This is a genomic window from Nocardia sp. NPDC003693, from assembly GCF_053981095.1.
On the sequence record NZ_JBSFNO010000029.1, the window covers coordinates 57,672 to 111,848 of the forward strand.

53 protein-coding genes, 4 tRNA genes and 1 riboswitch (1 of these 58 cut by a window edge) are annotated in these 54,177 nt (G+C 69.3%); of the genes, 24 read left to right on the plus strand and 33 right to left on the minus strand.

Annotated elements, in window-relative coordinates; translation table 11 throughout:
* On the minus strand, positions 1 to 1,385 hold the beginning of the coding sequence (gene cobN / locus ACWDOP_RS27435; protein WP_456347342.1) for a cobaltochelatase subunit CobN. The gene continues 2,251 nt to the left of window position 1, outside the view; the window shows 1,385 of its 3,636 coding nt (coding positions 1-1,385); it begins with the start codon at positions 1,383 to 1,385; its stop codon lies off the left edge, out of view.
* 394 nt (positions 1,386 to 1,779) lie between these two features.
* Here cobN and ACWDOP_RS27440 point away from each other — a divergent pair, with 394 nt between their 5' ends.
* Entirely contained in the window at positions 1,780 to 2,010 is a 231-nt protein-coding gene (locus ACWDOP_RS27440) for a hypothetical protein (RefSeq protein WP_454206199.1), read from the plus strand.
* Between the two features lie 56 nt (positions 2,011 to 2,066).
* Positions 2,067 to 3,269, plus strand: coding sequence for a precorrin-3B synthase (gene cobG, locus ACWDOP_RS27445; protein WP_456347343.1), 1,203 nt, complete (start codon positions 2,067 to 2,069; stop codon positions 3,267 to 3,269).
* Between the two features lie 100 nt (positions 3,270 to 3,369).
* On the opposite strand, the gene ACWDOP_RS27450 is transcribed toward cobG, so the two are convergent.
* Positions 3,370 to 3,771 (minus strand): hypothetical protein, encoded by a 402-nt coding sequence (locus ACWDOP_RS27450; protein WP_456347344.1) that lies wholly within the window; start codon positions 3,769 to 3,771, stop codon positions 3,370 to 3,372.
* 231 nt (positions 3,772 to 4,002) lie between these two features.
* Here ACWDOP_RS27450 and ACWDOP_RS27455 point away from each other — a divergent pair, with 231 nt between their 5' ends.
* The 4 genes from ACWDOP_RS27455 (at position 4,003) to ACWDOP_RS27470 (ending at position 7,052) form a co-directional block, all read left to right on the plus strand.
* On the plus strand, positions 4,003 to 4,740 hold the full coding sequence (locus ACWDOP_RS27455; RefSeq protein WP_456347345.1) for a hypothetical protein: 738 nt from the start codon (positions 4,003 to 4,005) through the stop codon (positions 4,738 to 4,740).
* Positions 4,741 to 4,901: 161 nt separating this feature from the next.
* Positions 4,902 to 5,120 carry a hypothetical protein gene (locus tag ACWDOP_RS27460; protein ID WP_456347346.1) on the plus strand — a complete coding sequence of 73 codons (219 nt, stop codon included), beginning with the start codon at positions 4,902 to 4,904 and terminating at the stop codon, positions 5,118 to 5,120.
* A gap of 233 nt (positions 5,121 to 5,353) precedes the next feature.
* On the plus strand, positions 5,354 to 6,265 hold the full coding sequence (locus ACWDOP_RS27465; protein ID WP_456347347.1) for an alpha/beta fold hydrolase: 912 nt from the start codon (positions 5,354 to 5,356) through the stop codon (positions 6,263 to 6,265).
* A 55-nt stretch (positions 6,266 to 6,320) separates the two neighbouring features.
* Positions 6,321 to 7,052, plus strand: coding sequence for a MerR family transcriptional regulator (locus ACWDOP_RS27470; RefSeq protein WP_456347348.1), 732 nt, complete (start codon positions 6,321 to 6,323; stop codon positions 7,050 to 7,052).
* A 90-nt stretch (positions 7,053 to 7,142) separates the two neighbouring features.
* On the opposite strand, the gene ddaH is transcribed toward ACWDOP_RS27470, so the two are convergent.
* Positions 7,143 to 8,099 (minus strand): dimethylargininase, encoded by a 957-nt coding sequence (gene ddaH / locus ACWDOP_RS27475; protein WP_456347349.1) that lies wholly within the window; start codon positions 8,097 to 8,099, stop codon positions 7,143 to 7,145.
* 147 nt (positions 8,100 to 8,246) lie between these two features.
* Here ddaH and ACWDOP_RS27480 point away from each other — a divergent pair, with 147 nt between their 5' ends.
* The 4 genes from ACWDOP_RS27480 to ACWDOP_RS27495 all read left to right on the plus strand — a co-directional run bounded on the left by ACWDOP_RS27480 (position 8,247) and on the right by ACWDOP_RS27495 (position 11,739).
* Positions 8,247 to 8,684 (plus strand): Lrp/AsnC family transcriptional regulator, encoded by a 438-nt coding sequence (locus ACWDOP_RS27480; protein WP_454206182.1) that lies wholly within the window; start codon positions 8,247 to 8,249, stop codon positions 8,682 to 8,684.
* A gap of 83 nt (positions 8,685 to 8,767) precedes the next feature.
* The gene (locus ACWDOP_RS27485; RefSeq protein WP_456347350.1) at positions 8,768 to 9,403 is read left to right on the plus strand and encodes a precorrin-8X methylmutase; all 636 of its coding nucleotides are present in this window, start codon (positions 8,768 to 8,770) and stop codon (positions 9,401 to 9,403) included.
* On the plus strand, positions 9,400 to 11,157 hold the full coding sequence (gene cobJ / locus ACWDOP_RS27490; RefSeq protein ID WP_456347351.1) for a precorrin-3B C(17)-methyltransferase: 1,758 nt from the start codon (positions 9,400 to 9,402) through the stop codon (positions 11,155 to 11,157). Before ACWDOP_RS27485 ends, cobJ begins: the two co-directional genes overlap by 4 nt.
* Positions 11,158 to 11,187: 30 nt before the next feature.
* The gene (locus ACWDOP_RS27495; protein WP_456347352.1) at positions 11,188 to 11,739 is read left to right on the plus strand and encodes a PadR family transcriptional regulator; all 552 of its coding nucleotides are present in this window, start codon (positions 11,188 to 11,190) and stop codon (positions 11,737 to 11,739) included.
* 9 nt (positions 11,740 to 11,748) lie between these two features.
* On the opposite strand, the gene ACWDOP_RS27500 is transcribed toward ACWDOP_RS27495, so the two are convergent.
* From ACWDOP_RS27500 to ACWDOP_RS27510, 3 genes are all read right to left on the minus strand, one after another.
* A complete protein-coding gene (locus ACWDOP_RS27500; protein ID WP_456347386.1) occupies positions 11,749 to 12,483 on the minus strand; it encodes a cobalt-precorrin-6A reductase in 735 nt (244 codons plus the stop codon).
* On the minus strand, positions 12,480 to 13,064 hold the full coding sequence (locus ACWDOP_RS27505) for a hypothetical protein (protein ID WP_454206174.1): 585 nt from the start codon (positions 13,062 to 13,064) through the stop codon (positions 12,480 to 12,482). Before ACWDOP_RS27505 ends, ACWDOP_RS27500 begins: the two co-directional genes overlap by 4 nt.
* A 315-nt stretch (positions 13,065 to 13,379) precedes the next feature.
* Positions 13,380 to 14,240, minus strand: a complete 861-nt coding sequence (locus tag ACWDOP_RS27510) for an alpha/beta fold hydrolase (RefSeq protein ID WP_456347353.1) — start codon at positions 14,238 to 14,240, stop codon at positions 13,380 to 13,382.
* 357 nt (positions 14,241 to 14,597) lie between these two features.
* On the opposite strand from ACWDOP_RS27510, the gene ACWDOP_RS27515 reads away from it, so the two are divergent.
* Positions 14,598 to 16,151 carry an acyl-CoA carboxylase subunit beta gene (locus ACWDOP_RS27515; RefSeq protein ID WP_456347354.1) on the plus strand — a complete coding sequence of 518 codons (1,554 nt, stop codon included), beginning with the start codon at positions 14,598 to 14,600 and terminating at the stop codon, positions 16,149 to 16,151.
* 24 nt (positions 16,152 to 16,175) lie between these two features.
* Here the strand turns inward: ACWDOP_RS27515 and ACWDOP_RS27520 are convergent, their stop codons facing one another.
* Genes ACWDOP_RS27520 through ACWDOP_RS27530 form a run of 3 tightly spaced genes read right to left on the minus strand, consistent with a single transcriptional unit; the run spans position 16,176 to position 18,217 of the window.
* On the minus strand, positions 16,176 to 16,724 hold the full coding sequence (locus ACWDOP_RS27520) for an AAA family ATPase (RefSeq protein WP_456347355.1): 549 nt from the start codon (positions 16,722 to 16,724) through the stop codon (positions 16,176 to 16,178).
* Positions 16,721 to 17,590 (minus strand): NAD-dependent protein deacetylase, encoded by an 870-nt coding sequence (locus tag ACWDOP_RS27525; RefSeq protein ID WP_456347356.1) that lies wholly within the window; start codon positions 17,588 to 17,590, stop codon positions 16,721 to 16,723. Before ACWDOP_RS27525 ends, ACWDOP_RS27520 begins: the two co-directional genes overlap by 4 nt.
* A 42-nt stretch (positions 17,591 to 17,632) precedes the next feature.
* Positions 17,633 to 18,217 (minus strand): TetR/AcrR family transcriptional regulator, encoded by a 585-nt coding sequence (locus ACWDOP_RS27530; protein WP_456347357.1) that lies wholly within the window; start codon positions 18,215 to 18,217, stop codon positions 17,633 to 17,635.
* Positions 18,218 to 18,351: 134 nt separating this feature from the next.
* Between ACWDOP_RS27530 and ACWDOP_RS27535 the strand changes: the two genes are divergently transcribed.
* Entirely contained in the window at positions 18,352 to 19,155 is an 804-nt protein-coding gene (locus ACWDOP_RS27535) for an SDR family NAD(P)-dependent oxidoreductase (protein WP_456347358.1), read from the plus strand.
* A gap of 33 nt (positions 19,156 to 19,188) precedes the next feature.
* On the opposite strand, the gene ACWDOP_RS27540 is transcribed toward ACWDOP_RS27535, so the two are convergent.
* Positions 19,189 to 20,157, minus strand: coding sequence for a helix-turn-helix transcriptional regulator (locus ACWDOP_RS27540; protein WP_456347387.1), 969 nt, complete (start codon positions 20,155 to 20,157; stop codon positions 19,189 to 19,191).
* A gap of 68 nt (positions 20,158 to 20,225) precedes the next feature.
* On the opposite strand from ACWDOP_RS27540, the gene ACWDOP_RS27545 reads away from it, so the two are divergent.
* Both ACWDOP_RS27545 and ACWDOP_RS27550 read left to right on the plus strand, forming a co-directional pair.
* Positions 20,226 to 20,804, plus strand: a complete 579-nt coding sequence (locus ACWDOP_RS27545) for a DinB family protein (protein WP_456347359.1) — start codon at positions 20,226 to 20,228, stop codon at positions 20,802 to 20,804.
* Entirely contained in the window at positions 20,801 to 21,262 is a 462-nt protein-coding gene (locus tag ACWDOP_RS27550; protein WP_456347360.1) for a VOC family protein, read from the plus strand. Before ACWDOP_RS27545 ends, ACWDOP_RS27550 begins: the two co-directional genes overlap by 4 nt.
* 91 nt (positions 21,263 to 21,353) lie before the next feature.
* On the opposite strand, the gene ACWDOP_RS27555 is transcribed toward ACWDOP_RS27550, so the two are convergent.
* Both ACWDOP_RS27555 and ACWDOP_RS27560 read right to left on the minus strand, forming a co-directional pair.
* Entirely contained in the window at positions 21,354 to 22,034 is a 681-nt protein-coding gene (locus tag ACWDOP_RS27555) for a TetR/AcrR family transcriptional regulator (RefSeq protein WP_456347361.1), read from the minus strand.
* A 10-nt stretch (positions 22,035 to 22,044) separates the two neighbouring features.
* Entirely contained in the window at positions 22,045 to 22,362 is a 318-nt protein-coding gene (locus ACWDOP_RS27560; RefSeq protein WP_456347362.1) for a hypothetical protein, read from the minus strand.
* A 219-nt stretch (positions 22,363 to 22,581) separates the two neighbouring features.
* Here ACWDOP_RS27560 and ACWDOP_RS27565 point away from each other — a divergent pair, with 219 nt between their 5' ends.
* The 3 genes from ACWDOP_RS27565 to ACWDOP_RS27575 are packed head-to-tail and all read left to right on the plus strand — an operon-like array spanning position 22,582 to position 26,408.
* On the plus strand, positions 22,582 to 23,760 hold the full coding sequence (locus ACWDOP_RS27565; protein WP_456347363.1) for an LLM class flavin-dependent oxidoreductase: 1,179 nt from the start codon (positions 22,582 to 22,584) through the stop codon (positions 23,758 to 23,760).
* Between the two features lie 2 nt (positions 23,761 to 23,762).
* Positions 23,763 to 24,839, plus strand: coding sequence for an alcohol dehydrogenase catalytic domain-containing protein (locus tag ACWDOP_RS27570; protein WP_456347364.1), 1,077 nt, complete (start codon positions 23,763 to 23,765; stop codon positions 24,837 to 24,839).
* Between the two features lie 15 nt (positions 24,840 to 24,854).
* Positions 24,855 to 26,408, plus strand: coding sequence for a fatty acyl-CoA synthetase (locus ACWDOP_RS27575; protein WP_456347365.1), 1,554 nt, complete (start codon positions 24,855 to 24,857; stop codon positions 26,406 to 26,408).
* 37 nt (positions 26,409 to 26,445) lie between these two features.
* Here the strand turns inward: ACWDOP_RS27575 and ACWDOP_RS27580 are convergent, their stop codons facing one another.
* Both ACWDOP_RS27580 and ACWDOP_RS27585 read right to left on the minus strand, forming a co-directional pair.
* The gene (locus ACWDOP_RS27580) at positions 26,446 to 26,958 is read right to left on the minus strand and encodes a response regulator (protein WP_456347366.1); all 513 of its coding nucleotides are present in this window, start codon (positions 26,956 to 26,958) and stop codon (positions 26,446 to 26,448) included.
* A gap of 373 nt (positions 26,959 to 27,331) precedes the next feature.
* On the minus strand, positions 27,332 to 27,598 hold the full coding sequence (locus ACWDOP_RS27585) for a hypothetical protein (protein ID WP_456347367.1): 267 nt from the start codon (positions 27,596 to 27,598) through the stop codon (positions 27,332 to 27,334).
* Between the two features lie 658 nt (positions 27,599 to 28,256).
* On the opposite strand from ACWDOP_RS27585, the gene ACWDOP_RS27590 reads away from it, so the two are divergent.
* Positions 28,257 to 28,397, plus strand: a complete 141-nt coding sequence (locus ACWDOP_RS27590) for a hypothetical protein (protein WP_456347368.1) — start codon at positions 28,257 to 28,259, stop codon at positions 28,395 to 28,397.
* A 73-nt stretch (positions 28,398 to 28,470) separates the two neighbouring features.
* On the opposite strand, the gene ACWDOP_RS27595 is transcribed toward ACWDOP_RS27590, so the two are convergent.
* On the minus strand, positions 28,471 to 32,274 hold the full coding sequence (locus ACWDOP_RS27595; protein ID WP_456347369.1) for an NACHT and WD repeat domain-containing protein: 3,804 nt from the start codon (positions 32,272 to 32,274) through the stop codon (positions 28,471 to 28,473).
* 268 nt (positions 32,275 to 32,542) lie between these two features.
* Between ACWDOP_RS27595 and ACWDOP_RS27600 the strand changes: the two genes are divergently transcribed.
* Positions 32,543 to 33,886: a TIGR01777 family oxidoreductase gene (locus ACWDOP_RS27600; protein ID WP_456347370.1), complete on the plus strand. Its 1,344-nt coding sequence runs from the start codon at positions 32,543 to 32,545 to the stop codon at positions 33,884 to 33,886.
* A 70-nt stretch (positions 33,887 to 33,956) separates the two neighbouring features.
* Here the strand turns inward: ACWDOP_RS27600 and katG are convergent, their stop codons facing one another.
* Positions 33,957 to 36,104 (minus strand): catalase/peroxidase HPI, encoded by a 2,148-nt coding sequence (gene katG, locus ACWDOP_RS27605; protein WP_456347388.1) that lies wholly within the window; start codon positions 36,102 to 36,104, stop codon positions 33,957 to 33,959.
* 92 nt (positions 36,105 to 36,196) lie between these two features.
* A complete protein-coding gene (locus ACWDOP_RS27610; RefSeq protein WP_454206298.1) occupies positions 36,197 to 36,613 on the minus strand; it encodes a Fur family transcriptional regulator in 417 nt (138 codons plus the stop codon).
* Positions 36,614 to 36,793: 180 nt separating this feature from the next.
* Here ACWDOP_RS27610 and ACWDOP_RS27615 point away from each other — a divergent pair, with 180 nt between their 5' ends.
* On the plus strand, positions 36,794 to 37,078 hold the full coding sequence (locus ACWDOP_RS27615) for a hypothetical protein (RefSeq protein WP_454206142.1): 285 nt from the start codon (positions 36,794 to 36,796) through the stop codon (positions 37,076 to 37,078).
* A 94-nt stretch (positions 37,079 to 37,172) separates the two neighbouring features.
* Here ACWDOP_RS27615 and ACWDOP_RS27620 read toward each other — a convergent pair whose 3' ends face one another.
* Positions 37,173 to 38,210, minus strand: coding sequence for an FAS1-like dehydratase domain-containing protein (locus ACWDOP_RS27620; RefSeq protein WP_456347371.1), 1,038 nt, complete (start codon positions 38,208 to 38,210; stop codon positions 37,173 to 37,175).
* 56 nt (positions 38,211 to 38,266) lie between these two features.
* Entirely contained in the window at positions 38,267 to 39,208 is a 942-nt protein-coding gene (locus ACWDOP_RS27625) for an NADP-dependent oxidoreductase (RefSeq protein ID WP_456347372.1), read from the minus strand.
* Positions 39,209 to 39,539: 331 nt separating this feature from the next.
* Between ACWDOP_RS27625 and ACWDOP_RS27630 the strand changes: the two genes are divergently transcribed.
* The gene (locus ACWDOP_RS27630; protein WP_454206127.1) at positions 39,540 to 39,848 is read left to right on the plus strand and encodes a hypothetical protein; all 309 of its coding nucleotides are present in this window, start codon (positions 39,540 to 39,542) and stop codon (positions 39,846 to 39,848) included.
* Between the two features lie 45 nt (positions 39,849 to 39,893).
* Here ACWDOP_RS27630 and ACWDOP_RS27635 read toward each other — a convergent pair whose 3' ends face one another.
* From ACWDOP_RS27635 to ACWDOP_RS27665, 7 genes are all read right to left on the minus strand, one after another.
* Complete coding sequence (locus tag ACWDOP_RS27635; RefSeq protein WP_454206125.1) at positions 39,894 to 40,547, minus strand: carbonic anhydrase; 654 nt, start codon at positions 40,545 to 40,547, stop codon at positions 39,894 to 39,896.
* Between the two features lie 96 nt (positions 40,548 to 40,643).
* On the minus strand, positions 40,644 to 41,645 hold the full coding sequence (locus tag ACWDOP_RS27640; protein WP_456347373.1) for a methylenetetrahydrofolate reductase: 1,002 nt from the start codon (positions 41,643 to 41,645) through the stop codon (positions 40,644 to 40,646).
* 7 nt (positions 41,646 to 41,652) lie between these two features.
* The gene (metE, locus tag ACWDOP_RS27645; RefSeq protein ID WP_456347374.1) at positions 41,653 to 43,917 is read right to left on the minus strand and encodes a 5-methyltetrahydropteroyltriglutamate--homocysteine S-methyltransferase; all 2,265 of its coding nucleotides are present in this window, start codon (positions 43,915 to 43,917) and stop codon (positions 41,653 to 41,655) included.
* A gap of 159 nt (positions 43,918 to 44,076) precedes the next feature.
* A riboswitch (cobalamin riboswitch) is annotated at positions 44,077 to 44,251 on the minus strand.
* A gap of 609 nt (positions 44,252 to 44,860) precedes the next feature.
* Positions 44,861 to 45,391 carry a DUF6879 family protein gene (locus ACWDOP_RS27650; protein WP_456347375.1) on the minus strand — a complete coding sequence of 177 codons (531 nt, stop codon included), beginning with the start codon at positions 45,389 to 45,391 and terminating at the stop codon, positions 44,861 to 44,863.
* Between the two features lie 131 nt (positions 45,392 to 45,522).
* The gene (locus ACWDOP_RS27655) at positions 45,523 to 46,407 is read right to left on the minus strand and encodes a helix-turn-helix domain-containing protein (RefSeq protein WP_456347376.1); all 885 of its coding nucleotides are present in this window, start codon (positions 46,405 to 46,407) and stop codon (positions 45,523 to 45,525) included.
* Positions 46,404 to 46,925, minus strand: coding sequence for a DUF6879 family protein (locus ACWDOP_RS27660; RefSeq protein ID WP_456347377.1), 522 nt, complete (start codon positions 46,923 to 46,925; stop codon positions 46,404 to 46,406). Before ACWDOP_RS27660 ends, ACWDOP_RS27655 begins: the two co-directional genes overlap by 4 nt.
* Positions 46,903 to 47,235: a hypothetical protein gene (locus ACWDOP_RS27665; RefSeq protein ID WP_456347378.1), complete on the minus strand. Its 333-nt coding sequence runs from the start codon at positions 47,233 to 47,235 to the stop codon at positions 46,903 to 46,905. Before ACWDOP_RS27665 ends, ACWDOP_RS27660 begins: the two co-directional genes overlap by 23 nt.
* 217 nt (positions 47,236 to 47,452) lie before the next feature.
* On the opposite strand from ACWDOP_RS27665, the gene ACWDOP_RS27670 reads away from it, so the two are divergent.
* A complete protein-coding gene (locus ACWDOP_RS27670) occupies positions 47,453 to 47,725 on the plus strand; it encodes a MarR family transcriptional regulator (RefSeq protein ID WP_456347379.1) in 273 nt (90 codons plus the stop codon).
* Positions 47,726 to 47,862: 137 nt separating this feature from the next.
* Here ACWDOP_RS27670 and ACWDOP_RS27675 read toward each other — a convergent pair.
* From ACWDOP_RS27675 to ACWDOP_RS27695, 5 genes are all read right to left on the minus strand, one after another.
* Positions 47,863 to 47,936 (minus strand) — tRNA-Lys (locus ACWDOP_RS27675).
* Positions 47,937 to 47,964: 28 nt separating this feature from the next.
* A tRNA-Phe gene (locus tag ACWDOP_RS27680) sits at positions 47,965 to 48,037 on the minus strand.
* A gap of 34 nt (positions 48,038 to 48,071) precedes the next feature.
* Positions 48,072 to 48,149: transfer RNA gene (locus ACWDOP_RS27685), tRNA-Met, on the minus strand.
* Between the two features lie 26 nt (positions 48,150 to 48,175).
* A tRNA-OTHER gene (locus ACWDOP_RS27690) sits at positions 48,176 to 48,262 on the minus strand.
* Positions 48,263 to 48,604: 342 nt separating this feature from the next.
* The gene (locus tag ACWDOP_RS27695; protein ID WP_456347380.1) at positions 48,605 to 49,501 is read right to left on the minus strand and encodes an alpha/beta fold hydrolase; all 897 of its coding nucleotides are present in this window, start codon (positions 49,499 to 49,501) and stop codon (positions 48,605 to 48,607) included.
* Positions 49,502 to 49,598: 97 nt separating this feature from the next.
* Between ACWDOP_RS27695 and ACWDOP_RS27700 the strand changes: the two genes are divergently transcribed.
* Positions 49,599 to 50,012 carry a winged helix-turn-helix transcriptional regulator gene (locus ACWDOP_RS27700; RefSeq protein WP_456347381.1) on the plus strand — a complete coding sequence of 138 codons (414 nt, stop codon included), beginning with the start codon at positions 49,599 to 49,601 and terminating at the stop codon, positions 50,010 to 50,012.
* 40 nt (positions 50,013 to 50,052) lie between these two features.
* Here ACWDOP_RS27700 and ACWDOP_RS27705 read toward each other — a convergent pair whose 3' ends face one another.
* The gene (locus ACWDOP_RS27705) at positions 50,053 to 50,433 is read right to left on the minus strand and encodes a hypothetical protein (protein ID WP_456347382.1); all 381 of its coding nucleotides are present in this window, start codon (positions 50,431 to 50,433) and stop codon (positions 50,053 to 50,055) included.
* 399 nt (positions 50,434 to 50,832) lie between these two features.
* On the opposite strand from ACWDOP_RS27705, the gene ACWDOP_RS27710 reads away from it, so the two are divergent.
* Positions 50,833 to 52,038 (plus strand): FAD-dependent oxidoreductase, encoded by a 1,206-nt coding sequence (locus ACWDOP_RS27710; protein ID WP_456347383.1) that lies wholly within the window; start codon positions 50,833 to 50,835, stop codon positions 52,036 to 52,038.
* 792 nt (positions 52,039 to 52,830) lie between these two features.
* Here the strand turns inward: ACWDOP_RS27710 and ACWDOP_RS27715 are convergent.
* Positions 52,831 to 54,171 carry a DUF222 domain-containing protein gene (locus ACWDOP_RS27715; RefSeq protein WP_456347389.1) on the minus strand — a complete coding sequence of 447 codons (1,341 nt, stop codon included), beginning with the start codon at positions 54,169 to 54,171 and terminating at the stop codon, positions 52,831 to 52,833.
* Positions 54,172 to 54,177 lie beyond the last annotated feature (6 nt).

A 54,177-nucleotide genomic window follows, 5' to 3' on the forward strand; every position in this document is an offset into this window, starting at 1 on the left:
GCGGCGATGACGATCTCACCGGCCGGATCGGCCGAGCGGTCCACGTACAGCTCACCGGGCGCGGCGCCCCACGCCTCCTCCACGCCCTCGCGCAGATCCTCGGGCAGTTCGGCGAACCATTGCCCGTAGGTGCCCGCGCCGATGCGAATCGGGTTGCCCTCCAGCTGTTCCGCGGTCAGCCAGTCCGGATCCTGGCCGCCCGCGGCGATGAGCGCGTGTACCAGCGCGTCGCCGTCCCCGGCCTCGAGCCCCGGGATCTCCCCCGGTTCGCCGAGATCGTATCCGGCCGAACGCAATTCGTTCAGCAGCTTGATGGCGCTGGCCGGGGTGTCCAGGCCGACGGCGTTGCCGATGCGGGCGTGCTTGGTCGGGTACGCCGAGAACACGATCGCCACGCGCTTCTCGGAGTTGGGGATGTGCCGCAGCCGCGCGTACCGGGAGGCGATACCGGCCACGCGCGACGCGCGCTCGGGATCGGGCACGTAGGTGGACAGCCCGTCCTCGTCGAACTCCTTGAACGAGAACGGAACCGTGATGATGCGGCCGTCGAACTCGGGCACCGCGACCTGGGTGGCGACATCGAGCGGGGACAGCCCGTCGTCGTTGGCCTCCCACTGGGCACGACCGCTGGTCAGGCACAGGCCCTGCAGGATCGGCACGTCCAGGTCGGCGAGCGCGCCCACGTCCCAGGCCTCGTCGTCCCCGCCCGCGGAGGCGGTCGCGGGCTTGGTACCGCCGGCCGCGAGCACGGTCACCACCAGCGCGTCGGCCTTGCGCAGTTCGGCGAGCAGTTCGGTCTCGGCGGTGCGCAGCGAGGCGCAGTAGATGGGCAGCGCCCGCGCGCCCTTGTCCTCGATGGCGGTGCACAGCGCGTCGATGTAGCCGGTGTTCCCGGCCAGGTGCTGGGCCCGGTAATAGACGACGGCTACCGTGGGCGCGCCCGCGGGCAGCTCGCGCTCGGCGCGCTCGAGCACACCCCAGCGCGGCAGTTCCACCGGCGGCTCGAAGCCGTGACCGGTGAGCAGCACGGTGTCGGACAGGAAGTTGCTCAGCTGCAACAGGTTCGCCGGACCACCGGCGGCCAGGTAGTTGTGCGCGTCGGCGGCCACACCGCCGGGCACGGTCGAGCACTCCATGAGCTCGGCGTCGGGGGCGTGCTCGCCACCCAGCGCGACCACGGGAATCCCGCTGGCGCGCACGGTCTCCAGGCCCTCTTCCCAGGCCCGCTTGCCGCCGAGGATGCGGACGATCACCAGATCCGCGCCGTCGAGCAGACCGGGCAGGTCCTCGGGCAGCAGGCGCGCGGGGTTGGCGAGCCGGTACTCGGCTCCGCTGGCTCGCGCGCTCAGCAGATCGGTATCGGACGTGGACAACAGCAGAATCACGGGTTTCGGCCTTCCTCGGGTGGACGCGCCCAGCACGGTATGGCACTCGCTGGAGAAGGTCTGACTGTCACAGTGGCGCGACCGCACCGGAATTGCACCGGTTTCTTCCGTCCGACGAGCCCGCCGATGCTATCGCGCCGGTCTCGCGCCGCGGTGATCGCGCCCCGCGTCACAGTCGCTGTCGCGCCGGTGTCACCGCGCGGATCGCGACGGGGCGACGGTGTGGATCGCGCTAGTGTCACAGTGCGGCAAACCCTGGTGCACGAGCCTTTTCGCGCTTGTTCGCCACGCGTACGCTGCCGCTATGGCGAATACTCCCGGATGGGTCAGGCGGAACCGATTCGCCGCCTGGTCAGGATATTTTTGCGTACTGGTTGCCTTCGCGACGCTGGCAATGGCGTTGACCGCGGCGGGCAGCGGGCAGACACGGTGGGCGGTACTCGCGGGCATCATCTGCGCGGCCACCCTGCTCTTCGGACTCACGGTCATGATGACGACCGTGCATCGCGACCGGGTCGACGAACACATGATTCCGAGTCTGCTCAACGACTCCTGGGAGAAGACGCCCGCGTTCGCGCGCGAGCGCGGGCTGCCTGCCTCGATCGAACCGCATCACGCGGGGTGAGCGTCCCCGGTACGGCGGGCGTTCACCCCGGACGCCCGCCGTACCCTGGTGTGGACATGACGCGATCCGAACCCGATTCCTGCCCCGGCGTGCTGCGCCTGCACCAGGCCGCCGACGGACCCCTGGCCCGCATCCGGATCCCCGGCGGGCGCCTGGCCCCCGACCAGCTGCAGGCCGTCGCCGAGGCCGCCCGCGACCTGGGCGACGGGCACATCGAACTCACCTCGCGCGGCAACGTGCAACTGCGCCGGGTGCACGACGCCGCCGCGCTCGAACAGCGCCTCACCGCGGCCGGGCTGCTCCCGAGCGCCTCGCACGAACGGGTGCGCAACATCATCGCCTCGCCGCTGTCCGGCCGGGTCGGCGGTCTCGCCGAGGTGCACGCGCTGGTCCCGGCGCTGGACGCGGGTCTGCTCGCGGCGCCGCGGCTGGCCGAGCTGCCGGGCCGGGTGCTGTTCACCCTCGACGACGGGCGCGGTGACGTGAGCGGGCTCGGCGGCGACATCGGCGTGCACGGCGTGGACGGTGACACCTTCGCGCTGCTGCTCGGCGGCGCGGATTCGGGCCTGCGGGTCACCGCCGACGGCGCGGTCGAGGTCATGCTCGCGGCCGCCCACGGCTTCCTGGACCTGCGGGACGACCAGTGGCGACTGCACGAGATCGCGGACGGTCCCCGCCGGCTGGCCGATCACCTGCTGATCGCGCACCCGCACCTGATCACCACCGCCGAACCGCTGGAAACGACCGCGCCCCACGATGTTCCGATCGGCTGGCTGACCCAGGCCGACGACCTGGTCACCCTCGGCGCGGGCGTACGACTCGGCTCGCTGGAGGCGCGCACCGCGGAGTTCATCGCCGCGATCGAACGCCCGATCTACCTGACCCCCTGGCGCAGCCTGATCATCACCGACCTCGAGGAATGGGCCGCCGAACAGGTGGTCCGCGTCCTGGCCCCCATGGGCCTGATCTTCGACGCCACCTCCCCCTGGCTACAGGTCACCGCGTGCGCGGGCCGGCCCGGGTGCGCCAAGTCCCTGACCGACATCCGGTCCGACGCCGCCGAGGCCGTCGAGTCGGGCCGCGTGGTCCCGGTAGGCGCCCCCACCGTCCCCCGCGCGGACCTGCTCCCGGAGGAGGTGGTCGCCTCGGGCCGCCAGCACTGGTCCGGCTGCGAACGCCACTGCGGCCGCCCGCGCGGCGCGGTCACCGACGTGACGGCCACACCCACCGGCTACCGGATCGATCCCGCCGACACCTGACCGCCGGCGTCGACCCGACTCATCCACCCGCTACCGGAATACGGCGGACGCAGCGGCGGCGAGGAACCGAAAACGCCCGTCCCCGAATCGGTTCCGGCACTCAGCCGAACGGCCCGGGTAGCGCGCCGTACGGTCCGTTGCCCCGGCGGACCTCACACACCTGCCAGTCACCGTGCCGCTCGGTGACGAACGCGATCTCGAGGTGGCTGATGCCGGAGTAGTACCCGGACACCCACACCCTGTCCCCTCGCTGCTCGTCGCTGAACCAATCGGGTGCGGGATCGTAGTAGTCCGCGAAGGCGGCTCGAACCTGCTCGTCGGTGCGAGAAGCCATGGCCTGCGCGAGATCTCCGCATGCCAGCTCCCGCAGCGCCGTGACATCGCCACGATCGGCGGCCTCGATGTGCGAACGCACCGCCTCTTCGGCGCTGTCGGCCGGATAGTCCGAACACCCGCTCGTCGCCGCGATCACCGCGACGGCGAGCACAACCGCCACCCGCATACACACCCTCCCCGGTCCGGTTCGCGAACCTCGATCACACACGTGATCGCGACGGTTGGCCGATGCGTTAATGAGCCGACTCCGGCCCCCGACCCCCGCGAACGGCCACGACGACGACGAAACGCGCAGTTCGCGGGGCGTTCTTCACACATCCCGACGTGACACTTGCACTCGACTACCCGGCACGACTACCGTCTTAAGTGCAGAAATACTAGCTTTAAGGACGGGACAATGAGCGCAGCGCACACCGTCGGCATCGTCGCCGAGTTGAACGGACGCACGGCCGGGCGGGACGCCGTGCTCGCCTGGGAGAGCCGTCGCATCGACGCCGCCGCACGCAAGCTCGGGGTGGCCGCCCCGGCGGCGGGCGACGTCGCCGAACGCCGCGAAGCGCTGCTGCGTACGAAACTCGAATTGGGATCGGCCGAGATCCGGGCCCGGCTCGCCCGCGACACCCGCTGGGCCGACCGCGTCGCCCAGGCGCAGGCCCGGGTACCGGGACGCCGGCGCAGCGTCACCGATCTACACGTAACCGGCGGCGGCGCGGCACGATTCGTGGCCTGGTTCGAAAAGGCCGCCAGCAGCTCCGACACCACCGCGATGCTGCGGGCGTGCCCCGATCATTTCGACTTCGGGGTGAGCGAGCGCGGACAGGTGGTACTGGAGACCACCGGTTCGAGCCCGCTCGCGACGCTGTTCCTGGTCGACTACACCGACGTCTCGAGCCTGACCACTCCCCCGGACCCGCTCTTCCCGCACCAGATCGCCGGGGTCGCGCGCGCACTGGACGGAACCGCGATCGGCGGTGTGCGACACCAGTTCCGCGACACCGGCACCGGATTCCACGCCCGGCTGACCGTCGAGTTCCCGCTGCCGATTCTGCCGGCGATGGTCACCGGGCATCGGTGGCACCTGGCGTGCGAGTTCTCCAACTGGATCGAAGCCGCCGCCGCGAGTTCCGCACCCTGAACACACCGCAGTTCACCTGCACAGCAGCGCCTTTCATACATCTGTGAGCGAATTCACCAGTGCGGAAATTCATTTGGCTTTCGCACTTACGCCCGGCAGACTACGACGTGCGACCAGAGGGGGGAGCCTCCTCGCATGTTCATCGAAGGAAGGCAGCAGTCATGATCAAGCTCGTCACCACCGCACTGATCGGCGGAGCCGTCGCCACCGCGCTCATCAGCGTCGCGGCCCCGGCCTCGGCCTCCACCCCGCGGGCACACACCCCGTGCACCCGCAGTGAAGGCATGAAGCCCGCCTGGGACGTCAACACCGGCAAGCCGGTCATCTGCGTGAACACAGGCGCCAGCGGCTTCAAGTGGGTTCCCGACGCCACTCGCTGACCTGGCCCGGTAGCCGGGACTCTCCCGGCTGCCACGCGCCGAGCCGACCCCCGCCCGAATCCGGGCGGGGGTTTCCTGTTTCCCGGACGGACCTCGATGGCCGGGCCGATCCACGCCCGACTTCAATGCGTAGATGCGCATATTCCCATTGTCGAATTTCTACGAGGCTAACGCCGACCGGTCAGGTCATCGGACTTGACCATGACGCTGCGTCAGGGTTGCACGGTGATCCCATGACGAACAGCACGGAATGTGTGAACGAGAACGTGCCGCCCATCGGCGGCTTCCGGACGATCGACGGCCGCAGGGTCTTCGTGCACCGCGCGGGCAGCGGCGGGCCCGCCGTCGTGTTCTTCCCCGGCGCGAGCGCGGTGGGACTGGACTATTTCGGTGTGCAGCAGCGTGTTTCGGAGTTCACCACGGCGGTGGTGTACGACCGGGGCGACACCGGGTACAGCGACGCGCTGGGCGCACCCCGCACCGCGCACGCCATCGCGACCGAGGCGCGAGAGCTGGTGCGCGCCGAGGGAATCGACGGCCCGTACGTGCTCGCCGCGCATTCGCTCGGCGGCTTGTTCGCCCACCGGTTCGCCCAGCTCTACCCGAACGAGGTGGCCGGCCTGGTATGGCTCGACGCCGTGCACCGCGAGTGGGACGACTTCATGCCCGAGCCGCTGCGGCTCGCGGCGGCCGAACGCACGGCGCCCGACTTCGACCAGCTCACCCGGCTGCGGCCCACGCTGCGCAAGATGAACGCACAACTCCTGGCCGACTATCCCGGCCCGATACGGACCGCGCTGCTCGCGGCCAAGGACAGCGCGCCCTGGATCCGCAGCGGGATGCGCGAGCGCGCGCAGCTGGTCGACCTGGCCGCCGAAGTGCGCGCGGGCCTCGGCGTTCCCGATGTCCCGGTGATCGCGCTCAGCGTCGCCGGGGTCGATCCGGGCCTGCGCGCCGCGATCTCGGACGATGATCTCGAACGGCAGCGGGCAGGCCGCCTGGCCATGGACGCGGCCTTCGCGCGCACGGTCACGCGCGGGGAACACCGCGTAATCACCGGCACCTTCCACCACCGCCTCTGCTTCGACCGCCCGGACGCGGTCGCGCGGGCCATCCGCGATGTCGTCGATCTCGCCCGGTCCTAGACTCGGGACGACTCGCGAACACCGCGGGAACGACATCGACGACCCCGGGGGAACGGTGCTCACGATCGGGCAGCTCGCGGCGACCGCGGGCGTGACCGTGCGCACCGTGCGCCACTACCACCACATCGGCCTGCTCCCCGAACCCGACCGCGACGCCTCCGGATACCGCCGCTACCCCGCCCAGGCCGCGGTGGATCTCATCCGCGTCCGCACCCTCGCCGACGCCGGGGTACCACTCGCGCGCATCGGCGCGCTGCTGCACGCACCCGCGCCCGAATTCGCCTCCGCCCTGGCCGAGATCGACGCCGACCTCGAACGCCGGATCGAGCAGATCTCCGAATACCGCCGCCGCATAGCCGCATTGGACAGCGGCGAACGCCTCGTACTGCCGCCGGAGGTGGTCGCCGTCCTCGATCGCATGCGCGACCTCGGCATCGGCGAGCCGCGGGTGCGCCTCGAACGCGACGCGTGGATCCTGTTGCGCGCGCTGGATCCCGGCGCCGTGGCCCAGCGCGTCCGGGAGAAGAACGCCCTGCTCGACGACCCCGAAACCACCCGACTGATGCTCGCCACCGATCGCGCGGCCGACTGGGATCCGGCGGACCCGCGCCTGGACCGCCTCATCGACGAACTCGACGCCTGGGCCGCCGCGCACGAACGGCCCGGGGCTACCGCCGGGCACCGGCGCCTCGTGACCACCCACATCGCCGCGGCGGCGCCCGCCTGGCAGCGCGTCGTCGAGACGCTCGAGCACCGCGCCGAACGACGCCGCACCACCACGGAATGACAGGGGACCGGCACGCGGGTGCCGTCGCCGCCCGCGACGAACGGCACCCGCGCACCGGCTCGGAGCCCCGACCGGCTCCACGCCGGGACGTCAGCCCGCCAGCGGCTCGACGTCCATGGAGGACTCGTCATCGGCCGGCTCGTCGCCGACCGGGAACTCCGCGTTCAGCAGCGGCACGTCGTCCGGCAGCGCCGCGGTGCGCACCGAATGCTGTTCCAGCGTGCAACATTTGACGCTGCCGCCGGCCTTGAGCAGCTCGGACAGATCGATGCCGACCGGCTCGTAGCCCCGCGCGCGCAACTCCGCGGCCAGCCCGGTGGCCCGATCGCTCAGGAACACGTGCCGCCCGTCGCAGACCCCGTTGAGCCCGAGCACCTCGGCGTCCGCGGCGGTGGCGATCACCGCGTCGGGATACATGCGGGCCAGCAGGCGCGCGCTCGCGCCGGTGAACGCGCCCGGGAAATACGCGATGGTGTCGCCGAGCACCATGAGCGCGGTATCGAGGTGGTAGTACCGGGGATCCACCAGATCCAGCGACACCACCGGCAGGTGGAAGAACTCCTGCACCTCGCGGTGCGCGGCCCGGGAGCTGCGGAACCCGGTTCCGGCCAGGATGCGGTCCCCCGCTATCGCGAAATCGCCCTCGCCCTCGTTGATTTCGGCCGCCGCGCCCAGACGGGTGAAGCCGCGCTCACCGAGCCACCGATGGTAGGCCGGACCCTCCTGCGCGCGTTCGGGATTGGCGAAGCGGGCCGAGAGCGCCCGGTCCCCGATGACCAGGCCGCCGTTGGCGGCGAACACCATGTCGGGCAGGCCGGGCACCCCCTCGATCACCTCCACCCGATGCCCGTGCGCCTCGTACGCCGCGCGCAGCGCGTCCCACTGCGCCAGGGCCAATGCCCGGTCCACCGGCGCCGAGGTATCCATCCAGGGGTTGATCGCGTAGCTGACCTCGAAATGCTCGGGTCGGCACATCAGATACCGGCGCGCGCTCGGGCGGCGATCATCCGCCGGTTCGGGAGCGCGGAGCGTGGCTGCGGAAGTCAACGAAGCTCCTTCGATGTGATTCGGTCGAACGAGGAACGTGCGTGCTCACGAAGGTATGTGCGGTACCGTTGCGTCAGATATAGCGATATGTTGCGCAAATTCGGACATTGACGAAGATTCATTGCGTCAGCCGCCGAAAGGGTGGACATGGACGACATCGATCGCCGCATTCTGGCCCATTTGCTCAAACACGCGCGGGCGTCGTTCCAGGAAATCGGCGCGCTCGTCGGACTCTCCGCGCCCGCGGTCAAACGCCGGGTCGACAAGATGGTCGCGGGCGGGCAGATCACCGGCTTCAGCGCGCAGGTCAACCCCGCCGCGCTCGGCTGGCGCACCGAGGCGTACGTGGAGGTCTACTACCGCGACAACATCTCCCCCGCCGAACTGCGCCGCAGCCTGGAACCGATTCCGCAGGTCATCGGCGTGTGGACGATCGCCGGGGAGGCCGACGCGCTGGTGCACGTCATGGCTCGGGACATGGCCGAGATCGAGGTGACCGTCGAGCGGATCCGGGAGAACGCGCGCGTCGGGCGAACCCGGAGCAGCATCGTCATGTCCCGCATCCTCGAGCGACCGCGGACCTGATCCGGTGCACTCCGAAGCGGATTCGAGGTGACCGCTGCCACCCGCCCCGAGGCCGCGTGCGGGCGAAATCTAGGCTGGACACCATGTCCGACGTGCGCACCAGCTACCTCACCGACGGGGCCGAGATCTATCGGCGCTCGTTCGCCACGATTCGCGCCGAGGCCGATCTGGCCCGGTTCCCCGCGGATGTGTCGCAGGTGGTGGTGCGCATGATCCACGCCTGCGGGCAGGTGGATCTGGCCGCCGACATCGACTACAGCCCCGGTGTGGTGGCGGCCGCGCGCGCGGCGATGCGGGCCGGGAACGCGATTCTGTGCGACGCGAACATGGTCGCCTCCGGGGTGACGCGCAGGCGCCTGCCCGCGGACAACGACGTGCTGTGCCTGCTGGCCGACCCGCGCGTGCCCGCCCTGGCCGCGGCCATGGACAACACCCGATCCGCCGCGGCGCTGGAGCTGTGGCGCGACCGCCTGGACGGCGCGGTGGTCGCCATCGGCAACGCCCCGACCGCGCTGTTCCATCTCCTGGACATGCTCGACGCGGGCGCCCCGCGCCCGGCGGCGGTCATCGGCATCCCGGTCGGGTTCATCGGCGCGGCCGAGTCCAAACAGGCCCTGGCCGAGTACGGCGACATCGAATTCCTGACCGTGCGGGGCCGGCGCGGTGGCAGCGCGATCACCGCTGCCGCCCTCAACGCGATTGCGAGCGAACAAGAATGAGCGGCAAGCTCTGGGGCATCGGCCTGGGTCCCGGCGATCCGGAACTGGTGACGGTCAAGGCGGCGCGGATCATCGGCGCCGCCGACGTGATCGCCTTCCACAGCGCCCGGCACGGCCGCAGCATCTCGCGCGCCATCGCCGCGCCCTACATGCGCGCGGGCCAGCTCGAGGAGCATCTGGTCTACCCGGTCACCACCGAGACCACCGAACATCCCGGCGGCTATCAGGGCGCGATCGACGACTTCTACGAGAGCGCGGCCGCCCGGCTGGCCGAGCACCTGGCGGCGGGGCGTTCGGTGGCGCTGCTCGCGGCCGGAGATCCGCTGTTCTACAGCTCTTTCCAGCACATGCACCGGCGCCTGGCCGACCGCTTCGACAGCGAGATCATCCCGGGCGTCACCTCGGTCAGCGCCGCCTCGGCCGCCCTGGCGACCCCGATCGTCGAGGGCGAACAGGTGCTGACGATCCTGCCCGGAACCATGGGCACCGAGGAGCTCACCCGCCGGTTGCGTGAGACCGACGCCGCCGCCATCATGAAGCTCGGGCGCACGTATCCCGGTGTGCGCCAGGCCCTTGCGGACTCCGGCCGCCTGGACGACGCGTTCTACATCGAGCGAGCCAGCAGCACCCGCCAGCGCGTGCTGCGCGCCGCGGACGTGGACGAGGCGAGCGTGCCGTACTTCGCCATCACGATCGTGCCCGGTCCCGCACCGCAGACGCGCATCCCGCTGACCGAGACGACGACAAACCCCGGCACACGCGCCTCGAACGCCGAATCGGCTGCGACAAACTCCGAAGCACGCGCCACCGCGCGCACGACCGCACCGAATGGCGTTCTCGGCGTAGCGGATTCGGCCGCGATTTCCGGCGAAACGGAATCGGTCGCGCCGGCCGGCCGGGTCGGCACGTTCGCCGTCACCGCCGACGCGGCGACCGGCGCCGAGTTCGCGAACGCCTCGGGGAACGCGGGCTCCTCCGCGGCCTCGGACGGACGACCGCGGGCCGATGCGCCCGGCGAGGTGGTCGTCGTGGGCCTGGGCCCCGGATCCCAGGAGTGGATCACGCCCGAGGTTGCCCACGCCCTCGCCGAGGCCACCGACATCGTCGGCTACGCCACCTACGTGAACCGGGTGCCCGAGCGTCCGGGCCAGCAGCGGCACGCGAGCGACAACAAGGTCGAATCCGAGCGTGCGGCAATGGCATTGGACATGGCCAAGCGCGGCGCGAAGGTGGTCGTGGTGTCCGGGGGCGATCCCGGGGTATTCGCGATGGCGGCCGCGGTGATCGAGGAGTCCGGCGACCCGCAGTGGCGTGACGTCCCGGTGCGGGTGCTGCCCGGCGTCACCGCCGCGACCGCGGTGGCGAGCCGGGTCGGCGCGCCGCTCGGGCACGACTTCGCGATGATCTCGCTCTCGGACCGCCTCAAGCCGTGGGAGGTGGTGGCCGGGCGGCTCGCCGCGGTGGCGGCGGCCGACATGGCCTTCGCGGTGTACAACCCGCGGTCCTCCCAGCGCACCTGGCAGGTCGGGGCCATGAAGGATCTGCTGCTCGAGCATCGCAAGCCCGAGACCCCGGTGATTCTGGGCCGCGACGTGGGCGGGCCGACGGAGTCGGTGCGCGTGGTGACCCTGGCGGAGCTGGACCCCGACGAGGTGGACATGCGGACGCTGCTCATCGTGGGCGCGTCCACCACGACGGTCTTCGAGTCGGCGAACGGACCCCGGGTCTTCACGTCCCGGCGATATGGTGAATAATATTCCATAGTGGAATGTATGGCTGAAGGGATGGCAGTGGTAGACGAGAAAACCCGGCGCCCGCTCAATTCGACGGCCGCGTCCCTACTCGGTTTCCTACACCAGGGCGATATGTCCGGGTGGGATCTGGTCACGCTGGCCCAGGACCGCATCGGCGACTTCTGGACCATCACCCAGAGCCAGGTCTACCGGGAACTGGCGACCATGCACCAGCACGGACTGGTCGAGAAGGGCGAAACCGGGGCGCGCGATCGCACGCCCTACCGCATCACCGAGGACGGCCGCGAGGCCTTCGCCGAATGGATCGCGCGCGATCCCGGCGCGGAGACCATCCGCGTGCCGCTGCTCCTGACCCTGTCCTTCGGCGACTTCATCGACCGCGACCGCCTCGACCGCATCATCGCCGCCAACCGGACCGTGCACGAACAGCGCCTGACCGGCTACCTGTCCGGCCATGACGAGCAACGCATCTCACCGTTCGAACGCGCCACCCTCGATTTCGGGATCCGCTACGAACGCGCGGTCCTGGAGTGGTTCGACCGGCTGCCCGACCTCCTGGACCCGGCCAGCCGGCTGTCCTGACACCGCGGCTCAGCGCCGGGCGAGCACCCAATCCCAGGCCTGGGCAACGGTTTCCACCTGCTCGGCGCCGACCGGCAGCGGTGGGCGGTCGATCATGACGACCGGCAGGCCCAGTGCACGGGCGGCGGTCAGCTTGGCCTCGGTGAGCTCTCCCCCGCTGTCCTTGGTCACCAGCACCTCGATGGCGTGCGCGGTGAGCAGCGCGATCTCCTCCTCGACCGCGAACGGCCCGCGCGCGAGCAGCACCTCGTGCCGGGCCGGCACCGCGCTCTCGGGCGAATCGATGGCGCGGATCAGGAACCACTGCCCCGATCCGGCGAAGGCCGCGACGCCCTGGCGGCCGACGGTGAGAAAGACCCGATCCCCCAGCCCGGCAACGGTTTCGGCCGCGACGGTCAGATTGGGCACCCGGATCCAGCGATCCCCGGGTTGTTCGTGCCAGCCCGGGCGGCGCAGGTGCAGCACCGGCAGGCCCAGGTGCGCGGCGGCCTGTGCCGCGTTGGCGGTCATCCCGCCCGCGAAGGGATGGGTGGCGTCCACCACGAGGTCGATGTCGTTGCCGGAGATCCACTCCCGCAGTCCCTGCACGCCCCCGAAGCCGCCCATGCGCACCGCGCCGACCGGCAGGACGGGTTCGCGCACGCGCCCGGCGAGCGAGGAGACGATGTCGAATCCTCGCTCACCGGAAGCGATGTCAGCGATTTCCCGGGCTTCCCGGGTGCCGCCGAGGATCAGGATTTTCAGGGCTGCCCGCTGAAGTAGGCGAGGCCCGCGTCGATGAGCGACGGGCCACCGGCGATCAGCAGGCCGATGAGCGCGCCGAACGGCAGGCCGATGCCGAAGAAGAACGCGCCGATGATGGCGCCGATGAGCGCGCCGAGCGAAGCCCGCTGCAGTTCGGCGAAGAACCACTCCTGCGAACCGACGAACTTGACCGAGACGTCCTCGGCCTTCGGCGCGGTCAGCGACAGCCGCTGGCCCTGCTCGTCGACGACCGCGGTGAGCGCGATCTCCTGGTTGCCCGCGGCGCCGGCCAGCGGCAGCACCGCGACGACCTGGCCCGCGTCGTTCTTCAGCGTGACGGCCTTACCGTCCGCGGCCAGCTGGAAGGCGCCGCCGGTGACCTGCGTGACGACGGTGTTGCCGGTCTCGGCCAGCTGCACCGAGTAGTCGACGCCGTCCTGGGTGCCCTGCGACGCCGCCGCCGGGGTGACCTGCGCGACCGCGGGCGCCTGGGCGCCCGGTGCGGCATAGCTGGTCCCCGCGGCGATTCCGGTGGCGGCGATGGCGATCATGGCGGTGGTAGCGAATTTCGTGTACTTCAATGGATCTCCCAAGTCGATCTAGCACCGAACCCGATAACAATCGGGTCACGGCCACCGACCATACCTCTGAGCCGCCGATGTTTCAGTATGTATGACTCACCAGTGGAAATAAGCGCGAATTCGGCCCTGGCACAACAACTGCATTCAACGACCCGACTATAGAGGCCGGCGACTTTCGGGGAACGCCCGGCATCGGATAGCCGCGGCACCGCACGTCAACGCCGAATCCACCGGCGATAGCCGCCATCTACCGGAACGACCGCGTCCGGAATACCGGACAGGACTCCGGCTCAGCGGAATCCGAGCGCGAGCACACTAACCGCGGCCGGTGCGCTGCAGGAAGTCCAGGGTCACCGACTCGAACGCCTCCTTGGCCTCGATCATCACCCAGTGCCCGCACCGGGGGAAGACGTGGACCTCGGCGTCGGGAATGAGCCGCATCGGCACGAGCATCATGTCCGGCGGGCTCTGCCTGTCCTCGATGCCCCAGGTCAGCAGGACCGGGCACCGCACCTTGTGCATGTTGGACCAGTAGGGGGCGATCTTCGCCATCATCGCGCGCTGGGCCTCGAACGCCTTCGAGCCGTACATCGCGGCGAGCGAGGCGTGCGAGGCCGGATCGCTCGCGGCCCGCCACCGATCCTCGATCAGTTCCTCGGTCACCAGCGCGTGATCGTAGGTCATGCACTTCAGCCAGCGCACCAGCCGTTCCCGGCTGGGCTCGTCCGCGAACTCCTGCAGCAGGCGCGAACCCTCGCTGGGGTTGGTGGTGAAGATGTTCGGCCCGACGCCGCCGATGGCCACCAGTTTCGTGACACGCTCGGGCGCGTTGATCGCGAGGTTGACCCCGACCACCCCGCCCATCGAGTTGCCCACCATGGCGGCGGATTCGATGCCGAGCGCGTCCATGAACCGCAGCACGGCCGCGCCCGCCGCGAAGACCGGGTGCATACCCGGCACCGGATCACTGATCCCGAAGCCCGGGAACTCGAGGATGTAGCAGTGGTAGTACTTGGCGAAGTAGGCCAGATTGCCCCGGAAGTTCTTCCAGCCGCTCACACCGATGCCGGACCCGTGCAACAGGATCAGCGGCTCGCCCGCGCCCGCCTCGTGGTAGCGCAGCGTCCCGGTGTCGGTCTCGAGCTCGCGTGCGGTGCCTTCGTATGTGACGTCCATGCCGAGAGATTAGAACAGGTTTCACTTGTGCGCGAGCACCCCGGGACCCGCCGATCCACCCCCTTCCGGTCCGGGAAAGCATTGTGCGCCAAAGCGGTAGATTCGAGCACCGCACGCCGAGCGCCCACAAGGGCGGTCCGCGACGCGCCGGAGATGGACCGGGTTCACGAGGGGCGTGCGCCGGGGCGAACTCCCGATTTCGCGCCGGCGGGCGCGCACACCCGGGAGTCGATACCCAGCAAACACCCCCCGCATTTTGTGATTCATCCCGTTTGTCTAATTTGGTGATCATTCCTCGGCGACAACGCATAACGTCACCGGGGCAAATCGGTGCAGCGGGAGAAGGTGGCGGTAAGCGTGATCGGCACGCGAGCGAAGCTCGACGAACTGAACAAGATCCTGGGGGTCGCGGCGGAACCGGCGGGGGACGCCGGTCGAGCCAAGCGGGAGAAGAAGGGCATCCCGAGCGTTCGCGAGCGCGTGAACATGCTGCTCGACCCCGGCACCTTCGTCGAAACCGGCGCCCTGGCCAGGCAACCGGGACAGCCGGACGCGCTCTACGGCGACGGACTGGTCACCGGCCGCGGGCTGATCAACGGGCGGCCCGTCGTGGTCATCTCGCACGATCAGACCGTCTACGGCGGCTCGGTCGGAGTGACGTCGGCGCAGAAGTTCATGCGCGCCTTGCGCTTCGCGTTCGACAATGCCTGCCCGGTCGTGACGATCAACGATTCCGGCGGCGCCCGGATTCAGGACGCCGTCGGATCGATCGCCTCGTTCGGCGATATTTCGCGCGTCCTGGAGAAGCTCTCGGGCTATGTCCCGCAGGTGTCGATCATTCTCGGCAAATGCGCGGCGGGCTCGGTGTACGGGCCGATCAATACCGATGTGCTGATCGGCACCAAGGACTCCTACATGTTCGTCACCGGGCCCGACGTGATCAAAGCCGTCAACGGCGAGGACGTCACCGCCGAGGAACTCGGCGGCGCGAAGGTACAGGCCGAGCGCGGCACCCTGCACCACGTGGCCGACACCGAGCAGGAAGCCTACGAGTGGGCCCGCAACTACCTGAGCTACTTCCCGACCAGCTGCGTCGAACAGGCGCCGATCGTGAACCCCGGCCTGGAACCCGAGATCACCGCTTCCGACCGTGAACTCGACCGGATCATTCCCGACTCCGATCGCTCCGGCTACGACATGCACGAGATCCTGCTGCGGATCTTCGACGACGGCGAATTCCACGAGGTACGTGCGACATTCGCCCCGAACCTGATCACCGGATTCGCCCGGGTAGACGGCAACCCGGTCGGCGTGATCGCGAATCAGCCACTGGTACTGGGCGGTTCGATCGACGCCGCCTGCTCGGACAAGTCGACGTACTTCATCCGGCTGTGCGACGCGTTCAACATTCCACTGGTGTTCGTCGCCGACACCCCCGGCGTGCTGCCCGGGCTGTCCGAGGAAGCCGCCGGCGTGATCATTCGCGGCGGCCGCGTCCCGCGCGCGATCATCGAGGCCACGGTGCCGATCATCAACCTGGTGGTGCGCAAGTCCTACGGCGGCGCGTACGGCATGATGGCGGCCCGGCAGGTCGGGGCCGACTTCAGTTTCGCCTGGCCCACCGCCCGGATCGCGGTCATCGGCGCCGAGAGCGCGGTCGATCTGCTCGGCAAGCGCCAGCTGGCCGCGGTACCGGAAGAGCACCGCGCCGCCGCCCGCGAGTTCATGGTCAACCAGTACAACGAGACCATCGCCACCCCGTGGATCGCCGCCGAACGCGGATACATCGACGCGGTGATCGAACCCTCGCGCACCCGCCTCGAGATCCGGCACGCGCTGCGCCTGCTGCGCGACAAGCAGACGACCAAGCCCGAGTTCAACCCGCGCAAGCACCCCATCTACCCGATGTGAGGCTCGCCCCTGGGTGACGGGCCGTCAATCGATCACGGCCTCGGTCCAGGCCCGCGCGAGGATGTCGTCGACGGTCTCCTCCGGGGTCTGGTCCGAGGTGTCCAGCCACAGCCCGATGCGCGGGGTCTCGTTCCGCAGCCCCGCGTCGAGCAGGTCGATGGTCCACCGGCCGTAGGCGTCCTTGCCGCGGCCGGCCTCGCGCCGCTCGATCGCCTCGGGCCGCGGCGCGAGCACCACCACCAGCAGCGGCCGCGCCTCGATGATCTCGACCATCTCGGTGAGGTGCGCACCCAGCACGACATCCTGTGCGACGACGGTGAAACCCGCCCGGAAGTACTCGTCACAGGTCGAGGCGGTCAGTCGATGCCGCAGCCGGAGCTGACGCACCGCCTCCTCCGACGGGTCAGGCGTCATGTCCGCGCGCCCGTTGATCACCATGCGCCGGAACAGATCTCCCCGCACGTGCACCGACCGCTCCAGCCGCTCGGCCAGCGCCTGCGCGACGGTCGATTTCCCGGCCGCCTGGATGCCGGTGATGAGAATGATCGCCTGCTCCGCGGACGATGTGGTCATGCGGGTACTCGATCCCCGGCGACCCCGTCCGCCAGCGCGGTCAGCGTCGGCGCGCAGCCGGCGTCGTAGCGCAGGGTCGCCAAATCGTCTGCGCGGGTGGCGCCGCGATTGACGATCACCACGGGCCGGCCGGTCTTCGCGGCGTGGCGCACGAAGCGCAGGCCCGACATCACGGTCAGCGACGAGCCCGCCACCAGGAGCGCGTCGGCCGCGTCGACCATCGCGAACGCCTCCGCCACACGGTCTTTGGGCACCGACTCGCCGAAATACACGATGTCCGGCTTCAGCATGCCGCCGCAGTCGGCGCAGTCGACCACCCGGAAGTTCGCGGTGTCGGCGACCACCGCGTCGGCGTCGGGCGCGACCTCCACGCCGGTGCGGGCCGGATCGTCGGCGAAACCCGGATTGGCCTGCTCCAGGCGCTCGGCCAGCGTCAGCCGGGAGATGCGCGCCCCGCAGGCCAGACACCGGACCCGCAGGTACGTGCCGTGCAGGTCGATCACCGCGCGCTGGCCGGCCTTGGTGTGCAGCAGATCGACGTTCTGGGTCAGCAGGCCCGTGACCAGTCCCGCCCGCTCGAGCCGGGCCAGGGCGCGATGGCCGGCGTTGGGGCGGCTCGCGTCCATGCGCCGCCAGCCCACGTGATTGCGGGCCCAGTACCGCTGCCGGAAGACCGGATCACCGACGAACTGCTGGTAGGTCATGGGATTCGTGGGCGGCGCGCCCGGACTGCGATAGTCCGGGATACCGCTGTCGGTGGAGATGCCCGCGCCGGTCAGCACGACCACGCGCCGGCCCGCGAACAGGTCCAGCAGCGGGGCGATGTCGGGAGCCGGCTGGGCTCCGGGTGAGCCGGCGTCGGGCATGAACGCAGTGTACGAGCCGCGCGGCGGGCGGTGGCGCGGCGACTACCGCCGGGGTCCCACGCCCGCGAGGAAGGTGTCGATCAACCGGCTCGCCAGGGCGTCCGGATCCGCGGTGCCGTCCAGGGTGGTGTCCCCGTGGACGGTTTCGCCGATCAGCGCGATGTACACCCGGCGCGCCCAGAGTAGATCCGCGCCGGCGTCGATGAGGCCCTCGGTTTGCGCACGGGCAAGCGCCGCATCGCATTTGGCGAACACCTCGGCCTGGATGGCGGCGATCTCGGGATCGGATTCGACGGCGCGGTCGAGCGCGTAGGTCGCGCCGTACTTGATCTGGATGACGTTGGCCGTGGCCTGGTGCAACGCGACCATGGGCGGCGCGGACAGCGGGCGGGCGGCGTCGACCGCCGCGTCCATGCGCCGCCACGCGCTGAGCGCCATCGTGCGCACCAGGTCGTCGCGGTTCGCGAAGCGCCGGTGCACGGTGGTGCGCGCGACCCCCGCGGCCTCGGCGATCTGTTCCAGGGTCGCGTTCGGGTTCTCGCTCAGCACCCGCTCGGCCGCGTCCAGGATCGCGCGCACGGTCCGTTCGGCGTCGGCGCGCAAGGGTCGGGCGGGCGGCTGCGGCATGAGTTCCTCTTCGCTGAGATTCTCCCCGAGAGACTACACCGGGTGACCCTTTCACCCGCAATCTGCAACATTGGTGTTGCATGTTCTAATTAATTCGCTACTCTCGTGTTACCAAGGATCGAAGGAGAACCACCATGGCCCACTCGGGAAGAACAGCACTGGTCACCGGCGCCTCGTTCGGCATCGGCGCGGAGTTCGCGGCGGCGCTGGCCGCCCGCGGCGACGACCTGATACTCGTCGCGCGCTCGATCGAACGGCTGGAATCCTTTGCCGCGGAACTGCGTAACCGCCACGGCGTCCGCGTCGAGGTCATCGGCCAGGATCTCGCGCACCCGGACGCCGCCACCCGCGTCACCGACGAGATCGCACGCCGCGGCCTGATCGTCGACATCCTCGTCAACAACGCCGGGTTCGGCAGCGCGGGCCGATTCGAGGAACTGCCCGCCGAGAGCGAGCACGACCAGTTGATGGTCAACATCGTCGCCCTGGCCGGACTGACCCGGCTCCTGATCCCCGGCATGCTCGAGCGCGGCGCCGGCGAGGTCGTGAACGTCGCCTCGACCGCGGCGTTCCAGCCCTCCCCCTACTTCGCCACCTACGCCTCCACGAAGGCGTTCGTCCTGAATTTCAGCCTCGCGCTGTGGAGCGAGTACAGCGATCGCGGCGTCAAGGTCCTCGCGGTCTGCCCCGGGCCGACCGAAACCCAGTTCTTCGACGTGGTCGGCACCCGCAAGGCCGCGATCGGCGCGCCGATGGGCAGCGCGGACCAGGTGGTGCGGGCGAGCCTGCGCGCCCTGGAGCGCAACCGGGGCTACGTGGTCCCGGGCCTGGGCAATTTCGCCTCGGCGCACCTGCTCCCCCGCCGCCCCCGCACCCTGGTCGCCCGTATCGCCAAGATCGCCACCCGCCAGGTGGCCGACACGACCGCGCGGGTCTGACCGACGGGCCGGAACCCGGTCGGCCCGCGGCCGCTACGACCCGTCACCACCCGCGGCGGCCAGATTTCCCGCGAGAACCCGTGCGCGCAGAGCCAATTCGGGCGGTTCGAGGACCTCGAATCGGTGTCCCAGCACCAGCACGTGCATCAGCACGGCATCGAGATTGGCTGCCCCGCTGCGGAGTTCGCACGACTCGGCATCGCGGGCCTCGACCACCGCCGCAGCGGGCGGCACCTGGGCGCGGACGGTCTCGGCGGGTGCGTGCACCAGAAACCGCGCCCGCCTGGGGTACACCCGGGCCGCGACGCTCTCCTGTACGAAGGCCGCCGCGTCCGGCGCCGGACGGGCGCGGAAATGCCAGGTACGCAGGGCGACGTCGCGCATCCGGTCGACCCGGAACGTCCGCCAGTCGGCGCGCTCGAGATCGTAGGCGAGCAGGTACCAGCGCCGATCCGAGGCCACCAGGCGGTAGGGCTCGACGCGGCGCCGGGCCACCACGTCACCGGCCGGGTAGTCGAACCCGGCTTCGAGCTGATCGTGGCACGCGCGCGCCAGGGTCAGGATCGCGTCCGGGTCGACCGGGGACCGGCCGCGATCGAACGATTCGATCGCCTCGGTGAGCACCCGCATCTCGTGCCGCAGCCGCGCGGGCAGTACCCGGTCGAGCTTGGTCAGTGCCCGCAACGCCGCGTCGCCCGCCCCGGTCAACGCACCACCCGCGCCGACCAGCAGCGCGACCGCCGTGGCGATGGCCTCCTCGTCGTCCAGCAGCAGCGGCGGCAGATCCTGCCCCGACCCGAGCTGGTATCCCCCGCCGACCCCCTGACTGGCGTGCACCGGATAGCCCAGCGCGCGCAGTCTTTCGACGTCACGGCGCACCGTGCGCACGGTGACCCCGAGCCGCCCGGCCAGCTCGGGACCGGTCCACACCTGCCGCTGCTGCAGCAGCCCGAGCAGGGTCAGCACCCGTTCGGTCGTTCCCCGGTCGTCCCGGTCCGTCATGGCCACCTCACCGAGTGTCCGTGCGATTGCGGACCGATACTGTCCGCTATTGCTGTCAGAGTAGCCGCATGGACGCAGACGAACCGGACTGGAACGCCCTGCTGTGCGACCAGTGGGAGTTCCACTGGAATCACCAGGTGCGGCAACGACTCGAGGGCCTGAGCGACGACGAGTACTTCTGGTCGCCGGTGCCGAACGCCTGGAGCGTGTACCCGCGCGGCGCCTCGGCCGCCCCCATCCAGGCGGGCCGCGGCGACTTCACCATCGACTTCGCCTACCCGCCAACGGATCCCGCGCCGTTCACCACGATCGCCTGGCGACTCGGCCACGTGATCGTGGGTGTGCTCGCGGCCCGCAACGCCGCGCATTTCGGCGCACCCGCCGCCTCGTACGAGGACTGGGAATACGCGAGCACCGCGAAGCAGGCCCTCGAACAACTCGAAACACAGCTCGGCACATGGATTTCCGGTGTTCGCGCGCTCGGCAGCGACGGACTGGCCGTACCGTGCGGACCCGCCGAGCCCTACCCGGACCTGCCGATGGCCGCGCTGGTACTGCACATCCACCGGGAACTCATCCACCATCTGTCCGAGGTCGCGCTGCTGCGCGATCTCTACCTGCACACCACGAACGGAGCCGCCCGATGAGCCGCCACCTGCAGATCACCTTCGACGCGCACGACCCGAAGGCGCTCTCGACCTTCTGGCGCGACGTGCTCGGCTATGTCCACCCCGGCCCGCCCGGGGTCGAACTGCCCGCGGGCGCGGACCCGCTCGCGGCGTGGGACGAATTCCTGGCCGCGATGGGCGTCCCGCCCGAACACCGCAACACCCGCTCGGCCATCGAGGACCCGGACGGGTCCGGCCCGCGCGTGTTCTTCCAGCAGGTGCCCGAGGACAAGGTCGCCAAGAACCGCGTGCATCTCGACGTGCGCGCGGCGCCGGGCCTGCAGGGCGCGGAGCGCATGGCCGCACTCGAGGCCGAATGCGATCGCCTGGTCGCACTGGGCGCGAAGCGTCTCACCCGCGTCGAGCCGGAGCCGCCCATGGGTTTCGGCCATATCGTCATGGCGGATCCCGAAGGCAACGAATTCTGCCTGGACTGAATGCCGCGCGGCGCGGGGCGCACCGGATTCCGTACCGGCACAGCGGGATCGAATCCCCGTCCGACGCGAGAGGCGAACTCGCGCCCGCGCCTCAGTCCCCGAGCAGCGCGCTCAGGCCCCCGCGCAGGAACACCACCTGATCGTCGAGGAACTCGGTCAGTTCGGCGGCGGTCAGCGCGTGCGCCGCGCTCGAATCGTCGGCATGCGCCAGCGCCTGCAGGAACGTCGTCAGGGCCACCGCCCAGCGGCGTTCCAGCCGGGTGGGATCGCTGCCGGGGAAGGTACGACGGACCTGTGCGAGCAGGACGCCGCGCAGGTCTTCCTCGGCGGCTTCGAGGGCGGGGTGAGCCTGCACCGACAACTGGGAAACGATCTTGATCCAGCGCATGCCGCGGGTGCGGTGGTCGTGCAGCAGCGCCCGATAGGGGCCGGTGACCGCGTCCACCAGCTCGGCGGGAGTCGGCGGCGCGGGGCGAGCGCCCAGTACATCGACGTTCGCTCGGATCCGGTCACGCACGGGCGCACCCAAGTCGAGCAGAACAGCCGACAGCAGATCGGTTTTCGTGCCGAAGTGATAGTTCACCGAGGCCGCGCCCAGGCCGGCGGCGGCATTGATCGCGCGCACCGACACCGCGTCCACGCCTTCGGCGGCGAAGAGCCGCTCGGCGGTCTTCAGCAGTCGGGTACGGGTCGTGGCGCCTTGACGATTGGCGGGCGTGAGCATGGGTCCGAGCTTGGCACAGGCTCGGCCTGCCTCGAACGTCCGGCTCATCGGACCTCGATCACCCGAGCGCCCATCGGCAATGCGCGCGCACCGCCCGGCCCGAGTCGTCCAGCCAGCCCGCATCGCGCGCGTACCCGAGCATCGCGGCGAACCCCCGTTCCCAGCCCGAACCGGCGGTCAGTGCGGCCCGCAGTTCGGTCTCCAGGCGCTCGATATCGAGCCAGGCGTGCGTGCCGTCGAATTCCGCCCAGCCGGACAGCGCGGAGCGCAGGAGATCGTCGTCGCGAGGACCGGTGATTACCACCGACAGGGTGGTGAAGTCATCCGGTTCGACGAGGCGCGGGCTCGGCCCGCCGGGTTCGACGTCGAGGTACACAGCGGGCTCCCACGGTAGCGAAAATACTGGATCAGTTGATCCACTCTAGATCGGTAGCGCCCATCAGAGTCAACCGAAGATTCGTTATCTGTCGCCACTTTTCCGCCCCGTTCCACTCAGCGAGACACTCATTTTTGGATCACTCGATCCATGTTGTCATGAAGGGGCACCGCAGTGAGCCCGCTCACAGCCCCGTCTCGACGAGGAGATACCCGTTCCATGTGGACCCCCAGCTCGATGAAATTCGGCGCCTTCCTGGCCCCGTACCACCCCCTCGACGCCGATCCCGCGCTGCAGCTGCGCCGCGATATCGACCTGATGGAGCATCTGGACCACCTCGGATTCGACGAGGCCTGGATGGGTGAGCACCACTCGACCGGCGCCGAGATCGTCCCCGCCCCCGACCTTTTCATCGCCGCCGCCGCCGAGCGCACACAGCGCATCCGCTTCGGCACCGGCGTGGTGTCCCTGCCCTACCACCACCCGCTGATCACCGCCGACCGCATCACCCAGCTCGACCTGCAGACGCGCGGACGGCTCATCTTCGGCACTGGCCCGGGCAAGATCACCCTCGACGCCCACATGATGGGCATCGACCCCTCCGATCAGCGCCGCCGCCAGGGCGAGGCCCTCGAAGCGATCACCCGGCTGCTGCGCGGCGAGGTCGTCGACATGCGGACCGACTGGTTCACCCTGAAGGACGCGCGCGCCCAGCTGCCCACCTACGACCCCGCCGGCATCGAAATCGCCACGGCGTCAACCATTTCCCCGAACGGCTCGGTGCTCGCGGGCACCCACGGCCTGTCGCTGCTGTCCCTGGCCGCCAGCTCACCCGGCGGATTCGAGGTGCTCGATCGCAACTGGGGCGTCTACGAGAAGACATGCGCCGAACACGGGCACATCGCCGACCGCGCCAACTGGCGGCTGGTGAACCCGATCTTCCTGGCCGAGTCCCGCGCCGACGCCGAGCGCGCGGTGTCGCGGCGCATCGGCTCGATGGCCGCCTACGTCAACCGCCAGACCGGCCAGAGCCCGGACTGGGCGCGGACGCCCAAGGGCATCGTCGATCAGTGGCGTAACGACACCCTCGGGGAGTTCGGCCAGGCCATCATCGGCACCCCGGACGAGGCCATCGAGCAGATCCAGCGCCTGATCGACAAGACCGGCGGCTTCGGCACCATGCTCGTGCTGCACGTGGACATGGCGAGCTGGGAGGACACCAAGCGCAGCTACGAGCTGTTCGCCTCCGAGGTCGTCCCGCATTTCAAGAACCGCAACCGCGGTCGCGAAGCGAGCCTGCAATTCGCGCAGGACAACCGCGACCTGCTGATCGGGCAACTGGTCACCGCGATCACCAAGGCCCACACCGACTACTACGGCGCACAGACGGGAGCCTGACCATGCGCGCAACACAATTCCTCGAGGGGCAGTTCTCCGTGGCCGAGGTGGACGCGCCACCGGCCCTGGGCTCCTGGCAGATTCGCATCGACGTGGCGGCCTGCGGCATCTGCGGCAGTGACCTGTCGGTGTCGAAGGACCCCTGCCGGTTCGTGGGAGTCGCGAACGCCGCCGGATACCCGCTGGCCGAGTTCGACGCCGACCGACCGGTGGTGCTGGGCCACGAGTACGCGGGGATCGTCGCCGAGATCGGCTCCGACGTCACCGATTTCGCGGTGGGCGACCGGGTCGCCGGCATCGGCCTGGCCACCGACACGGCCACCGGAATCCCGACGATCATCGGCTACTCGAACACCTATCACGGCGCGTTCGGCGAGCAGATCGTGGTGGACGCCTACTGGGTGCGCAAGGTGCCCGACAACCTGTCCCTGGACCACGCCACCCTGGCCGAACCGCTGCACGTCGGCGAAATGCACGTGCAGCAGTCCGGTCTGACCGCCGCCGACTCCGCGCTCGTGATCGGTTGCGGCACCATCGGCCTGGGCGCGATCGTCGCGGCGAAGGCGCACGGCGCGCGCGTGGTGATCGCCTCCGAACCCTCACCCGCCCGCCGCGAACTCGCCCGGCGGATGGGCGCGGACATCGTGGTCGATCCCACCGAGCAGGATCCCGTCGAGGTGTGGAACGCCCTGGCCGCCGAGGGCAATTCACTGGTGAGCGAAGCGGATTCGGGGATTCTCATCGCCTACGAGTGCAGCGGCCGCGCGGGCGTGATCGGCGAACTGCTGCATCAGCTGCCGTTCAACTCCCGCATCCAGGTCCTGGCCGCGGGGTTCGCCCAGGAGACCATCGTTCCGGTGGTCGGCCAATTCCGGCGCATCGCGGTGAACTTCGGCCACGGCAACTATCAGGAGCCGTACGACATCACGCTGAACCGGCTGGCGGACGGCGTGATCGACGCCGAGGCCCTGATCACCGGACGCGTCGGACTCGACGGGGTGGCGGAGGCGTTCACCGCGCTGCGTTCACCGCGCGAGCACGTGAAGATCATCGTTCACCCCCGCGGCACCGCGGGCTGAACGATCCTTGGAACGATGACGGGCTCCGAATTGTCTTCTCCCATCACTGATCCCCGCGCCGGGACGGTCGACGGCATGCTGCGCCGCAGCGCCGCCCGCCATCCCGGCCGGGTGGCCGTGCGTTTCGCGGACCGCGCCCTCACCTATCGCGAACTCGACGACGCCGTCACCCGGGCCGCCGCCCGGCTGCGGGGGCTCGGATTGACGCCGGGCGACCGAATCGCCGCCTACGGCACCAACTCCGACGCCTACGTGATCGCGTTCCTGGCCGCCGCTCGCGCCGGGCTGGTACACGTCCCGATCAACTACGCCCTGCGCGGCGACGAACTGGCGTATCTGCTCGAACAGTCCGGCGCGCGTGCGGTACTCGCCGATCCGGAACTGACCGCGCACCTCACGCCGGTACTGCCGCCGGGATGCGCCGTGCTCGCGCTGCGGGACGCGGCCGATTCCCTGCTGGACACCTCGACGGCGGGGCCGGTGCCGCCGTGGGAGTCCGGGACCGCCGACACCGATCTCGCGCAGCTGCTGTACACCTCGGGCACGACGTCGAAACCCAAGGGCGCCATGATGACTCATCGCGCCCTGGTACACGAGTACACCAGCGCCATCGTCGCGCTCGACCTGGACGCGGCGGACAACCCGCTGATCTGCATGCCGCTGTACCACTCGGCGGGCATGCACGTGTTCATGCTGCCGTACCTGGCGGTCGGGGCCACCGTGCGGCTGCTGCCCGTGCCGGACATTCCCGAGATCCTGCGCACGGTCGAGGCCGAACGCATCGGTTCGCTGTTCCTCGCACCGACCGTCTGGGTTCCACTGGCCGCGCACCCGGGGCTGGACGAGCACGATCTGTCCTCGCTGCGCAAGGCGCAGTACGGCGCGTCGATCATGCCGGTCACCGTGTTGCAGCGGCTGCGCGAACGCTATCCGGCACTGGGCTTCTACAACTGCTTCGGGCAGTCGGAGATCGGCCCGCTGTCGACCGTGCTGCGCCCCGCGGAGCACGCGGATCGGCCGGACTCGTGCGGGCGTCCGGTGCTGTTCGTGGAGGCTCGCGTCGTCGATACCGCCGGCGCGGACGTGGCCGCGGGCGTGCCCGGGGAGATCCTGTACCGCTCACCGCAACTGTGCCTGGGTTATTGGGAGAACCCGGGGGCGACCGCGGCCGCGTTCACCGACGGCTGGTTCCACTCGGGCGATCTCGTGGTCCGCGACGCGGAGGGCTTCATCACCGTGGTCGACCGGATCAAGGACGTGATCAACACCGGCGGCATCCTGGTGGCCTCGCGCGAGGTCGAGGACGCGCTCTACACCCACCCGGCGGTGGCGGAGGTGGCGGTGATCGGCACCCCGGACCCGCGCTGGATCGAGGCGGTGACGGCCGTGGTGGTGTTGCGCGCCGACACCGACGCGGTCGCCGCCGGCGACCTCATCGCGCACGTGAAGGAGCGGCTCGCCCCGTTCAAGGTCCCGAAGATCGTTCGGTTCGCGGAGGCGCTGCCGCGCAACCAGAGCGGCAAACTCCTCAAACGCGAACTGCGCTCCGGAACTGTCCCGCCGGGGTGATCGGGCGCGCCGGGAGTCGAACCGGCTCCCGGCCCGCCTAGTCGGCGAGCCGTGCCGCGTGCCGCACGACCGGCACGGCCGCGCGCGGCTCGTTGTCCTCGCGATCGTCGATCACCAGGTCCGGGTGCAGGCGGGCGTGAATCCGGGTGAGCAGTTCGCTCGTGCGGAAGGGCTTGGGGAGATAGTCGGCGGCGCCGGCGGCGAGCGCGCTCTCGATCACACCGCGATCCGGCTCGGCGGACACGATCATGATCGGGGCGTCGCCGGTGATCCGCAGTCGCCGGCACACCTCGACGCCGTGCAGATCGGGCAATCTCAGGTCCAGCAGCACCAGGTCCGGATGCCAGCGCTCGGACAGGGCCAGGGCCTGGTGCCCGTTCGGGGCGTGCATCGAGTCGTACCCGGCGGCCGAGAGCACCAGCAGCGCCATCTCGGCGGTGGCCCGGTGTCCTTCGACGACCAGCACCCGCGCGAGGGCGGGATCGGATTCCCGATGGGGATGGATGAGCGGGCGCGGCACTCGCCGGGCGGAGAGCTGGTGACGGTTCATAGTGTTGCCCTTCAGTAACGGGGGACCCTGCAACCCGAACTCGATCGCACCCTGCGGACTCCCCCACCCCTGTGGGATTTGTCCCGAATGCCAGATCTCGAACCCTAGGCGTTCCAGTTACTGTCCAGCAATGAAAAGCGGATATCAGATCTCCGGATAGACCGGATCGTCCTCTTCCCGTGACACACCACTCCGCCGCCCCGCACTTTCGTGACCACACCGAGTCCTGGACGTCCCCCGCAGTTCACCTCGGAGTCAACTCCGAGTCCCGAACACCGGTGCCGAACCCCGGGCGGCCGAGTGGCCGTGGACGCGCGCGAGACGAGCGGCGCCGGGCATCCCCCGAATGGAATGCCCGGATCCACCCCGACGGTCAGTCGCCGTCGAGCTCGGTGTTCGCGCGGCGGACGGCGTCGTGGGCCGCGGCTTCGGCGGCGTGGCGGTCGTCGCGCATGCGGGGACGGGGGCGATCGATACCCTCCATCTCCTCGCGGTCGGCGGGTTCGTAATCACCGCCGGAGTCCTCGCGGGCGAGATTCATGTCCCGCATTCGATCGTGCCGTTCGGCGCGGTGGGCGGCGGCGCTTTCGGCGTCGGCCTTGCGCCGGGCGTCCTGGGAAAGATTCTGCTGACGCTTCATCGAGGTGCCTCCGGAGTGTGAGGTGTCCGTCCCGAGCAGAAACAACCCGACCAGTATGCGCTCGCTGTTCACACCCGGACCGGACCCGAGTCCATCCCGCAATCGAAGGCCCCGCGCGCCCGGGGAGCGAGCACTCCCGCGGGCGCCGGACCGCGAAACCCTAGGGGCAGGGCACGCTGCCACTTGCCGAGCCGCTCATCGAGCCGATGACCATCTTGAGCAACGCGTCGAACAGACCACCGGAAATGAATTCAGCCATGGCAGAGCTCCTATCGAAACAATCGTGTCAGCGTTGATCGCTGACGGTTCGCGGACTGCACGCTACTGCACGGATCGAGACGTCATCATCTTTTGCAGGAAAACACTAGTAATTACTTCCCGCACGCCGGTGATGCCCGTCATTTCCAGGCATTTTGACTGATTCGACCGTTTGTCTGCACGGATCTCGTCGAATCGAAACGACCTCCGAATAATCCCATTTGATGAGGTTTGCCCGGATGCAAAATCGCGAAACGTCCACCGGTGAGAGCCGATCCGAGAGCGTATCCGTCCGGTCCGGACCCGGATCTGTCCGGACCGGAAAGTAGGTTTTCCCAGCGCGACCGGGCGATCTTCCACCGGCACCCGAAACGGACTGGACATCCAGTGCAAATCTGATGTGGCACCGGCGAAGACCGGAGCAACTCCCCAACACAGTTCGACCGAGAAGGACACGCTCATGCTTTCTGGATTCACTCAGCTGTTCAACAACCTCACCCTGTTCGGCGGCGACCTGCTCGGTCTGCACATCGGCTTCTGACAGCCCACCCCCGAAAAGCCCGTACGGCCGCATTCCTCCCGGCCGTGCGGGCTTTCCGCATTTCCGAATACGATCAGCGCGCGCAGGCGGCGGCCAATTCCGGACGCCATCGCCGCCAATCCCCGTCGAGTTCGGAACCCGCGCTCGCCGCGCACACCCGCTCGGCCGCAGCCGACGGATCGGTGTTCAGCCAACTCAGCACCGCGTTGCCCCCGCCCGCGCCGAGCATCCCGGTGGGACTGAACTGCACCCGCCAGCGCACCGTGCCGCGCGGCACGATCGAGGCGCCCATCGCCTCCGGCGCGGCGGGATCGGCGATGGACCACAGCCGCACGGTCTGATCGTCGGCACCGGTGGCCAGCGACCGCGCCCCGGGATCGAAACTCACCGACCGGATCGCGCTCGAGTAGCCGCCGAGCGCGGCGAGTTCGTCGGCGCGATCGCCGTCCAGGCGCGCCACCCGCACGATCTGATCGTCACCACCGGTTGCCAGGAGTGTGCCGTCGGCACTGATCGAGAGCGCGTTCAGGCTGCGGTGGTAGTCGGCCAGCACGGTCGAGGTGCGTTGCGCCGCGGCCAGATTCCAGCTGTGCACCCGCCCTTCGCCCGACACCGCGTACAGCCGTGTCCCGTCGGGCGCGAAGGCCACCGCGTTCACCCACCCGCCCGGCCCGGTCAGCGCGCTGTCCTGCGCGACCGGCCGGTCACGATCGCCGAGGTCCCAGATCTGCACGCTGGTGTCGGTGAGCGCGGTCGCCAGGTGGCGCGAGTCGGGCGAGAACGCGATCTCGTGCGCGTAGCGCGCCTGCGGCAGGTCCAGGGTGGGCAGCGGCCGGGGCGCGGTGCGATCGGCGAGGTCGAACAGCAGCACCGGCCCGCTGTCGACCAGGCTCACCGCCAGGGTGCGGCCGTCCGGCGCGAGCGCGAGGTTCTCGACCCGCACGTCCGCGGGCATGGGCGCGGCGGCGATCGGGCGCGGGGTCGCGCCGGCGGTGTCCCACAGCAGGACGGTCCCGTCCCACGACCCGGTCGCCATGAGCGCGCCCGAGGCGTCGAAGGCGGGGGCCTGCACCTGCGCGGTGTGGCCGGCGAGTTCGGCGGGTGAGAGCGTCCAGACCTGCAATTCGCCGGATTGGCCGCCGGTGAGCACCCGGCCCTCGTCCAGGAACAAGGCTGCCGCGAGCGCACCGCGGCTGCCGCCCATGGGTTTTCCCACCGGCACCGGCCGGCGGGGATCGATCACGCTCCACAGATCGGCGGTGCCGTCCCGACCGGCGGTGACCAGAGTCCGGCCGTCCGGGGCGAAGGTCAGCGACCAGACCGCCGCGGTGCGCGCGGGCACCGGCGGTCCCAGCGGCGCCGCCTTCGCCCGGTCGCGCATCGACCACAACTGGAAGCTCTGGTCGTCGCTGCCGGTGGCGAGCACGCTCCCGTCGGGGCTGAAGGCGACGGCGTGGATGGTCAGGCGCTGCCCAGACAGGGGTGCGCCGAGCGCTCGCGCGGCGGCGGGGTCGGAAACGTCCCACAGCCGCGCGGTCCGGTCGTCGCTGCCGCTGGCGAGGGTATTCCCGTCCGGTGCGAAGGCCAGGCTGCGGATGGGCGCGTCGTGTCCGGTGAGCGTGACGGTCGCCCCGGACGCCAGATCGTGCAGGCGGACCGTGCGGTCGTCCCCGGCGGTGGCGATCCAGCGGCCGTCCGCGCGCACCGCGACCGCGTACACCGCCCCGCGATGCCCGAGGTCGATGGTGTCGGCGCGCACGGGATGGGCGGGGTCGGAGACGTCCCAGCGGTGCACGCGCCCGGAAGCCGTGCTGGCGAACAGCATTCGCCCGTCGGGCGAGAAGGCAACCGATGCAACCCAGGCGTCCGCGGGCAGCGCGGCGCCCAGCGCGGTCAGCCCGCGGGCGTCGTCGCGTCGCCACAGGCGTACCGCGTTGTCGTAGCCGCCCGAGGCGACGATGCCGTCTCGGGATTGCGCCACACCGTAGATCGCGCCCTCGTGCGCGGGGATGGTGGCCGCGAGCGGGGCGGCCTGCGAGGCCAGCAGCAGGCCGCGGGCCTGCGGATCATCGGGCCGTACGGCGGTGGCGACCAGTGCGAGCTGTGCCGATTCGGTCGGGTCGCCGGCCTGGTTGTGCTGGGCCGCAGCCACCAGCGCGGCGAACTGCGCGTCTTCGCGCTCGCGATCGGCGAGCCGGCTCTGCCGCATGGACACCACGGCCAGCACCGAGGTCACGATCGCGCCGACGACCAGGAACAGCGCCAGCGCCCGTTTGCCGAGCACCCCGCGCCGCCGTACCTGCTCGGCCGCGTCCAGGAATTCGATTCCCAAGGGGGACAGCACATTCGGCATCCGGGACCGCAGATCACTCGCCACCGCGAGCCGGGTCCCCTGGTACAGCAGGGAGCGATCGCGCCCGGCGCCCGCCCATTCCTCGACGTCGGTGTGCAACCGGTGCCGCACGATCGCGTCCTCGCGGTCCTCGTCCACCCATTCGGCCAGGCGCGGCCAGGCGCTGAGCACGGCGTCGTGGGCCAGGGAGGTGCCGGACGCGTCCTGGGTGAGGATGCGGGCCGCGACGAGCGTGTTCAGCACGGTGCGCGCCGAGTCCTGGTCCGGGCAGCGCCGAATCAGGCTCTCGCGCTCCACATGCCGGCCCACGGCGGTGCCGTCGGCGGCCGGGGTCACCAGTTGCAGCAGCAGGATGCGGGTGGTCTCGCGCTCGCGGGGGTCGAATTTCTCCCACTGCTGTTCGGCGCTGGTGGCGATCGCGCCGCGCACGCCGCCGGCGCGTTCGTAGGCGCGCACGCTCAGCAGGTCGCCCTCGCGGAATTCCCAGGTGCTACGCAGGGCGTGGGCGAGCAGCGGGAAGGTGCCCGCGCGCACGGCCCGGCCGCCGCCGCGGACCCCGAGGTCGGCCAGGATGAGCTCGACCAGCCCGTCGCCCAGCCGCAGCCCCACGCGCCGGGCGGGTTCGACGATGGCGGCGGTCAGTTCGGCGACGCTGGGCGGGCCGAGCAGTATCTGATTGCGTTCGAGCAGCGCGGCCAGGGCCGGGAAGCGGGCGGCCTGGGTGTAGAAGTCGGCGCGCAGGGCCGCGACCACGCCCGCGCACCGGCCGGGCAGCACCGGGCCGCGGGTCACCAGCGACGCCAGGACCTCGAGATAGCGGCTCGCGGCATCGTCGTCGAACGGCGGCAGGAACAGCTCTTCGAGCTGATCGACCACCAGCACATACGGTTTCGCGTCCGAGGCGCGTTCGGCGGCCCAGTCCGCGAGCGCCCCGGCGGCGACCGCGCCGGGCGTCACCGGCAGCACGTCGAATTCCGCGCGCACGCGGGCGGCGAATCCGGCCTGCAGCAGCGAGGATTTCCCGACGCCGGAGTCGCCGACCAGGATCAGCGGTTCCCCGGTGCCCAGGTTTTCGGTGAATCGGGCGCGCAGCGTTTCGATCTGGCTCTCGCGCCCCGCGAAGTACTCCGCGTCGGTGATCGTCAGGGCCGCCAGTCCCGGATACGGGCAGATCGCCGGGACCGGCCCGGCCGGTGTTCCGGTCCGCTCCTGTTGCGCCCGCGACCAGAGTTTGTGCCACCCGGTCATCGAATACAGTTCCGGCAGTGCGGGATCGGGCCGGCGCGCCTGCGCGGCGGGCACCAGCACGCCCAGCACGGCGGACAGGCCGTCGAACTTGGCGGGCACGCTGCGCCCGAGCCGCCAGTCCGAGATCCGCTGCGCGCTGATCTCGCGCCCCTGTGGATTGCGCACCCGCAGCTCGCGGGTGGCCCGCATGCTGATCACGCGCAGCGGCGGCGCGCCGGCGGCGGAGTACAGCGCGTCGAGCCGCTGCGCCAACTCGCCCCGGGCACTGGTCGTCACTGTTCGCACCCTTCGAATTCATACCGATCGGTTTGTGCGTCGATCCTCGATGCTACCGACGCCCGTCCGGGCCGCCGTCGGCAGATCTCCGCTGGCCACGGACTCGCGGGGACGCCGCGGGCGACCCGGGCCGACCCGCCGGGCCGGAGCCATTCGTCGCGAACCGGACCCGGGGCGAGTTGCGCGCGGGCACGCCCGCGCTCGGGCACATCCGGCGCGAACGATGCACGTTCGCTGCAATCGCCGGATTCGCGCCTACAGTCGAGGGATGGGCATCCAACGTTCCAGCGTGGTTGACGCGCCATTGGCGGAAGTATTCGACTGGTTCGCCCGGCCCGGGGCCTTCACCCGGCTGGTACCGCCGTGGCAGCCGATGACCCTGATCTCGGAGGCCGAGTCGCTCGCCGACGGCCGGGCCGTCCTGGGACTACCCGGGGGTCTGCGCTGGGTCGCGCAGCACGACGCCGCCGCCTACGATCCGCCGCACCGGTTCGCGGACGCGGTCGCCGTGGACGGCGTGGCGTCGATGCCGGCCGGAATCGCGATGCGCTGGCGGCACATTCACGAGTTCGAAGCCGTCGACGCGACGCACACGCGGGTGATCGACCGGGTCGAGACGCCGATTCCCGAGGCCGCGCTGCGAGCCACCTTCGACTACCGCTACCGGCAACTGGCCGACGACCTGGCCGCGCACCGGCGGGCGGCACGGCACGGATTCTCGGGGTCCACCATCGCGATCACCGGCGCGTCCGGCCTGGTCGGCTCGGCACTGGCGGCTTTCCTGAGCACCGGCGGGCACACCGTGATCCGGCTGGTGCGCCACGCACCGCGCCACGCGGGCGAACGACGCTGGGACACGGGCGCTCCCGCACCCGATCTGCTCGACGGGATCGACGCGGTCGTCCACCTCGCCGGGGCGTCGATCGCGGGTCGATTCACCGAGCAGCATCGAAAAGACATCCGGGACAGCAGGATCGAACCGACGCGTCGGCTCGCCGAGCTGGCGGGCCGCGCGGGCGTGGGCGCTTTCGTGAGCGCGTCGGCCGTCGGGTTCTACGGCTACGACCGCGGCGACGACGAGCTCACCGAGAACTCCACGCGCGGTGACGGTTTCCTGGCCGACGTGGTCGCGGACTGGGAGGACGCCACCGAGCCCGCCGCCGCGGCGGGCACCCGTGTGGTCCGGGTCCGGACCGGGATCGTGCAGTCCCCGCGCGGGGGCACCCTGCGCCTGTTGCGCCCGCTGTTCGCCGCGGGCCTGGGCGGGCGGATCGGCGACGGCCGGCAGTGGCTGCCGTGGATCGGCATCGACGATCTCGTGGACGTGTATCACCGTGCGCTCTGGGATGATTCGCTGTCCGGCCCGGTCAACGCGGTGAGCCCGAACCCGGTGCGCAACGCCGAGTACACCGCCGTCCTGGCGAAGGTATTGCACCGCCCCGCGTTCGTGCCGGTGCCGACGTTCGGCCCGGCGCTGCTGCTGGGCGAACAGGGCGCCCGCGAACTCGCCGCCGCGAGTCAGCGGGTCCTCCCCGAACGCTTGGCGAAGGCCGAACATCGTTTCCGCACAGCCGAATTGGATCCCGCGCTGCGGCATCTGCTCGGCAAGTAGCGGAACAGCACTGCAGCACAGCGAAACCCGGGCCGGACCACACGGTCCGACCCGGGTTCCGGTGTATCGATCAGGCCAGGTCGAAGCGGTCGCTGTCGACCACCTTGACCCACGCGGCGACGAAGTCGTTCACGAAGCGCTCGCCCGAATCCTGCTGGGCGTAGACCTCCGCGATCGCCCGCAGCTGCGAGTGCGAGCCGAAGACCAGGTCGTTGGCGGTGGCGGTCCAGACCGCCTTGCCCGAGCGGGAGTCGACGCCGTCGTAGACGTTCTCCGCGGTCTCGGACGCCTTCCACTCGGTGTTCTGGTTCAGCAGGTTGACGAAGAAGTCGTTCGTCAGCACGCCCGGGCGGTCGGTGAAGACGCCGTGCTCGGAGTCGCCGTAGTTGGCGCCGAGCGCGCGCAGGCCGCCGACCAGCACGGTCAGCTCCGGCGCGGTGACGTCCAGCAGGTACGCCTTCTCGAGCAGCAGCCGCTCGAGCGGCGCCTTCTCACCGGGGCGGACGTAGTTGCGGAAGCCGTCGGCGCGGGGCTCGAGCACCGCGAACGACTCGACGTCGGTGTTCTCCTGCGAGGCGTCGGTCCGTCCGGGATGGAACGGGACGGTGACGTCGTATCCGGCGTCCTTGGCGGCCTTCTCGACCGCCGCGGAACCGGCCAGGACGATCAGGTCGGCCAGCGAGACCTTCTTGCCGGATCCGTTGAACTCCTGCTGAATTCCCTCGAGCACCGGCAGCACCTGCGCGAGCGCGGCAGGTTCGTTGACCTCCCAGCTCTTCTGGGGCTCGAGCCGCAGGCGAGCGCCGTTCGCGCCACCGCGCTTGTCGGTGCTGCGGAAGCTCGAGGCGGCCGCCCACGCGGTCTTGACCAGCTGCGCGACCGTCAGGCCCGACTCGAGCACCTTGGCCTTGAGCGCCGCGATGTCCTGCTCGCCGATCAGCTCGTGATCGACCGCGGGCACCGGGTCCTGCCACAGCTGCTCCTCGGGCACCCACGGGCCGAGGTAGCGGCTGATCGGGCCGAGGTCGCGGTGCAGCAGCTTGTACCAGGCCTTGGCGAAGGCCTCGGACAGCTCCTCGGGGTGATCGAGCCAGCGCCGGGTGATCTCGCGGTAGATCGGATCCTCGCGCAGGGCCAGGTCCGAGGTCAGCATCGTGGGGGTGCGCGCGGGACCGCCGAACGGGTCGGGGATGGTGCCCTCGCCCGCGCCGTCCTTGGGCTTCCACTGGTGCGCGCCCGCGGGGCTCTTGGTCAGCTCCCACTCGTAGCCGTACAGGTTCTGCAGGAAGCCGTTGCCCCACTGGGTCGGGGTGGAGGTCCACACGACCTCGAGACCGCTGGTGATCGCGTCCTTGCCCTTGCCGGTGCCGTAGGCGCTCTTCCAGCCCAGGCCCTGCTGCTCGATCGAGGCGGCCTCGGGTTCGGCGCCGACCAGCGCGGCATCGCCGGCGCCGTGGGTCTTGCCGAAGCTGTGCCCGCCGACGATCAGCGCGGCGGTCTCCTCGTCGTTCATCGCCATGCGGCCGAACGTGTCTCGGATGTCGCGCGCGGAGGCGACCGGATCCGGCTGGCCGTTCGGGCCTTCCGGGTTCACGTAGATCAGGCCCATCTGGACCGCGCCCAGCGGACCCGACAGTTCGCGGTCACCGCTGTAGCGCTCGTCGCCCAGCCAGGTGTCCTCGGGACCCCAGAAGACCTCCTCGGGCTCCCAGACGTCCGCGCGGCCGAAGCCGAAGCCGAAGGTCTGGAATCCCATGGAGTCCAGGGCCACGTTGCCGGCGAAGACCAGCAGGTCGGCCCAGGAGATCTTGTTGCCGTACTTCTGCTTGACCGGCCACAGCAGGCGGCGGGCCTTGTCGAGGTTGGCGTTGTCGGGCCAGCTGTTGAGCGGGGCGAAGCGCTGCGCGCCCTGGCCGCCGCCGCCGCGGCCGTCGGCGATGCGGTAGGTGCCGGCCGCGTGCCAGCTCAGGCGGATGAACAGGCCGCCGTAGTTGCCGTAGTCGGCGGGCCACCAATCCTGGGAATCGGTCAGCACGGCGGCGACGTCGGCCTTGAGGGCCTCGACGTCGAGCTTGGCGAATTCCTTGGCGTAGTCGAAGTCCGCGCCGAGCGGGTTCGACTTCGACGAATGCGCGTGCAGGACCGAGAGATCGATCTGCTCGGGCCACCAGTCCTGGTTGGTGCGCGGGCGGCCGTTCTTGGCGGTCGGGGACGGGATCGCCGGGTTCTCGCTCTCGCTGGCGTTACCGCCGGTGACTGGGCATTCGGAGGTCACAGTGTTCCTTCCTGGGGGTGTAATGCGGGCTGCGATCAGGTAAGCGGTGAATCGTGTTGTGCCGCGGCACAATCGGGGCACAGACCCCAGTAGATGACCTCGGCTTCGTCGATCGCGAAACCGTGGTCGTCGGAGGCGGTGAGGCAGGGGGCCGCGCCGACCGAGCAATCGACGTCGGCGATGGACCCGCACGTGCGGCACACGACGTGGTGGTGGTTGTCGCCGACGCGGGACTCGTAGCGCGCCACCAGGCCCGAGGGTTGAATACATCGCAGGAGCCCGGCCGCGGTGAGGGTGCGCAACGAGTCGTACACCGCCTGGTGGGACACCGCGGACAGGTTCGCACGCACGGCACGGATGATCGAGTCGGTGTCGGCGTGCGGTTGGTCGTGCACGGCGCTCAGCACTGCCACGCGTGGAGCTGTCACGCGCAGCGAAACCCCTCGCAACATCTGCTGGAATTCCATGGCCGTGGGCACGCTCGCCAGTCTCGCCGCTAATCTGGAATGAGTCAAGTATTTGATTCGCGCCGCGCCGAACCCGGTTCCGCCGACCGCAATCGGCACGGCGGCGCGCAGACCGATCGTCCCGCAAACCCCGCCCCGCGGCGGCGAACGGACTAACGTTGGCCTATGGCGACCAAAGACGTCACGGTTACCGTGACCATGGACGAGGACGAATGGCGCGATCTGCGCGCCGCGGCCGAGTGCGCCGGGATGCCGCTGGAGGCGTACATCCGCTGGGGTGTGCGACTACTGGCGGCGCCGCCGCGCCCCGGTAAGAATCTCGGCCGCGGACCCCTCGAACGCAGAGCGACACGGCGCCGGATCGCCGATCACGCCGACGAGTCCGAGGCCGCGGCCTGGACCGAGACGTTCGCCGAGCGCCTGTCCCACCACAGCGAGCAGTACCGCTGACCCTGTCGGCCGGCCCGGCTGCAGCCGGGCACCGTGCCGATGCCCGTGTGAATCCCCGTCCGGTAGCGCGACATCGCGGCGCGACCGGGCGCGTTCACGGCATGTCCCCGGGTGAGTCGGTGCCGTCCATGATCAGATCAACGGTCGCGATGATGTGCTTGCCCAAGCCGCACGTCCCGGTCACCGCCACCGAAACCCGCTGCCCTGACACAGTATTCACCTGTCCGGTCAGCGTGAGGGTGTCGTACGCGTACCAGGGCGCACCCAGGCGCAGCGTGATGCCCATGATCCGCGCGCGCGACCCCGCCCAATCGGTGACGAACCGCTGCACGAGTCCGGTGTCGGTGAGGATGTTGGCGAACGTGTCCCGGGAACCCCGGGCGCGCGCGTAGTCACGGTCATGATGCACCGGCTGAAAATCGCGTGTGGCCAGCGCTGCCGCGACAATGAAGGTGGGCGTCGCCGAGATCACCAACTCCGGCAGCCGATCCCCGGCCTCGACCACGGGTGGCCACTCGGGCACCGATCGCGTCGGCGCGCCACCGTATCGGGTGTTCTCACCCGGCAGCGACGCGCCCGGGTCGTGTTCGGCGGGCGCGAGCGAGCCGGCACGGGGCGCGGGCCGGAATTTGAGCATGCGAAAGTTCATCTCGGCCACCACCTCGTCACCGACGAGCCAGGTGCTGCGAACGGTACAGAACCACCCTTCCCCGAGCGCTGTCTGCTTGGGTCCTTCGCACGCGGCCAGCGATGCCCGCAGCGAAACCCTCTCTCCCAGAAGGGTATAGCGGTGATATACCGTGTCGCAGTCGGTGGCCAGCAGCGAGGTGTAGCCCGCGCTGTCCAGGAGTTCGAACAGTTTCACCGTCGGGTGGTCGTCGTCGCGCTCCGCGCCCAGTGCGGGCATGGTCCACGCCTGGGTCATCGCCGGCGGCGCGACCACCGCGGCGTGTCCGGCGGCGCGGGCGGCGGCGGGATCGACGTGGATCGGGTTGGCGTCACCCAGCGCCTCGACCCAGTTGTTGATCATCGGCTGATTGATCGCGTCGCGGGCGGGTCGCGGCGCGGCCGCCGGTCCCGCGATCAGGGCCTGGGCTGCGGCATACAGGTCCGGCATCGCTGGTTCGCTCATGAATTGTCCTGGAATAGAGGGGAATACGGCGCAACCGATTCACCGTAGCGCCCGGTTCAGAGTTCGATCACGACCTTGCCGCGCACGTCCCGTTCCGCCTGGAGTTCGACCGCCGCCCTGATCTCGTCGACGGGGAAGGTCGCGGCGATGGGCACGCGCATCCGGCCGCGGGCGATGAGTCGCGCGATGTTCACCAGGGCGGCGGGACCGGCCGTGGCCCCGTTGGCGGCGAGCACCCCGTCGACCACGGCGGCGACGGCGCACACGCGGTCGTCGGGAACCCCCAGCTCGCGGGCGGCGTCCACACCGTCCAGGTCGAGCGCCGCGGTGACGGGCTCCCCGCCGAGCTCGCGCACCCGGTCGGCCAGCCCCGCACCGTGGACCACCGGTTCGGCGCCGAGCTCGCGCAGGTACTCCGCCGACGCGGCGGACCCGGTCCCGATGACGCGTGCCCCCGCGATACGCGCGAGCTGCACCGCGAACACCCCGACCCCGCCGTCCGCACCGCCGATCAGCACCGTGTCCTGCGGCCCGAGGCGCAGGGCCTGGAGTGCGGCCGCGGCGGTACCACCCGCGATCGGCAGCGTGGCGGCCGTGTGGTCGTCGACCCCGTCCGGGGTGTGGTGGGCGACGCCGCTCACGATGGTGCCCCGCGCGTCCACCACCACGAAGTCGGCGACGGCCCGCGACAACGCGGTCCCGAACACCCTGTCCCCCACCGCGAATCCACGCACGCCCGCCCCGACCCGGTCGACGACGCCCGCGTAGTCGGTCCCGAATCCCGCGGGCAGACTCAGCCCGAACCGGGCCGCGGTCGCGTCGTCCGCGGTCATGTACCGGTCCATGGGATTCAGCCCGGCCGCGGCGACCCGGACCCGGATCTGCCCCGGCCCCGCCTGCGGCTCGGCCACCTCCCGCACAGTGAGAACCTCGGGCCCGCCGAACATTTCGAGCCGAACCGCCCTGCTCCCCGCCCGTTCACCGTCGCCCTGCTGCATTCCCGTCGTCCCCTCGCGTTCGTGAAGCGTGCCGACACCGAGCGCCCGTGACGTCCTGATCGTCCGGATTCGCGCCTGTCGCCCAGGCTACGGGCGGACGGCCCCGAAACGGTCGAGCCCCGCTGAGGGAGGCGATTTCGGCGGATGCGGCGAGAAGAGCGCGCTGTAACGCGAACGCGCGAAAATATGACGAATATCACGCAAGGGTGGTTCGGTGCATCGACGGCCGCACCGCCGGAGTTCGAGAAGCGCGAGGCCCCCGTCAGGGTCGGGACGATATGCCCCACGCTGATGGGAGTCTGTGATGAATACGCTCGGCAGGAAATTGCTCGTGAGCACGTCGGCCGCGGTCCTCGTGGGCGCGGGCGCGGCGTTGGGCGCGGTCCCCGCGCAGGCGCAGCCGTGGCAGCCGGGATGCGCGGCCTATCCGGTGAACAACAGCGCGGCGTACTCGATGTGCGACGGCTGGACCGGTCACCAGGTGCGTATCGAATGCCGTTACTGGTGGGGCTGGTTCGGCAGCAGCTGGGCCACCTACGAACGCCGCGGCCCGGTGGTCTGGGGCGGCCAGCAGTCCTGGGCGCACTGCGATACCCCGGGCACGCTGCAGAGCTGGGAAGTGGCGAGGTACTGGTGGTGAGTCTCGGCTCGGGACGGACGCGCGTCCGTCCCGAGCCGGTGTTGGTTACGCCGTGTGCGCTTCGAGCGCCTCGAACACTTCGGCTTCCCCGACGTTGCCGATCACGCGCTGCAGCGCCGCCCGGCCGTCCGCCAGGTTGTAGGTGACACACGCGATCGCGAGTTGGCCGGCGGCGATGCGCTCGGCGATCGTGGTCGAGCGCTGGGTGAGCAGCAGCGCGGTCTCCTCGACGTGGCGGGCCTCGAGTTCGTCGACGGTGCTCAGGCCGTCGCGGCGGCCGAGCAGGATCGACGGGGTGACCCGCTCGACGACGCTGCGAATGAATCCGCCCGGCACCGCGCCGGTGTCGAGCGCGTCGATGGTGGCGCGGACCGCACCGCAGGAGTCGTGGCCCAGCACGACGATGAGCGGCACGTTCAGTACGGCGACGCCGTACTCGATGGATCCCAGGACCGAGGAGTCCACCACGTGCCCGGCGGTGCGCACGACGAACATGTCGCCGAGCCCGCGGTCGAAGATGATCTCGGCGGCCACGCGAGAGTCCCCGCAGCCGAACAGAATTGCCGAGGGATGCTGTCCGCCGGTCAGTTCGGCGCGCGCCGCGGCCCCCTGGCCGGGGTGCTGCGGAGTGCCGTTGACAAAGCGGTCGTTACCTTCGCGCAGTGACTTCCACGCGGCGATCGGATTGGAATGCGGCATGACGCCATTCTGCCTACGCCCCACAGAATCGCCACAAAACGGACATGTGGGCATACTCACGAAGCGTTTTCGCTGCGCCGCGTGGCACACCGCGGCTCAGGCGCTCAACGGCGCCGCGGTCACCTCGTAGCCGAGATTGGTCAGCACCTCGGTGGTCGCCTTGGCGAAATTCAGGGTGATGAAATGCAGGCACGGGGCGCCCTCGGCGATGAGCCGCTCCCCCATCTCGGTCGCGATCTCGATCCCGGCCGCGCGCACCGCGGCCCGATCTTCTTCCGGGCCATCGCCCGCCGCGCGCCGCAGCCGGTCGAGCACGGCGGCGGGGAGCTCGCGGCCCGACAGTTCGACCGCGCGTTTCACCGTGCGCAGCGAGGTGATCGGCATCAGCTCGGGAATGATCGGTTTCGCGCCCTCGATCGGGCAGTGCGCGGCCACCCGATCCCGTAGCCGCAGATAGTGCTCGACGTCGAAGAACATCTGGGTGATCGAATAGTCCGCTCCCGCATGCAGTTTCGCCGCCAGGAACGCGGTATCGGAGTCGAGGTCCGGTGAGCGGTGGTGGCCCTCGGGGAACGAGGCCACCCCCACGTGGAAATCGCCGAGGTCCCGCACGATCCGCACGAGCTCGTCGGCGTACTCGACCCCGTCCGGGTGCCGGGACCACGCTCCCAGCGGATCACCGGGCGGATCGCCGCGCAGCACCAGAACGTTGCGAATCCCGCAGTCGGCGTAGGACCCGATCAGGGCGCGCAATTCGCCGATGCTGTGCCCGACCGCGGTCAGGTGCGCGACCGGCAGCAGCGTCGTCTCCGAGGCGAGTTGCCCGGTGATGCGCGCGGTGCGGTCCTTGGTCGAACCGCCCGCGCCGTAGGTCATGGAGACGAACGCCGGGTGCATCCGCTCGAATTGCCGTACGGCGCGCCACAATCGGGCCTCACCGACCGCGTCGCGCGGCGGATTGAACTCCACCGAGAACGGCACCCGGGCCCGCCCGTGAATGCGCAGGCTGTCGACGACCGATCCGGCACCGGTCGCCCTGGCGGACGTGCCACCGGACGGTCCGGTCGTGAGATGGGCCCGTCCTGGGATGGAGTACATGTTCGCCTCAGCGCAGCGCGTTGACCGCGGTCACCAGGTTGCGCAGCGAGGCGATCACCTCGTCGTTGCCGCGCGTCTTGAGACCGCAGTCCGGATTCGCCCAGAGACGCTCGGCCGGAACGGCTTTCAGCGCCAGCGCGAGGGACTGCTCGATCTCCTGGGCGCTCGGCACGCGCGGGGAGTGGATGTCGTACACGCCCGGGCCGACACCGAGGTCGAAGCCCGCGGCGTTGAGGTCGTCCAGGACCTCCATGTGCGAGCGCGCGGCCTCGATCGAGGTGACGTCGGCGTCCAATCCCGCGATGGCGCCGATGATCTCGCCGAACTCCGAGTAGCACAGGTGGGTGTGCACCTGGGTGGCGTCGGCGACGCCAGAGGTGGCCAGGCGGAACGCGTCCACCGCCCACTCCAGGTACGCGGCCTGATCGGCCTTGCGCAGCGGCAGCAGCTCGCGCAGCGCGGGCTCGTCGACCTGGATCACCGCGATACCGGCGGCCTCGAGATCGACCGTCTCGTCCCGGATGGCCAGGGCGATCTGCCGCGCGGTCTCCGAGCGCGGCTGGTCGTCACGCACGAACGACCACGCCAGGATGGTGACCGGACCGGTCAGCATGCCCTTGACCGGCTTGGTGGTCAGCGACTGCGCGTAGGTGGACCACTCCACGGTCATGACCGCCGGGCGCACCACGTCGCCGTAGACGATCGGCGGGCGCACGCAGCGGGTGCCGTAGGACTGCACCCAGCCGTTCACGGTCGCGGCGTACCCGTCGAGCTGCTCGGCGAAGTACTGCACCATGTCGTTGCGCTCGGGCTCGCCGTGCACCAGCACGTCGAGGCCGATCTCCTCCTGCAGCGCGATGACCTCGGCGATCTCCGCGCGCATCCGGTTGTCGTACTCGGCCTGATCGATCGTGCCCTTGCGCAGTTCGGCGCGCGCCACCCGGATCCGGGAGGTCTGCGGGAACGAGCCGATCGTGGTGGTCGGCAGCAGCGGCAGGTTCAGGCGCTCCTGCTGCAGCACACGGCGCTCGTCGGCCGGGGTGCGGCGGATGGCATCGGAGGTCAGCTCGGTCAGGCGCGACCGCACCGACTCCACGCGCAGGCGCGGATCGGCCTTGCGGTCGGCGACCGCGGCGCGGGCGATCGCGAGCTCGTCGGCGACCGCGGCCTCACCCTCGGTGAGAGCCGTTGCCAGGACGCGGATCTCGGCGATCTTCTCCTCGCCGAACGCCAGCCAGGAGCGCAGGCGCGCGTCCAGGTCGGTCTCGGGCGCGAGGCTGTAGGGCACGTGCAGCAGCGAGCACGAGCTCGACACGGCCACCTGGACACCGGCCGCGCGCAACGCGCTCAGGCGGGGCAGCGCGTGATCGGGATCGACCCGCCAGATGTTGTGGCCGTCGACGACGCCCGCCACGATCAGCTTGCCGGTGATCGCCTCGGCGGCGGCCACGTCCGCATCGCCACCGGCGACCAGGTCGACGGCGATGCCCTCGACACCGGTCTCGGCCAGCGCGGGCAGGGCCGCACCCAGGCGACCGAAGTAGGCCGCCACCAGGATGGCCGGGCGCGCCGACAGCTCGGACAGCCGCTGGTAGGTGCTGCGGACCGCCGCGAGTTCGGCCTCGGTCAGATCGGTGACCAGCGACGGCTCGTCGATCTGCACCCACTGCGCGCCGGCCTCGGCGAGCTGACCCAGGAGCTGCTCGTAGAGCGGCAGCAGATCGGCCAGCCGGTCCAGCAGGTCACTGCCGTCGAGGGACTTGGCGAGCTTGAGGAAGGTGATCGGGCCGACCACGACCGGGCGGGCCGGAACACCCAGCGCCAGCGCCTCTTTCAGCTCCGCGAGCGGCTTGGCCGGGTTCAGCGCGAACTGGGTGGTCGCCGACAGCTCGGGCACCAGGTAGTGGTAGTTGGTGTCGAACCACTTGGTCATCTCCAGCGGCTGCACCTCGGCGTTGCCGCGCGCGGCCGCGAAGTAGCGGTCCAGCTCGTCGGCGATGCCGGCCACCCGCTCGGGCAGCGCGCCCAGCAGCACGGCGGTGTCGAGCACCTGGTCGTAGTAGGAGAAGGTGCCCACCGGCACCGAGTCCAGACCGGCGTCCCGCGCGGCGGTCAGCTGGGCGGTGCGCAGGTCGGCGGCGACGGCGTGCAGGCTCGCGGCGTCCTGGCGTCCGGCCCAGTAGCCCTCGATCGCGCGCTTGAGCTCGCGATTGGGCCCGATGCGCGGGAGCCCCAGCACGGTGGCGGTAAAGGTGTTGTGCGGGTTCGACATTGATGAACTCCAGAGGTCAGCAGCAGATGACCGCCACCCATACGGAACGCACACCAATGGAGCCCTGGAAGCATCGATCCCGTGCCCGGGTTCCACTCGGCGTAACGCCCAATCCACGAGGCGACGACCGCCGGATACGGCGTATCCGGCGCAACGGGCAGGTCTTCGGACTCGTGGGCATCGACCCGGGAAAGGGTCGGCCCCCGGCGCTCGGGCCCGGGGCTGGTCCTACTGACCGTCGCTTCCCAGGCATGATTCATGCGCCCAGTGCGGGTGACGGCTGTCGTTCCCACTCACCGCTGCGGGACAGTCCCGGATTCTCACCGGGTTCCCTCTCGTCCCCGGCGCGCGAACACGCCCTGGACTTCGACGCCAACGGACGGGTCAGGGGCTCCTCGACTCCGCCGCCGGCGAACCAGCTGCGTGGCGAATATAGCGAAATCCGCAGGATCCACCAACAACCGTGTCGCGATTCACGCGGATCGGGTCGGCGGGGGCGTGCATGGGCAAGCCAGGAATCTCGTCCGAATGCGTTCTTCCACAGTGCTTTCCGACAGCCGACCATCCTCCGGCAGATGTAACCGGCTGCGGCGAATCGCCCGGCCCGGGCACCGATCGAGCCCCGGACCGGTCTGCGTCGGTCCGGGGCTCGTTCGGGGTGTCTGCCATGGTGATGACTCAGCATGATGCGACGGTCGGGACAGTACCCGCGACGACGCGCCGCCCAGTGGGCACTGTGGTCCAGGACACGCACCCTGGCCAGTGGCTGTTCCCGTGGGGCGCGGCGGGGCGCGCGGGCGCCGACCGCCAGTCGCATCGGCCTCGCGCGGGACCGCCCGGCCTCCTAACATTTGTCGGTGTCGTCCGATTCACCGTCGCCGCCGTCCAGGTCCGCCCGTCAGCGCGCACGCCTGCGCTTGCCTGACCGCCTGTCCCGGATCGGTCATCGACCGGCAGCAGGTACGACGTAGTCGGCGTACGGAATCGCCGACTGCCAGATTCGATCTCGAATCGATCGAATATGAGCGGTAATCACCGGGTCGGTGGTGGTGGCCAATCCGGCCCCTGCCCCGGTCGGGGTGAAGACACTGAACGCGACCAGGTCGTCATCGAAGATCCACCAGTCGTCGCCACCGAGCAATGCAGGATCGACCAGATGCCTTGGAACGTACCGAATCTCTTCGCCAGCCAGGGCATTGAGGCGTGCGATGTGCAGCGCGAACCGAGTGTAGTCGGTGTGCGGTTCGGTGACGACCCGGACGCGCCGCACGATCTTCCCGGCCGCCGTCGCCTCGCGCACGACGTTCGACCAGTCGGCGAACCACGCGTAGTCGTCGGGTTCGCCCGCCAGGAAGACGCGGAACGGTTCATCCTCCTCCGGGGTGCTGTAGGCGTCCTGCAGTTCGAGATGAACCGCTACGGACCACCCCCTACGGAACAGTCGAATCGCGTCCTCACCGTGGTGCAGCAGCATCCCTGCGAATCTCCTTCCTACAGGTATTTCGATGCTCATCTCATGGTCCGGCGTGTCCCTGAGCGAGCGCCGCGGGGTCGGTCACCGGGAAACCGTTCGCAGGCATCTACGGAATGAATTTCGCCGTCCGGTCACCCAGCGGTCGGCCCTGGGGCTCGCGGGTGCGGCGGGCTGTTCGAGCCCCCTCGACGGACTTCGATGGCCGTTCGGATCACGGTGCGGGCTGCGTCGCCGGTGAGGGACTGCCTTGCCAAGACGTCGAACGCTCTGCCGTACAGGGCGATTTCCCGAGGCTGAGTGATGGTGATGCTCGCTGTGTGCCCCTCGACCTTGACCAGGCGGTCATCGAACATGAAGAAGTTCTCGACGACCACCCGGCCCTCCGCGGCGCGTGGAACGATGCCCAGCGTCACACGCGGCATCCCGATCAGCGAGTAGAGCCGATCGAGCTGACCCAGCATGACCTGCTGCTCACCGAAGCTGGTGTAGAGCGCTTGTTCGGCCATGAGGAAGTGGAATCTCTTCCCCTGGGCGTAGAGAATCCGTTGGCGTTCCATCCGTTTCGAGACGGCCACATCCAGGTCGTCCGGAATCTCGTAGAAGTCGATGATGTTCCGCATGATCGCGGACGCGTAATCGGCCGTCTGCAGTAGACCCGACACGATCGCCGGTTCCCAATTGCGAATCAGCGTCGCCTGCGCCTCAAGCCTGAGGGTGTGCTGCTGGCGGCGTCTCATCCCCGTTCCCAGCGCTTGCCGCCACTCGACGTATGCCGAGTCGACGTTGTGCAGGGTCGCGAGGAGATCGTCCAACTGGTCGCCTGCGCCGGTATGACGGCAGTAGGCCCGCAGATCGGCGTCGGACGGGCGGATCACGCCGTACTCGATCTTACTGACCTTGCTCTCATGCCATTTGGAGAGGCGGGCGAGCTCCCGGCCGGACACCCCTGCACGACGCCGAATCTCTCGAAGCCGCTTGCCGAGAGCCGCACGGCCCTCCTCGATCGGGTTCGTCACTGACGTGTGGTCACCCGGCAGTACTCGTCGAACGGTGTCGTCAACGGCCACAGGCGGTCGCGAATACCCCTGCAGTAGGCCGCGATTGCCGGGTCGGTGGTCACCGCGGAACCGCCTACTGCCCTGCCTTCACAGTCGGACAGGTTGAACACCACGGTCTCGTCATCGACGAGCCACCAGTCATCGGGCGGCACCTGCCCTGCGAGATGGCGAGGCAGGTATCGGATGTCTTCGCCCGCTTCCGTGTTCAGCGCGGTCAGCTCCAACAACCAGCGCTGGTAGTCGCTGTGCGGTGTTGTCACAACCCTGATCCGCGACACCGAGACACCGTGCGCAACTCTGTCCTGAACGAAGTCGTACCAGTCCTGGAACCAAGCCCTGAGATCGAACTGCTCCCCACGTAAGAAGCACTGCAGTGGTTCGTCCTCGGACTCGACTCCGTACGAGTCACGCACTTCCAGGTGAAAGATGCTGTGCCGCGCCGCGCTGAGCAGTTCAGTCGTGGGCAGGAACTTCACCGAAGAACGTCCTTTCCGATTTCGGCACCTCGATCGCTGTTTCGTAGTCTTCCATGTCGAGTCGCGCAACGGTCGGGAGATCGGTCACCGGCCGACCGGTGAGCGTGAACGTACCCCGCCCCGTGTCGACCATCGTCGCTCCCACGAACGTTCGCGGCTCCGCGAATCCGAGCAGGGCATGGGGAATTTCGATGGTTTCGGGACTTCCAGTCTTCCACCCCACCAGCAGGTAGCTGCCCTCATCCGTCGCGCAGAGTGCAGGACACCCCTCCTTGCCCGAGCCGGTCTTGCCAAGTACTCGAAAGCCCATGATCTTGCCTCCCGTGACTTGCGTGTCGCAGTTTGCACCGCCCTCACTACAGGGTCCTACGGATAGGCCATTTCCGTTGCTGAACAACAGGTTTTTTGCAAGTCCTTGCAAACTTGTTGTGCTGGATACAAGCCTCTTCGTACCGTCGATCTCGACCGCGCGTGGCCGGCGTGATCACTCCATCCCCGAGTTCTTCACAGCGACGACAGGGGCACCGATGCCACTCACCGAGACGCAGGCCACAGTGCTCGCGGCACTGGCCACAGTTGAACCCGCACGAACGCTTACGATCCGACAGTTGTGCGAGAAAACCGGTTTCACCAGATCCAGCACCGGCTCGGCGGTCAAAGCACTTGCCGTATCGGGACTGGCCCGCAGCACCCAGCGAAGTCCCGCAGGCTGGCGTATCACGTATCTGGGTGAGTCCCTGATCCGAGCATCGGCCTACAGCGACTTCCGCGAGCCGAACCTCGGAGGCGATGCGGCGTGATCACCGACGGCGAAGGCAACGACTATTCCGCGCTCGAACACTTCGAGTTCACGCGCCCGCGAGGCTGGATCCAATTCGCCGACGGCTCATGGGAGCCGGTGTGGGCGGACGGATCGGTCGGCGACACGGCCGTGACGTACCCCCACCAGGGCTCGAACCTGGGACCCGCCGCTTAAGAGGCGGCTGCTGCTACCAACTGAGCTATAGGGGCATGCGGCACCATCGCGTGCTGCCGCTCGCCGATCCGGCAGGATTCGAACCTGCGGCCTCCTGGGCTTCAACCAAGCGCTCTGCCAACTGAGCTACGGACCGTTGCCCGCCCGAAATATATGGGCGGGTTTGAAATTGGAAGCGGCGGTCGGATTCGAACCGACGACCTACGGGTTATGAGCCCGTTGCGCTAACCTAACTGCGCCACACCGCTATCGATTGCATTCCTGAAGGAACACAGCGGAAAGTTGAGGAGTCGAACCCCCGGGACACTATGCCCGCATCCGGTTTTCAAGACCGGCTGACCTCCACAGGCCGGAACTTTCCTTTCCCGCCGCCCCGTCGGGTTTGCGGTGAAACAAGATTCGCAGCAACCGGCTGAACCTGCAATCGAATTATCGCGGGCGTCGAATCCACACAGGGCCGGCGTGCACGCATATACCATTCGGAGTCAACCGATTTCGCACAGCACTTGTTCACCGCCACCGGCGCGTGCTGCGCCGCGCAGCGCCAGGACACACTGATCAGGGGACGGCTGGATTCTCTGGCATCCCGGGACCCGGGTGTTCGATCAAGCCGATGCCGCCGATGCGTACGGCGACCAAATGCACGGGCGCCCAGGCGAGGTCCCAGTAGAGCGCGCCGACCGAATCATCTGACTCACCGATTTCAGCAGCCCCAATTCTGCTCTCGCACATCTCCGGGCTGGGCGGCAAGGAAAGGTGATATCAGTGCGAGCAGCTCGCGTGGCCTGTCCAGCGGGATGATGTGACCGCAATCCGGGATGAGGCGCCCTTCGAGGGTGTCGGTGATGGGGCGGAGCTGGCGTTCCACGGCATCGCCGACCGGGTGGGAGCCGATCACCAAGGTGGGCACTGTGAGGCGGGTGGTCGTCACGGCTTCCTCGAGCTGGCGAGCGCTGGTCGGGAGCGCGCGGTAGTAGGAGAACGCGCAGCGCAGGGCCTCGGTGCCGGTGAAAGCGTCGACGAACGCCTCGCGGATATCCGTTCGCACACCCTGGCCGCGGGTGCCGGTGGTGAGGAACCAGTCGATATAGCGGGCCTCGTTGCCGAGCAGAACGGTCTCGGCCAGGCCGGGTACGGAGTGGAAGCCGAACCACCACGGCGGGCCGGCGGCCAGGAACTTCTCGGCGCCCGGGAGCCTGCCGAGCAGGGCCTCCATGACCACCAGCCTGCGCACGCGATCGGGATGGCGCAGGGCCAGCAGGACCGCGACCGGGGTTCCCGCGTCGATCGCGACCACCATCGCGGTGGGTTCGCCCAGAGCATCGAGGATCCCGGTGACGTCGGCGGCCAGCGTTTCTGCGTCGTACCCGTCCGCTGCCCGGCTGGTGGCGCCGAACCCGCGCATATCCGGGGCGATGACCCGGTAGCGCTCGGACAGCGGGCCGATGACCTCGCTCCACAGTCGCCAGGTATGCGGAAAACCGTGCAGCAGAACGAGTGCCGGGCCCGACCCGGCAACGGCGACGTTCGCGTGGATGCCGTTGGTGGCTATCCGGTGCAACTCGACCGAGGCGGCAGCCATCGATGCCGGGTGAGCCATGGGACCTCCAGATGGTTACGATTGGTTACCAGCAAACCGTAGGTAACAACCGGAACACAGCCAAGAAGGCACTTTCAGTACAGGTGGTGAGGTCCAGGTGACCACCCGACCAACCGGAACGACCCCGCCGGCGCGCGGCGACCTGTTCGATTCCCAATGCCCCACACGCCAATTGCTGGATCGCCTCGGCACGAAATGGACGTCCATGGCGGTGAAGGTCCTTGCCGAGGCCGCTCCCGGCGAGGTCCGTTTCGCCGACCTCCGGCGCCGCATGCCGGGCGTATCCCAGAAGATGCTGTCGGTAACCCTGCACAGCCTGGTCCGAGACGGCCTGGTCACCCGGCGCGTCGAGCCGACCGTCCCACCGCGCGTGCACTATCGCCTCACCGCGCTGGGCCTGTCCCTGGAGACTCCCCTGGCCGCGCTGCGTACCTGGGCCGAGGACCATATGGCCGAGATCGACCACGCCAACGCCGTCAACGACGCGCAGGCCGCTTCGCCCGCCGATTAGCGGTCGATACCCACCTGGCTGCCCGCGACCGGCCCTCGATCTATTCCGACGCAACTACAGGCCGCAGCCAACACCACCAACCGCCATCGCCCGCAATGGCTTCGACTTCCCGGCCGCCGATCTCGACAACAACCGGCCCCGGTCGTTCAGCACGGCCAAATGCACAGCTGACACCCCGGTCGTCCCTCTGAATCCCAATTGGCTCGGACGACGGCGTGCTGGCCACCCCACCGGAACTGTGGCCGCTACGCCAACGCCCATCCTCGTGACGCCAGAATCGCTCCGCAGTGATCTCGCGGCCATCGCCATTGCTATCGATGATCGCTAACGCGCTGACCCCGTTCCCAGCGACGAACAGCACCCGCGCGTGCAGCGGACTCCAGCCGCCGTCCGCAATCACTTCTGCGGCACTGGGTTTCATACAACCCCCATTTGCTCCCCCGCCAGGACCAATGCGGCCGAGTCCATCGTATTCACGCACCGACTGCCACGAACCTCGGCACATCCACACCGGACCACGTCCACTCGAACGTTACTGCTGCCCAGAAAATCTCGACCGAGCCCAGGAGAGCGTCCCGCACCGAAATCTTCATCATGGCCGCGACACCACCAGCCACCTCCGAGGCCCGGAACATCGCCGATCAGCCCGGGATGGACGGCCCGGCGACCTCTTGGATAGACCGCAGCCATCGCGGTGCATCTCCCTCACTCACTAGTCAACTAGTAGTTGACGCATCGTCCTTCGTCAACTACTAGTTGACGCACGGCGACAGTTCGCGAGTGAATGTCGCCGACAGCACATCGAGCCGAGGAGTTCGCATTGGAAGCCTTCGAACCCACCAGACCCCGAGCCGCCGAATCACGTAGGCGCGCAACGATCGTCGGCGCCGGAATCGCCGGCCTGGCCGCTGCCCTGGGATTGCATCGGCAGGGCTGGGACGTCGTCGTGATCGAACAGGCCCCGGGCCGGCGCAGCAGCGGCTACCTGATGAATCTGCATGGACCCGGATACGACGCGGCCGAACGCCTCGGACTGATCCCGGCATTGGCACCGCGGGACATCGGATTCTTCACCTCGATCCTCGTCCACGCCGACGGCCGGGAGAAACTCCGAATTCCCGCCGCGGTCACCGAAGCCGCCGTCGGAACCCGAGCTGTGAGCGTTTTCCGCGGCGACCTGGAATCAGCGCTGTACGACGCCGTCGCCGAATTCGCCGAATTCCGCTTCGGAGCCACGGTACGGTCCATCGCCCAGACCCCCGGGGACGTCGAGATCACGCTCGGCGACGGCACCCGGCTCAACGCCGAACTCCTGATCGGCGCCGACGGCGTGCACTCCCGAGTCCGCGAACTCGTATTCGGCTCCGAGTCGGAGTATTTCGTCGATCTGGGCCACATGGTCGGCGCGTTCCCGCTGGCAACACCCCCTGCCGATCTGCCCGATGGTTTCGGCACCACCTACATCGGTCCCGGGCGCACGGCCGCCGTCATGCACACGGGACCGGACAGGTCCTCGGCATTCTTCGCCTACCGCTGCCCCACCCCCGGCGCCGAACTCGCCCTCGGCGCCGCGACCGCACTCACCGGAGCATTCGGCGACCTCGGCGGCGGTGTCGCCGAGGCACTTCGGCAACTCGACGCCGATCCCGGTGCCGCCTACTTCGATTCAGTCGGCCAGATCGTCATGGACCGCTGGAGCCAGGGCCGAGTCGTCCTGCTCGGCGACTCGGCTTGGTGCGTAACGGTATTCGCCGGCTACGGCGCCGCTCTCGCCCTCGACGGCGCCGACCGGCTCGCTGACGCGCTGACGGCGCACAGCGACGACATTCCCGCCGCTCTTGATGCCTGGGAGACGGAGCTGCGGCCGGAGGTGAAGAAGCGACAGGCGCTGGCGCGTAGGGGAATCGGCCGATTCGCTCCACCCACACGTGCGCACGTGGTGGCGGGCGATTTGATGCTGCGCGCTATCCAGCTTCCGGGCATTCGCGGATTGGTTCGGCGGGCTATTCAGCGGGCCAACAACTAGGTCGCGTTTCGAAGTAGCGCGGGGTCGGTGGTACCGAATCTTGGAGCTACTCGCGCACTTGATCTTCGTCGGGACAATCGGGTGCGGGTTGATCGCGGTCGAGTGCCCTGCCGGAGAAGAGATGCCGAACACGGAGTGCCGGCCGGGGTGGGTTGGGTGCCTCGACGGCGGTTGGATGCCCTACCGGGGGCAAAGATGCCTAGATTACGGAGTACCGGCGGGGGCGGATTGGGAGCCTCGATGGCGGTAGAGAGCCCTACCGCAGGAAAGACGACTAGAAAACGGAGTACCAGCCGGAGCCGGTTGGGTGCCTCGACTGCGGTTCCAGACCTCCCGGGCCGATCAACGGGATCGAAGCCCTCGGATGCGTAGCCGAGTTCCCAACCCCGGGCCGGACACGACAATCACCACCAGAGACATCACCCTGTTGTGCTGAGGACGAGTCTTTGTCTGTAGATCTCGAAAAGGTCCTCACGGCCAGCCAGCCCGGCTGGAAGGACGAAGGCGCTCCCGGCTGGGGAGCCATAGGCTGGGTACGGCAGGCGAAGTGACCAGCACTGCCGCATCTGTTTTGCCTGCTCTCCCGAACCCCGCTGGAAGATGCAGGGTGGGTGCGGGGGTTGGGCTACGTCGGCCACGGGCGTGAACACTGATGCGTGGGGACGCACCGGCCGAACGGGTGGGAAGAGCGGGCCACATGCTTGGGCGCACGAGGAGCCCCTTCGGCATGGGAAAGCCGAAGAGGCAAAGTGGAAACGGCGGTGAGACTCGATATCCCGGGGGCTGGGGTGTCTAACAGCGCCATCGCGCGGGAATACCCGGAAACTGGGGATGATGACGGAAATTCACACGCGGCCTGCGACTTGGGTCGATGTGTGGTGGAGGAATCCATCCCGTTTTGCCCGGATTCTCCGAATCATCGCCCATCACAACCGTTTCCCAGCCGTTCGGGCCGGTGTTGATCTGTGCGTGGCAGGCATCGCACGCCAAGGTCAGGTTCTCGATGTCCGTTTCGCCACCAGCAGCCCATTCTCGGATGTGGTGCACGGCCGAGCGGCTCGCTGGCGCATCGCATCCCGGGCGCGTGCACCCACGTTCGGTGGCGGTCAGCGCCAACCGCTGGGCCGGGTTCGCGAGACGCTGACCTCGCGACAGGTGCAGCGGGCGGCCGTTGCGATCGAGCACCACCAGATACGGGGTCGAATTCCTGGCGACCTGGAGGGCTTGAGTGATCGACATCGTCCCACCGGTCGCGGTGGTCGCGACCCCGGAGCGCTTCTCCAGGTCTTCGATGCTCATGGTGATGATCGTCGAAACCGGCAGTCCACGATGCGATCCGAGCTTCGTGGGTCCCATGTCGGGGCGGAAGAACACCAGCAGGGCGTCGTGGTTGCGCTGCTCGGCGGTGCGGTGATCGCGCTTGGCAGCGGCACGCAGCTTCGCACGAACGACGGCGCGGGCACGCTGGGCCGGGGTCAACGAGGGATCGTTTGCGTCGTCGTCGGTGTCGTCGCCGTCGTCGAGTTCGGTGTCGAGACCGAGTTCAGCGGTGGTCCAGGGGCTTTCGGGGTCGTCGGGGTTGCACATGCCGGGGCGTCCGAATTTCTCGAACATCGGGATCATGACCGCACCCAACTGCGGGGTGAGGTATCCCGAGATCGGGTACATGCCGTCGATGCCCTGATGCCCGATCTTGACGCTCCGAACCCGCTGACGGTCCCTGTCTTCGGTCAATCGCCCGTCGGGGTCGACGTGGGCGAGGATATGAACTCCGAGCTTGGTCACACCCTTCGGATCACCCTCGCGGGCATAAGAGGTCAGATGCTCCTCGGCATGATCCTTCACTTCCGGACCGGCGGCGTCGGGGATCCGCGTCAGCGCATCGTGGATGGCCTTCACATGATCGGCGGAGATCTCCCCGGCGCGTTGCGCTTTAGCTACGAGCGGCAATTTCGGCGGGCGGCTGCTCGAACCCACCGACACCGTCGACAACAGATCAGCGTTGCGAACGCGGGCAGCGGCCTCGGCGTACGACAGCCGCAGGGTCTGCTGCAGGAACAGAATCAAGCTCTTCACACCCGCTGCGGAGGACAAGCCTCGCGCTCCACACTCGAGAGCGAACCGCTGCTTCACCGCCTC

Excerpts from the sequence above, each read along its gene's own strand:
- ACWDOP_RS27440 (WP_454206199.1), top strand. The coding sequence starts at position 1,780 with ATGGCGTTGACCGCGGCGGGCAGCGGGCAGACACGGTGGGCGGTACTC.
- cobG (WP_456347343.1), top strand. The coding sequence starts at position 2,067 with ATGACGCGATCCGAACCCGATTCCTGCCCCGGCGTGCTGCGCCTGCAC.
- ACWDOP_RS27450 (WP_456347344.1), bottom strand. The coding sequence starts at position 3,771 with ATGCGGGTGGCGGTTGTGCTCGCCGTCGCGGTGATCGCGGCGACGAGC.
- ACWDOP_RS27455 (WP_456347345.1), top strand. The coding sequence starts at position 4,003 with ATGAGCGCAGCGCACACCGTCGGCATCGTCGCCGAGTTGAACGGACGC.
- ACWDOP_RS27460 (WP_456347346.1), top strand. The coding sequence starts at position 4,902 with ATGATCAAGCTCGTCACCACCGCACTGATCGGCGGAGCCGTCGCCACC.
- ACWDOP_RS27465 (WP_456347347.1), top strand. The coding sequence starts at position 5,354 with ATGACGAACAGCACGGAATGTGTGAACGAGAACGTGCCGCCCATCGGC.
- ACWDOP_RS27480 (WP_454206182.1), top strand. The coding sequence starts at position 8,247 with ATGGACGACATCGATCGCCGCATTCTGGCCCATTTGCTCAAACACGCG.
- ACWDOP_RS27485 (WP_456347350.1), top strand. The coding sequence starts at position 8,768 with ATGTCCGACGTGCGCACCAGCTACCTCACCGACGGGGCCGAGATCTAT.
- cobJ (WP_456347351.1), top strand. The coding sequence starts at position 9,400 with ATGAGCGGCAAGCTCTGGGGCATCGGCCTGGGTCCCGGCGATCCGGAA.
- ACWDOP_RS27495 (WP_456347352.1), top strand. The coding sequence starts at position 11,188 with ATGGCAGTGGTAGACGAGAAAACCCGGCGCCCGCTCAATTCGACGGCC.
- ACWDOP_RS27510 (WP_456347353.1), bottom strand. The coding sequence starts at position 14,240 with ATGGACGTCACATACGAAGGCACCGCACGCGAGCTCGAGACCGACACC.
- ACWDOP_RS27520 (WP_456347355.1), bottom strand. The coding sequence starts at position 16,724 with ATGACCACATCGTCCGCGGAGCAGGCGATCATTCTCATCACCGGCATC.
- ACWDOP_RS27525 (WP_456347356.1), bottom strand. The coding sequence starts at position 17,590 with ATGCCCGACGCCGGCTCACCCGGAGCCCAGCCGGCTCCCGACATCGCC.
- ACWDOP_RS27530 (WP_456347357.1), bottom strand. The coding sequence starts at position 18,217 with ATGCCGCAGCCGCCCGCCCGACCCTTGCGCGCCGACGCCGAACGGACC.
- ACWDOP_RS27535 (WP_456347358.1), top strand. The coding sequence starts at position 18,352 with ATGGCCCACTCGGGAAGAACAGCACTGGTCACCGGCGCCTCGTTCGGC.
- ACWDOP_RS27540 (WP_456347387.1), bottom strand. The coding sequence starts at position 20,157 with ATGACGGACCGGGACGACCGGGGAACGACCGAACGGGTGCTGACCCTG.
- ACWDOP_RS27545 (WP_456347359.1), top strand. The coding sequence starts at position 20,226 with ATGGACGCAGACGAACCGGACTGGAACGCCCTGCTGTGCGACCAGTGG.
- ACWDOP_RS27550 (WP_456347360.1), top strand. The coding sequence starts at position 20,801 with ATGAGCCGCCACCTGCAGATCACCTTCGACGCGCACGACCCGAAGGCG.
- ACWDOP_RS27555 (WP_456347361.1), bottom strand. The coding sequence starts at position 22,034 with ATGAGCCGGACGTTCGAGGCAGGCCGAGCCTGTGCCAAGCTCGGACCC.
- ACWDOP_RS27565 (WP_456347363.1), top strand. The coding sequence starts at position 22,582 with ATGTGGACCCCCAGCTCGATGAAATTCGGCGCCTTCCTGGCCCCGTAC.
- ACWDOP_RS27570 (WP_456347364.1), top strand. The coding sequence starts at position 23,763 with ATGCGCGCAACACAATTCCTCGAGGGGCAGTTCTCCGTGGCCGAGGTG.
- ACWDOP_RS27575 (WP_456347365.1), top strand. The coding sequence starts at position 24,855 with ATGACGGGCTCCGAATTGTCTTCTCCCATCACTGATCCCCGCGCCGGG.
- ACWDOP_RS27580 (WP_456347366.1), bottom strand. The coding sequence starts at position 26,958 with ATGAACCGTCACCAGCTCTCCGCCCGGCGAGTGCCGCGCCCGCTCATC.
- ACWDOP_RS27585 (WP_456347367.1), bottom strand. The coding sequence starts at position 27,598 with ATGAAGCGTCAGCAGAATCTTTCCCAGGACGCCCGGCGCAAGGCCGAC.
- ACWDOP_RS27600 (WP_456347370.1), top strand. The coding sequence starts at position 32,543 with ATGGGCATCCAACGTTCCAGCGTGGTTGACGCGCCATTGGCGGAAGTA.
- ACWDOP_RS27610 (WP_454206298.1), bottom strand. The coding sequence starts at position 36,613 with ATGTTGCGAGGGGTTTCGCTGCGCGTGACAGCTCCACGCGTGGCAGTG.
- ACWDOP_RS27615 (WP_454206142.1), top strand. The coding sequence starts at position 36,794 with ATGGCGACCAAAGACGTCACGGTTACCGTGACCATGGACGAGGACGAA.
- ACWDOP_RS27620 (WP_456347371.1), bottom strand. The coding sequence starts at position 38,210 with ATGAGCGAACCAGCGATGCCGGACCTGTATGCCGCAGCCCAGGCCCTG.
- ACWDOP_RS27625 (WP_456347372.1), bottom strand. The coding sequence starts at position 39,208 with ATGCAGCAGGGCGACGGTGAACGGGCGGGGAGCAGGGCGGTTCGGCTC.
- ACWDOP_RS27635 (WP_454206125.1), bottom strand. The coding sequence starts at position 40,547 with ATGCCGCATTCCAATCCGATCGCCGCGTGGAAGTCACTGCGCGAAGGT.
- ACWDOP_RS27640 (WP_456347373.1), bottom strand. The coding sequence starts at position 41,645 with ATGTACTCCATCCCAGGACGGGCCCATCTCACGACCGGACCGTCCGGT.
- metE (WP_456347374.1), bottom strand. The coding sequence starts at position 43,917 with ATGTCGAACCCGCACAACACCTTTACCGCCACCGTGCTGGGGCTCCCG.
- ACWDOP_RS27650 (WP_456347375.1), bottom strand. The coding sequence starts at position 45,391 with ATGCTGCTGCACCACGGTGAGGACGCGATTCGACTGTTCCGTAGGGGG.
- ACWDOP_RS27665 (WP_456347378.1), bottom strand. The coding sequence starts at position 47,235 with ATGGGCTTTCGAGTACTTGGCAAGACCGGCTCGGGCAAGGAGGGGTGT.
- ACWDOP_RS27670 (WP_456347379.1), top strand. The coding sequence starts at position 47,453 with ATGCCACTCACCGAGACGCAGGCCACAGTGCTCGCGGCACTGGCCACA.
- ACWDOP_RS27695 (WP_456347380.1), bottom strand. The coding sequence starts at position 49,501 with ATGGCTCACCCGGCATCGATGGCTGCCGCCTCGGTCGAGTTGCACCGG.
- ACWDOP_RS27705 (WP_456347382.1), bottom strand. The coding sequence starts at position 50,433 with ATGAAACCCAGTGCCGCAGAAGTGATTGCGGACGGCGGCTGGAGTCCG.